Here is a 55,942-nt window from a genome sequence, read left to right as displayed (position 1 = left end):
ATTAAAAGAAGAAGGTTTTAGGGTTAGTGGTGTATTTTTGGATATTGATTATATGGATTCTTTTAAATTATTTACTTGGGATAGGAATAGGTTTCCTGATCCTAGGAGGTTTATTGATGAGGTTCATTCTCGTGGTGTTAAGGTTATTACTATTGTTGATCATAGTGTTAGGGTTGATCAGAATTATAACGTCTTCATCTCTGGTTTGGGGAAGTATTGTGAAATGAGTAGTGGTGAGTTGTTTGTTGGTAAGCTGTGGCCTGGTAATTCTGTTTACCCAGACTTCTTTAGGGAGGAAACTAGGGATTGGTGGAGTGGGCTTATTTCAAGTTGGCTTTCTCAAGGAATTGACGGCATTTGGCTTGACATGAACGAACCCACAGACTTTACTAAAGTTCAAGAAATACTTGATATTTTTAAAGATACTCCGATACAAATTAAAGATAATAGATTTTACACTACATTTCCTGATAACGTTGTTCACTACTTGAGGGGTAAAAAGGTTCCCCATAGTCAAGTGAGGAATGCTTATCCTTATTATGAGGCAATGGCAACATTTGAAGGCTTTAAGAAGGCAGGGAGGGACGAAATTTTCATATTATCTAGATCTGGTTACGCAGGAATACAAAAATATGCCTTCGTTTGGACAGGAGATAATACTTCGTCGTGGGATCAATTAAGGTTACAACTTCAGACCGTGCTTGGCTTGTCAATTTCTGGCATTCCGTATGTTGGGATAGATATTGGAGGATTTCAAGGAAGGTTAAGTAAGGTTGAAAACTCTCCCGAAATATTACTTTACATGTTCAGACTAGCCATGTTCTTTCCGTTTTTCAGGACTCATAAAGCTAAAGACGGTATAGATGTTGAGCCAATATATTTGCCTTATTATTATAAGGAAAAAGTAAGGGATGTCATAAATACTAGGTATAAATTCCTTCCTTACATTTATTGTTTGGCTAAGGAGGCACACGAGACCGGGCATCCAATCATTAGACCTTTATTTTACGAATTCCCAGAAGATGAGGATACTTATAGGATAGACGATGAGTACATGTTAGGTAAATACGTACTGTATGCTCCACAGCTTGGAGAAAGCAGAGTAGTTTATTTACCCGGAAAATGGTTCGAATTCTCAACGGGAGAAGAGAGGGGTGGTTGGGTTAAAACTAACGCAGATCTACCTATCTATATAAGGGAAAACTCTGTTGTAAACTTAGATGGAAATGACTTAATAGCTTTAGGAAATAGTAAGTTAAAATGCGAAATTGAAATAGAGAAAAAAGGAAATATCATTACGTTTTCAAAACCATACTTCGTCAATATGCTTGTCACAGACAAGGTAGAAAAAGTTATAATTAATGGCAATGAGGTTAAAGCTGAGGACTTCGGAGCTTTAAGTAAGGTTAAGATAAATAAAGAGGTGAGAAAAGTAGAGTTAGTTTATTAAAATGCTTTTTTCACAATTTTATTATATTTGAAGCGTAGTGAAATATATGAATCCAAGCTTCTTGAAGCAAGGTAACTACGTTAGCCTTATTGCGTCAATTATTATATTACTTGGACTAATTTATCTTGAAATTGAAGGGATAAGCTACGCTCTTTCGTTAACTTTCGTATTTATTATGTGGATCGTTTGGTTTTTGGCTTTGCCTTCTTTTGCATATTATCATTTAGCAAGGTTAGAGAAACCTAAGATAATGGACTATTTTGCTATTCTAGCTATTATGATAACTCTTGTAGGACTTATTATAGTAACTTTTCTTAGAGAGTTTCTTGGAATTGAAATAATTGTTGCAGGATATACTTTTGAGCCTATAGCTGGAATTTCCATATACTTAACAGCAAATAAGATAAACAAGATATTCTCATCATTATTCTTCTGGGGTGCTGTAATTTTTACTGCAGGACTTCCTTTGTATCTAGTTAATTTCGGTTATATGTCGATAATTGGAGACGTAATAAAAACTCTGGGAATAATAGGTTTACTATCCTTAAGTAGAAAGTTAAAGGCTTAGATAAATTATCATGGCTGTTAGAATATTCCATGACGAAAGATTAGATACTCGTAGGCTTTAGCTACTTTTTCTGCAACATAATTGAACGGTTACTTTAGGATTACGGAAACATGCTTTGAAATATACACTTTACTTTTTGTCATTTTCTCATCTTTTCTATAAAAACATCACTGACGGGAAGTAAATCAACAGAAGTTAATATCATTGATTTATTTTTTTATTATCATAACATATATAAGTTACTCGATTTATATATATTATTGAGGTGGGTAAAGTGGAAGGCCTTGAAAGACAATTGAGGCTGGTCAGAATAAGCGGTGGCGTGCTTTACCTGGTTAATATATTCTTTTCCAGCTCACTTTATACAGCCTTAGAGAGTCTAGGTTTAGCTAAAGGTAGCTTTATTTACTCGTTATTATTTGCTGTTCCCCTGTTCTCGGCAATATTAAATGGAATAATACTTGGACTTATAGCAGCACAATTGAAAGACGCAGTCATATACGGGATCGTAAAGTCAGCCATGGCAATCATAGTCTATTTACTATACTTGCACTTCTTTGTTCTACCTTCGTATATTGTCTTTATGATAATTATCATAATGGGTCTGAGTGTAATACAGCTTGGAATCCTTTACTTGTACAGGAGGATTCAAAAACAAATATTTGGTTGATAGTAATGCTAATCAAAATTCCTTACAAGACAGAAAAGATTTTCCCATCTGATGTGAAGGGTAAGTATGCATATATGAAAGATACTGTAATAATAATAAGAAACCAGAGTAAAGTATTATACATAGACTGTGCTCATTGCAATTTAGCTAACTACAAACCGCCAAGCTTTCTTTCTAATTATATCTTTGAATATGAGATAATGGAAGGTGGGGAGTACTGTGAGTGCATAGCTAAAACGTTGCAAGAACAACTCAAACCGCTATTTAGAAACCCAAAGCTCTGTAAAGATGAGGACGTGACTGTGGTGATAGAGAGGTGATCGTGTTTAAAGATGTACAGTGGATTGACAATGATAAATTCAGGTTGTTAATTAACGGAATATTGGTCACATATAAAGTCGAGATACAGTTTGGTACTATAACAAAAGTGATTCTAAGGGGTTTGAACTATAATTCAGTTTGCAATCTCGAGATCGATATGAGAAATAACAAGTTATTTTCCTTGGAGTGTATAGGTTTTGAGAAAGATCAAGTGAAGAAAGCAATATTGTCCAAGTTAGCCGTTCAAATACCAAAGTTATAAGACTTTAAATTCATTTGATGGAAGTACAAATGAGGGCTGATGCTCTAACCGACAGACTCTTTTATTTATAGACTAGATGAGGCCGTGCTTTTGTTAGTTATGAAAGTACACGAAATGTTTGGGGACGGAATAATGATAGACGTAAATATAGATTTGTGGAAGCAATGAAAAGAACAATGTGAGAGAATGATAACGTTCAATGCTAAGTGGTTAAAATATACAAAGTAGTGAAGATTTGAGGAAAATATGTTGAAAAGAATTATACAATGCACGGCTAGTTAAGTAACAATTTTATTAATATATAGAAAACATTTTGATTTTCCCTCAATATTCTCAAGTTAAAATCTTAAAAGGACTTAATATGCCTCTGAACATAATAAAATCCTAATTTGGTGTGTATTTCATTTGGACCGCTGCTTTGTCTGTTTAAGAATAAAATGAGTGTATCTAACAATTTTATTCACCTAGCTGACTTCCTCCTAGAAGGGTTACCTCACAAGGGGCTCATCGATTCGAATCCAGAGAGGGGACTTTCATGCTGGTTTCCTCTCACTCGAGCTGGGGGATGGCGTCATTAACGTCTTGGGCTATCCATCCCCTTCCCTTAACCCTCATTTTTTGAATAAAGCGTTGCAACATTCTTCTTTTTGTCTAGGAAACTTTTAATACTTAATTTTAATATATATATGATTACGATGAGGCGTAATTCTCTTACGACAGGGCGTAATGAGCTTAAATTTATAAAATTCTTTGGTCCCGCCTGGTTAGTTATGATGGCCGATATGGACGCAAGCAGCATAATAGGTGCAGCCCAGACTGGAGCGTTGTTTAAGTACGGATTTATTTGGATAATGCTACTTTTGGCGATTCCTTTATATATTGTTCAGGAAGTCTCTGGAAGAATAGGCATAGCCACGGGAAAAGGGCTTGGAGAAGTAATTAGGGAGAATTACAGTAAAAAACTTGCTATTCTCATGGCATTGCCAATGGCTTTGACTGACGCAGTAACTTATGCAATAGAATACCTTGGAATAGGTATAGGCTTAGAAGTAATCGGAATTCCCTTAATTCTTTCAATTCCCTTAATTTATGTAGTTCACATAGTGATTGTAACAAAGAGAAAATATATTCAAGCCGAAAGGTTTCTACTACTGATTTCCGCTTTTCTCATCATAAGTTTGTTCGCAACGCTCTTCCTCAGAGGTATTAAGCCTTATTCTCCTTTCTACTTCTCTCCATCACCTCAATTCCTATTCTTAATGGCAGCTACAGTAGGAGCAGTGGTTATGCCATTCATGTTGTTTTTCCAAGCATCTGCAACTGCGATAAAGTTGAAGGAAATAGGATATTGTAAATGTAAGGATACTGCAATAAGGCACATGAGAAAAGAGACTTTACTAGGTGCAGTTTTTACTGAAATATTAATGGTAGTTGTCGAGATGGCATTCGCAGGGATAAACGTGGATCCTTCTACCTTTGCTTCGCCCCAAGAACTTTCGTCAGTATTAACTCCATTAGCTGGTAGTTTGTCTCCAGTGATTTTTGGATTTGGCTTGATTTCCTCAGGGTTTTTGGCCTTAGTAGTTATTTCTCTGGGAAGTGCTTGGGGCGTTGCAGAAGCCTTGAACGTAAAGAACGTAAATATTATTTATATAGCTGAAAGCGTTCCGGCAGTTATATTAACGTTATTAGTTCCTTCAGCAAATTTAGTTTGTATTGTTTTAGATCTATTAGTATTCTTTGTTTACGCGTTAATCGGTCCAATTATTATATTAGGAATAATAAGTAGGAATAAGAAGATAATGGGCGAATATGCGTCTAGAGGTATTTCTTACTTTGCTTATTGGATTTCTTCAATAATTCTCATAATAATTGCTATAATTTCTTCTTTATCTTCGATCTGATTTTTCTCAGTTAATAGCGAGTATAAAATGTATAAGTATTAGTATAAAACATAAACTTTTTAAACGATATATTTTTCTCATTACATATGACTGATAAAAATTCCTCTCAGCAAAATAAAAACATCGCAGCCCAATTAACTGCAAGAATAGATAGACTTCCCGTAATGGTTTTACCTCTATCAGTAGTTCTATCTTTAGCTTTTGGTTATTTCATAGCATTATATGACGTAATAGATGTAGGAATAGCCTTTTCTGCAACATCTTTAAAGTATACTGGATTAACTAGTAGTGAGGCTTCAATAGTAGTATCCTTAGGATTATTTGGTTACATACCTGGGGCATTATTGCTAGGCTATCTAGGTGATAGAATAGGAAGAAAACCAATGCTAATGACTACTGCACTACTGACAGCAATTGGTAGCTTAGGTAATGCACTTTCTAGTAATTTTATAGAATTCTCTGTATTTAGATTTATAACCGGAATGGGAATTGGAGGAGACCTAATACTAGTCCCCACATACCTTGTCGAAATGGTTCCTGCAAAGAATAGGGCAAAATACTTTAACCTAGTATATATTGCAGGTTGGGCAGGCTTAGGATTAGGTCCTTTCATGGCATCTTATATTGATGTCGCAAATCCAGCAATAGGTTGGAAAGTAATATTCCTAGTAGGAGCAACATTAGCCTTCATAGTTTTCGCAATTAGAGGTCACGCAAGCGAGACTGTTAGAATGCTAGCATTAAAAGGTAAGATAGATGAGGCGGAGAAAGTTGTAAAGGATATGGAAGAAAAGGCAATGAAGAAGGCAGGCGTTACTACTTTACCAGAGCCTACTGTTTTCAATTTTGAAACTAAGAAAGTTGATCCCTTCTACGTATTTAAGAATCCTAAGTATAGAGTTAGAGTAATAGCTGTAATGCTTTCAATATTCTTCTTCTATTTCGGTGAATATCCTTACTTAACGGAATTCTTGTTATGGACTTCCACTGTACATTCACTTAGGTTGCTTTCCAACCAAATAACGTTATACTACGGAGACGCAGGAATTGCAACGTTTATAGGAGCTATATTGCTTAGGGCAGTTATAGATAAGGTAAGGAGGCCAATACTCACTACAATTTCATATTTCGTGGGTATGGTTTTAGGCATAGCCATAGCAGTAATAGGTGCTACTTCAGCTAATTTAACAATGATGTTAACAGGCTTCGTTTTAGCTAATTTAATAGGCGTAGGGTGGAGTAATCAGCTAAATTACTTGAACGGTACTGAAAACGTTCCAACTTACGCCAGAGCAACATCCTTCGCATTCTCCGACGGAGTCGCTCACTTAGGTGCAGCAATATCTACAGCAATTATACTTTCAATAATTCCTGTTTTAGGTGCAGTAACTACTTGGATAGGATTCCAAATTCCAATGGTTATAATGGGTATAATATTGATCTTCGTACTGCCTAATACTATAGGGAAGAGTTTAGAGGAAATTAATGAAGCATCTGCAGGAGTGTAATTTATTCATTTTCCTTTTTAATAAGAAGATTAAGAGATTTTTTAGAAAAATTTAAATCTTCAGAATGAGAAGTGGTTATAGAGTCAAATGTTCAAGAGAATATTAGTAGGATTTGATGGTTCTAAGGAATCTTTAAAGGCGTTAATTTTAGCAATTAATCTTGCAAAGTTTCACGGTGCTTCAATTAAGGCTCTGGAAGTTATAGAGCATATGCCAGTAATTTTGGAGGCTTATATAAAGGAGGACATGTTGAGAGATAGAGAAAGGATAATTAAACACACTGAGATAATAAAGAGAATTTCAATAGAGAACGGAATTAACATAGACTACGAAGTTGTTAGAGGGGATCCTGCAGTCGTTTTATCTAAATATGCTGAGAGCGAAGACTTTGATTTGATTATTCTAGGTAAGAGAAAATTGAAGGGATTAAAGAAATTGTTCATGGAAAGTGTATCTTCTAAGGTTTTGGATATTTCTAAGAAGCCCGTTTTAGTGGTAAAAGAATAGTTATAAACTTTTAGGTCAATCTTACAAACGCAAGATTAAATGAAAATGTCTAGGGAAAGAAAAATCTCTTTACCTTTTCCTTAATATAATAAGTGAGACTAACGCAATTACTATTACTAAGCCTATTATTCCTAAGTAAATGGTAAGGTTACTTGTCGGGGGAGCCATTGACGTAGTTCTGACTTCCTCCCCGCCCTAAAGGGCGAGGGTTCCCCTCATCGATTTGGGTTTACATCTGAGGGGCAGTCGAGAGGGTCAGAGACCCCCTCCCATTTAAATTCGTGACAGCAATAACGTCGCGATCGTTCTCATAACCACACGAGGGACAGTGAAAGTACCTATAAGCCATCTCAGTCATTTTGTGACCACACTTTGGACAGGAAACGGAAGAGTAACTAGGATTAACATACTCCACAATCATTCCGTGTTTTCTGGCTTGCCACTCTATCCAGTACTGAATACGACGATATTGCATTAGGTAGAGTTTATCGTGAAACTCACTTGGTATTTATCAACGTCCTTGATTAGGTTCTTCAAGTCCTCAAGCTTTATAACATTGGCACCCAATTTCTCAGCAATCTCAATGGTCCATCTGCCAACCTTCCTAGCGTAGTCCTCCATAATTCGTTTAGCCTTCTGATGGAAGGAGTGTATTCTGTGTAGAATTCTCTTGTTCTCCTTCCACCTTCTAGGATACTTCTTTTGCAAATTCTCAGCTAATGACTTGAAGTGATAAGCATCGTGAAGGCGAGTGGGTATCCTAACGTAGTGAGTGTCATCTTTTCCTACTACAACGTCGTTCATGTTTACGTCTACGGCAACACTATCTTTGGGTTCTATCTTAACTTTTGGTTTCTCAAAAACCACCTTGAGGAAAGCTTTGCCATCCTTGATTGTGAGCCTAGCTTCTTTCATCTCCCAGGTTAAGTACTCCTTTAGATTTCTAGGATAGCCTAGTATTGGTAGTTTGCCAACACTTACTATCTTAACTACCATTCTATCTAAGTCAACATTATAACTTGCCTTTGATGTTAACCACACTGTCAGCTTATAAACTCGTGGAAACCTACCTTTTTCGGATTGTTGTACCAACCCTTGTATGTTGCTAGGGCATCACGATAGCAGTCCTCAGCAACCTTTGATGGTAGATTGTATTCTTTCCTCAGCTTTTCATACAATCCCTCGTGCACTTTGAAAAGTGTGCTCTTCTCGTTTGGATCTTTCACGTTTTCTTTCATCCAAAATATGGAGAAACGGAGTGCCTTAACGTATCTATCAACTAAGGCTAGGAGGGTGTTAGACAAGCCAATATTCATCGCAACTGTTGCTCTTATTGGGTTTTTCTCCCTCCTAGCCATTGAATATTGGTAGGAAAAGAAGTTTAAAAAAGCTTTCTATAAGGGGCTATTCATCCCCTCCTGCGAGGCTTTCCGCCCCCTTAACCCCCAGTTTTGTAAAACACTTTTCCGTTGTAGGTAGTATATATTCTGAGCGTAACATTAGATAAATATTTCGTTATAGTGGTTAGGAAAGTTGGGTTATATATTGTTAAAGAAAAGTTGAAGAAGAATTCGAGGAGATTTCCTTTATATTCGATAAATCCGTATGGGTCTGCAATATTTCCTTTGAAAGACGCCTTTTTTATAAACACTAGAAAGGAATGAGAAGGTATAATACTCAAGACCAATAATAGCAAAAAACCTCCTAATATAATTAATTTTGGAATTGACATATCATTTTATGCTTAAAATGCTATAATAAATTTTTCATCTTTTGGGATAGATTGCTCTAGTAGTTCTTAACCATTCTCTAAAGCATTTTAGTGAACAAAAGCCATAAATTCTCCTAGTATGTGAAGACCAGAAAACGAATTCGTAAGGACCGTAAACTCCACAATTAGTACATTCACCTACATCTGTAAAAGTTATAACGTTCTTTGCTCTCAGGTCATCCATATTTGCTTTCTTTGATTTTGACTAATTAAAATTTTAGGCACAACGTTTTAAATTACCGAAGCATAGTAAGTCTCATGAAAAACGTAATAGAACCTTGGGGAGTTAACGTACCTTTCCTCATTTTGGCGTTTATCTATTTTACTATAGGTGGAGTGTCACTAAGTTTAGATCCATCAGTTCACGGATATTTTATGCTTTTAGGCGCATATTCCCTTTATGCTGGAATGATACTTAGGTTATTTTTTCCTGCTAAAAAGTACTTGATTTTACACATTTTAACTCTTGTCCTGCTTTCTATTCCTCTTTACCCTTTTGTCTCGGTGTCCTTCTTCTTCCTGACAATAGTGGAAATTTGGGGTTTAAAGGACGTAAAATATTATGGTAGTAAGTTTCCTATAAATATTCTAGTTCTTTCTTCTCCTCCTCTTTCCTTTATTTCTTGGTTACTTTTCCCAATTTTAGGATATAAACTCCTCCTCATCTCTTTACTCCTTTATTTACTGGGGGTTAATGAGGGCATATTTTCCGCAACGTTAGGCTTAAAGCCAAAGTTTGGAATAAGGCAAATCCCAATGCTTCTGATTATCCCTCTCCTCTATCTAAGCTATAGTTTATTTCCAGTCGTGATTATAGCCTACTTCGTGTGGCTATTTTATGGGGCAAAGAAGGTTAGAAAGAACTTATCGGCACTATCTGTAGTTTCGTCTTCCGTGTCTACCTCAATAGGTAGTTACTTTTTGGGAGACGTGGTTCACGCTTTCGCTTTAGGTACGATGGCTCCTTTCTTTTATAGTTGTATAACGTATTCTACGTCCAGATACAACTACGATGAAATATACGTCATTTCAATTTTACTCTCATTGTCGTATTTCCTTAGGTTCGTATATTTTCATATATCGGGTATATTCTTCGTAGCTCCTTCTCTCCTCTTCCTCTATTTAATTAAGGATAACTTAACGTTGACTACATTAAAGTACGGTATGTCCAAAAAATACTTAATTAAAAAGTTAAATTAAATATTATGATTTCTTTAGACTTGCTAAAGCTGGGAGAAGTAATTCATGGTTCAGAGAAGGAGAAGGAAATTCTCTCTATTTTGGAAAAGAGAATGCAAGGAAATAGTAAGAAAATTGAAGTGAAAACAAAAGAGTGGGTAATTAGTAATTTTAGCGTTAAGCTTAACGGAAAAGAAGTTGCATCAAGCTTAGCCCCATACACTAAGGGTTACGTAAAGGGAAAGGTAGGAAGAGAAATTCTTGCATTTCCTTTTCCAGATCACCCGTTTAAAGTGAAGGATTTTTACTCTTACGCCCTTTCTCAAGGTGCCGAGGGAATAATATTTTACGAAGAGGGAAAGACGCGAAGGATAATAATGCCAGACGTTAAAATTCCAGTTATTTTTCTTCCTTTTAAACCAGAAGGCTATGTAGAGATTGAGGCGGAATCCTTTCTTAGGGACTCGATTTCTTACAATCTAGAGTTTACTGTAAAAGAAGGAAACGATTACATCTTACTTGGTGCTCACGTGGATCACTGGCTTTCCGGCTTTCACGATAACTTATTTTCTATAGATGTTGTGCTTAATTCTTTGGCAGAAGTTAAGAATCATGGCTTAAAAGTAGTTTTCTTTTCTTCAGAGGAAGGACCTAAGTGTTGTACTGGTTCTTTGCAATATCCTAAAGACGACGTTTTCGCTGCAATAATTTTTGACGCTCTTTATCCTAGTAGGGTAGTTTATTCGTCGACACCGGATTTGTGGGATTTTGCAGGTCTATTTCCATTAAAGAGAATAGAAATGCCTACGCCGTTTTCAGATCATTTCTCTTTTGTTCAAAAAGGCATTCCTTCTTTGGTTTTATATAACGATGATTTAATTCCTTATTATCATTCCGATAAGGATTTGCCTAATCCTGAAGATAAGAAATTCTTAACTAAGATTACTGAGTCTGTGAAGTTGTTATTGCATGAACTAGATAAATTATCTATGAAAGATTTGAACGAGAGAATGAGTAAATTTGGCGAGAGGAAATTTATTGTAGACTACGTTAATTTGACCACTTCCTTTGCAAGCTAGATCCTATTCTTTCTTATTTTCTCGTCTTCTTAAAAAAAGATTATATCTCCATGGAAAGGAACTAAGTATTTAAACTTCATTGAAAGGAGATTGTTAAACGAATTAACAGCTTTTTCGTAATTCCAACAGAAGAACTTGAAAGGCGGTAAAATTTTTCCTTTAATATTTCTCACCGCATCGCCTACTATTAATAAGTTTCCGTCGTATAATGCTATATGCCCCGGCGTATGACCTGGAACATTAATTACCTTAAAACTACCTATTTTTTCTCCTCCTTTCAATTTCACATCAACGCTGACTGGTGAGAATTTCATAGAATTTATTCTCTTCATGGTTCTTTCAAAGTCTTCTTCACTTACTTTTAGTTCGTCCTTTACGTCATCGTACTTTAAGTTGAATTTTTGCTCGTTCTTAGATAAGTAGGGTATTTCATTTTCGTGAGCATAAACCTTTGCCTTAGAAATTTTCTTAATCTCTTCAGCATTACCAGAGTGGTCTATGTGATAATGAGTAATGACAACGTCTGAAATGTCCTCTAGCGAGTAACCAAATGACTTTAAGCCTTTCTCTATGATATCCAGGTAGCCAGGCAATCCGGTGTCTATCATCATTAGCCCGCCGGATGGCCCTTTTTCCACTATTGTAACGTTATGATTGAGTACTGTTCCAAAAAATTCCGGTTCAAATAATTCAATGATCCTTATTCCCTTCGTTAGAAGCATCTTTACTAAACCTCGGTATTAATTCTATTGGTGGTTTAATTTTGGGTAAGCTAATTTCTGAGAGAGGCTTACCTTGAACTGTTATCACTTTTTCAGCAATAATGTCACAGTACCTGCATTCCTCGCAACTCCTAGTTTCACATGAGTTATACTTAAAGTAAGACAACCAGTTTGGAGGGAACTTTGTGTTATCAACGTAGACCTGTGTCAAGACATCGTAATCTTTGGGTCCATTAATTTTCTTCATAACTGCAGGGACTGCTCTTCCTTGAGGATAACTAACAATGTCCAACAAGTTTCCTTCATATCTTCCTTGCGAGTATGCTTTTACAGCCCTTATTATCCAATCTGTTTTCTTATTCCTGCTGGCTATTTTAAACCTGTCAATACCCAATTCTTCATAATGCCTTAAATCCTCTGGCCTAATCCACCTCATTCTTATAATATTAGCCAAATCGTTCCTTACGTCTGTTGCACAGAATAAAATGGGATACTCAAACCACACATTAACTTCAGAGTCAGATTGAGAAGTTACGGAAGAAATAATATCGTGAGTTCTCCTATATGGACATCCCCAAAGGCATGAGTTATTCAATATAAGCTCTATGTCAACCTTATTCCTATACTTTGACAATGAAGAGAGGAGAGAAAAATTCCTATTATCGTCCTCATGGAGAATTATTGTATCAGCACCCATGTTAACGTATTCCTCGAATTCCCTTATGTTATAAACTCTGGAGAAGGAAGAAATGGAAATTTCCACGTCGGGATATTCATTTTTTATAAAATGAACTAAGAAAGGCATTGCTACTATAAAACCGTCAACGCCAAGATTTACCAGGCTATCTATTTCCTTCTTTAGGCTTTCTAAGAATTTTTGTGAGTATTCTTTCCCGTTTAATGTAGCAGTATTCATTGTGTAGAGGAATTTAATTCCTGCATCATGTGCTATTTGAATGTGCTCCTTCAGCCTTTCTTCGTCAACTTGAGGTAAAACGAAGGAAGCCCTACCATGTCCAGTTAACGTTTTAGTTTTACTACCAAAAATGTACCTAACTGGGTACTTTTTAAGCTCGTCTATTAATTTATCGTCAAAGTTTGTCCCTACTACGAGTCTCATAAATCAAGTTCATAATTATCATATTTAAAATTTTTTTACTATTAACGGAATTTATCATCAATCTCGATAGAACATTATAAGAGAAATATATAAAATATAACAGAGCTCCGCTTTCTCATAATAAGTTAAAAGGAAAGTCGCTATTGTATAGAAAATGTTAACAGATAAGAATAAAGTAACCCTGTTTAGGTCAATCTATAGCGTATTTCTCGGTTTTATGAGTTTTGGGTATATTGCAATTATGAGTAAGTCTGGGGTTCCTTATACTCAAATTAGCTTACTTGTAACGTTAAATTTCCTCTTTCAGATAGTTTCTTATCTAATCTTCTCTATTGTGAGAATAAGAAAAGGTTTAATAATTTCTTCATTTTTAAATCTTACAGTTATATTAATTTTACTCTCGGAGAGGAACTTCTTGTCTTTCTTCATAATTTCGTTAATTCTCGGATTAGCCGAAGCATTATTCTCCTCAATAGTTATTATTCAAAAAGACTTCAAGAAGAAGGATTATTCTGTGCTAATGTCTTTAACTTTTGTAGCTAACATTTTAGGCTTAGGCTTGTATTATTTTTCATTTTATATTGGATTAGAATATGTAATTATACTTCTAGCGGGAATATCTTCTGTCAACCTTTTCGTCTCATTATCCCTTAAGTACGAGGAAGAAGATCTTCAATTTGAAGAATTTTTACAATTTATGAAGATCAATGGAAAATTTTTAATTACGTTACAAAACTGGGGATTAAGGGGGCGGAAAGCCTCGCAGGCGGGGATGGATAGCCCCCTTATAGATTTAAAAACTTCTTTTCCTAATCAATAATTGATGGCTAGGAGGGATAAAAACCCAATCAGAGCTACGGTTTCGATGAAGATTGGCTTATCTGACTCCCTCCTAGCCCTCGTGAACAACTATGTTAAAGCACTCCGTTTCACCTTGTTCTGGATGAAAGAAAATGTGAAAGATCCAAACGAGAAGGGCACACTTTCCAAAGTGCACGAGGGATTGTATGAAAAGCTAAAGAAGGAGTATAATCTACCATCAAAGGTTGCTGAGGACTGCTATCGTGATGCCCTGGCAACATACAAGAGTTGGTACAACAACCCGAAAAAAGGTAGATTCCCCCGCGTCTATAAGCCCACTGTATGGTTAACGCCCAAGCAAAGTTATAATGTTGTCTTAGAGAAAATGACAGTTAAGATTGCAGGTGTTGGTGTACTACCAATTTTAGGTTATCCTAGAAACTTAAAGGATTACTCAACCTGGGAGATGAAAGAAGCTAGGCTAACAATCAAGGATGGCAAGGCTTTCCTCAAGGTGGTTTTTGAGAAACCAAAAGTTAAGATAGAACCCAAAGGTAGTGTTGCCATAGACGTAAACATGAGTGAAATTGTCGTTGGTAAGGACGATACTCACTACGTTAGGATACCCACTCGCCTTCATGATGCTTATCACTTCAAGACATTGGCTGAGAATTTGCAAAAGAAGTATCCTAGAAGGTGGAAGCAAAATAGAAGGATCCTACACAGAATACACTCCTTCCATCAAAAGGCTAAACGAATCATGGAGGACTTCGCTAGGAAGGTTGGCAGATGGACCATTGAGATTGCTAAGAAATTAGGTGCCAACGTTATAAAGTTGGAGAACTTGAAGAACCTCATCAGGAACGTTAATAAACTGCCAGCTGAGTTTCACGATAAACTCTACCTAATGCAATATCGTCGTATTCAGTACTGGATAGAGTGGCAAGCCAGAAAACACGGAATGATTGTTAAGTATGTTAATCCTAGTTACTCTTCCGTTTCCTGTCCAAAGTGTGGCAAGAAGATGATTGAGATGGCTTATAGATATTTTCACTGCCCCTCGTGTGGTTATGAGAACGATCGTGACGTTATTGCAGTCACGAATTTAAATGGGAGGGGGTCTCTGACCCTCTCTACTGCCCCTCAGATGAGAGATGTAAACCCAAATCGATGAGGGGAACCCTCGCTGACGGGGAGGAAGTCAGATGGACTAGCGACGTTGAGGAGAGTTTTTTCGAACTCTATACTTCCTATAGTTTTTATATCTATATTTAGTTATATTTCCAAAGAACATTTAAGCCTATATTTTACAGTATTTCAGTTGCCCCTCATTCTCTTTCTATATTACGGGCAAAAGATTTCTAGTAAGTCATATCTTATGCTAACTTTCAGCGAGTTTTTCATTTACATTTTACTTATAAAATTTTACTATTTCTCTCCAATAATTTTCCTAGGATTTATTTTATTAATTAAATCTACCGAGTATTTAAGAGCACCTATAGCTGAAGCAGCATTGCTCCAGAAAATAGGGTATAGCACAAAAGTAATGTCGTTCTTTAATTTTCTAGACTCGACCTTAGGAGTTATAAGCGGTAGTATTTTTACAGTGTTAATTTCATTGAACGCATATGTTTTTGTTTTACTCCTTGCAGGTTTATCTTCTCTTTCTGCAGATCTGTTTCTTTATCGTATTATTAAGGAGTACTAGTCTCACTATTTATATTCCACCTTAATCTTAGCATTCTCCTTTTTAGTTAACTCCTTTAATGCGTCTTCACCTTTTAATCCATTGCAAGAAACTTCTCCAATTTTTCCTCCTTCGAAAACTATTGTACATTCGTCAATGTGTAGTAGTATCCTTCCATTATATTCTCGACTCGCCTCTAACTGCTCATTTATTAAAGACAGTATGTTCTGTTTTTCTTCCTCTGTCTTTGTCTTATACCTTTCTGCCAATTTCTGGAAGAAGTTTTTCAAGAAGATATCCATAGGAAGTCTTGCAAGCCTTTCTAAAGGTCCCTTGTATTGGCCTCTTATTATTACATCTACTTTCTTATCCTTCTTGTACGGAATTGTTTCCACGATGAATCTAAAATATGCTCTAGGGAATCTCATAGTCCCCTCGTGGATAACTTCGTGAGAGCCTAAAGTTCTCTTCATGTGAAATTTAAAAGTCATGAATACTCTGAATTCAGCTCTATAGTTCTCTTCATCAATTTTTTCAATTTTTCTCAAGAACATCCACCACTCTCTCAAGTTGTTTATGTCATAAACGTCTGACAATATCTTCATTTCGTCCTCTTCTATTGTTCCCTTAACTTCCCTCTCTAACATAAGAATAAATTGAAAAATAAATTTTTATAATTATCTTTTATTTGCATCTTTATTTTGATAATACTCTTTAAGGTATCTTATCTTAAATTTTATAAAATGTATTTAACTCGATCATTAGAGGGATTATTACTACATAACAAGGCTTGTTCTGACTTCTGGAAGGGACTCATCGATTCGGAGGTGGGCAGTCGAGAGGGTCAGAGACCCCATTTAAATTCATAATTGCAATATAGTCTAACAAGTAAGTATATATTCTAGTATATACAAGTATATCCTATGAAGGTCATAAGCGTAAAGGTTCCTGAGGAGATCTATGAGAAAATGAAGATGCATAAGGAAATAAATTGGAGCGAAGTGATCAGAAATGCTATAATATCTGAGTTAAATGAATTAGAAGGTATAACTACAGGGAATGAACTTATGGAGAGACTTAGACGACTCGGTGTAGATGAAAAAGATATAAATGTAGAACCTCCTCAAGGTGAGGACGAATTTCAGAGAGAATTAAAGAAAAGATCTACGATACGAACGCCTTGATTAAAATTCATAAGAATAAATCTCTCCTATCTACGATTGATTACGTAACAACGTCCATACTAAATGTGATAGAATACCCTCCAATAATAGATCTAAAGGAGAAGTTAAGAATAATTTATCCCACAAGAAGTGATTACGATCTTGCCATAAAGATAATGGTTAAACTAAGAAAAATAGGAGAGCCAGTTAATGCGGTGGATATAATTCTATCTTCTATTGCAATAAACAGGGACATGATAATAGTGACTAATGATAATGATTTTGAATCAATTAAAAAAGTCGAAGAGAGATTAAAGATAGAAAAAATGAGATAAAAAGGAAAAAAGTTGTTAATAAATTATGATATTACCTTGTCTGTAACTTTCTCTTCAGCTAACTGTGTTCCCTTAGTTTCCTTTAAACCTAATGTAGCCAACGCTGATATTATTCCCCATAATGCTAAGAATGTAATAACTATCCAAGAATTTGCTAAATATTGTGAAGGCAGTCCTAGTAGACCAACTAGTAGTATTGGCATTAAACCTCCTTCAACTGCAGCAGCTAACTGCATTCCATAACTTGCTCCACTATACCTATACTTTGTAGGAAAGCTTTCTGGGTAAAATGCAGCCATTGATGCATAAGGACCATAAGCTGCGAAACCTATTAGGAACTGCATTATAAATAATAGGCCTAGATTACCGCTCAAGAATCCGTAAACATAAGGATATGCAAATGCTGCTATTAGAACGTCACCCAATATTAGTGAAGCTTTTCTACCAATTTTGTCACCTAAATAGCCGAATATTGGAGTGGAAACTAATCCTGCTATCGCGAACACGTAAATTAGCGCAGAAGTTATTGGCATTTGTAGTCCTAGGAAGTTAACATATTCTGGATATCCCAGGCTTTTTCCTACTGCCTTCAAGTATAAGCTAGGCATTACCGTTGCCGGAATGTAAACTGCCATAAATACACTACCTATTGCAAGCATTAGTAATAATATCGGCTTCCAAGCGTACTTGAAGACCTCTATGGAAGGAACTTTACTTATTTTTCCTTCACTCTTGATTTTCTCAAAGGGTAAACTCTCTGTTGCCAAATACCTTAGGAAAGCTCCTAGAAAAGCTACGCTACCTCCAACTAGGAATCCTATCCTCCAACCTATTGTTACAAAATCCTTGCTAAATGCCAACAATATCGTAGCTGCTCCTATGAAACCTATGGGTGAGGCAATTTCTATTAAAGAAGTTATTAAAGCCCTCTTAGAGGTGACATGTTCAGATACCCACGTCGCTACTCCTCCCCATTCTCCGCCAACTCCTAAACCTTGTAAAAATCTGAACGCAAATATTGCCACTGGTGCTATTATTCCTATTGTTGCATATGTGGGCATTAATCCTACAGAGACCATCGCTATTCCTACTAACACTAGGTCAAAGCTTAATGCATGCCTTCTTCCTAACCTGTCACCTATATGCCCGAAAACTGTGGCACCTAAAGGTCTGGCAAAAAACGCTATTGCGTATGAGGATACTGAAGCTAGCATTGAAATTAAGTAGCTTTTTGATGGGAAGAATAATGTAGGGAAGGCTAGTAATGCTGCATATATGAATAGGTAGTAGTCGTACCACTCAACTATTGTTCCTATTAAACCTAAGAGCGCAACTCTAGAGATGGAAGACATGAGTAAAAAGTGAGGATGTGAGTTTTTAAGCATTTCTATTTAAATAGTTAAAAATTTAGAAACTGAGTTTTTTAAGCATTCAAGAGATTTATATATTCATAGAAATATATAAATTTAATAAAGTAGAGGAAAATTATGAAAATATTTTATAATTACGGCGTTCTTTTTTAATATTGTTTATTCTTATCGACGATAAGATAAGTGATTTATAGAGAAACAGCGTAATTTACTTAGTTATATTCATCAACAAATATTTATACATTTGAGGTTAAATTTGTTATCGATTTCATGGTATAATGAGTTTTAGCATATTAGCAGTATTCCTTGATTTTTTCAAAGAAATCGTTTACTCCTCTTTTCTCACTCTCAGAAATTATGTAATTAATATCCATCACGTCACGTTGTGCGCAATAAACGAGAACTGCTTTATTTCTATCTTCTGTACTATTCCAGAATTTCCACGCTTCTAAGTAAGTTAATACTACCTCTTCTGGAGGAATGATATAAACGTAATAAGAGTCAACTTGTAACTTAAGTGGAGGTTTATGTTTATTATAAACATTGTTGACTATATCAATTCCTTTTTCCGAAATTTCCCTTATCTTAGGCAGATATATCCTGAGTCCAAAATCTGATATCTTCTTCAGCACTTGCCGTACTAGGTTTTCCGCTTCACCTTCAATTATGATATCGACGTCTCCTGTTCTATAACTTCTCCCTGAATATATTTCCGCAGCAAATCCTCCAACAATAATTATTCTTCCAAGGTGCTTCTCTTCTATTAGCGTATTTAAAATAGCTAGAAATTTCAAAAAGCGGTCGGTTTCACTACCTTTTAATTCGCCTATTCTTGAAAGTAGTTCCCCAAGCAACCAGTCTTGTAATATATTACATCACCTTCAATTTTCCAACAGCCAAGCTCTTCTAATAGTCTTATATTTTCTTCTCCTAATTTGGCTAACCTCTTTAAATCTTCATCCCTTATCTTACTACCTCTAGGTCTTTGTCTATCCTCTAACAATTTTATTATTAGCTTCGGATCTGTCACATGATTAATAAAGCCTATATTCCTTATTAAGCTTATAATAATGCATTGGACGTAAATAAAATTATAGACAGCCTTAAATTAATTTCACTAAATTGTGTTTATCTTACAGAGATGAGGGTTAAGGGAGCGGAAAGGGGATGGATAGCCCAAGACGTTAATGACGCTCCTCCCCAGCTCAAGTATGAGCAACCAGCATAAGGGACTAGGTGAATGAAAGTCCCCCACTCTTCTAATGTGGTTCTCTGAGCCACCCGAATCGATGGTGGTAACTATGAACCGCCTTGGGAGGGAACCTTTCCAGGGCGGGGAGGAAGCCAGTCTTAATTTGTTACAACAATATTTCTTAAAAGGAGATTCTCTACAAGGTAACTGTTATAATGAAATCTCCTTAATAATATACGTTAATAGAATCTAATTTAGGTAAAACTTTTGCTACAATACCTCTTATAAGTGAGTACCAAAGTTTTGAAGGTAATCTTTCATTTCTAGCTTCTATTTCACTGTCAATGCTCTGCGTTTTTATCTTCATCGACATTGCAATTCTTTTAATTCCATAAACACATTCAGCGAAAACTGGACAAGTAGGGCAAGCGTATTTACTGGATGACATATCTATCGAGATAATTTGCTTTCCATTGAGGTAAATTATGCCATCATCGAATTTCAATTCTTTTTCGCCTTTAACGAAGGGCATAATTAGCTTAAAAGCTAGAGCATTATCTTCTATTAAGCCAAGTTTCTTCATTGAATCCAAAATGTAATAATAGTAACTTTTACTCAAGCCCAGCTTTTCCTTATCGTCGCTGGCCATTACCTTCAAGTAAATGTCAGAGGTTAATTTATTGAAAGTCTCTCTACTAACTATTATTGCTTTGCCGCTATCTTTTACTGGTCTATCCGTTGTTATAATTCTATAATCGCACATCTTAAGATGAAATTCCCGTGTAAATCTAAAAGGATTTCTAAGAAAAGTCCAACATATATACTATTAACGACCTTTAACACTTTTATTCAAGATTATGAATAAAAGTAAAAAATTATACTAACTTAAATTCTTAGACGAAATATTTTAATAATTTCATGATGGCCTCATAACTTTTCTTTCTACAATCTATTCCATCGAAACCTTTCTTGTTTAGTACTGAAAAGAACCTACAACCGCCAAGGCATAGAGGCATATAAGGGCAATCTTTACATTTCTTCCACAAATTTAAGGCCCTTTGTCCGGAAAGCTTCTCGTAAATGACTACATCTCCGTCTTCAGTAAGGTAACCCTTTACGTAAAGTGGATTTCCTGTAAAAGCCCAACAAGGGTAAATATTCCCGAAAGGATCTACTACAATATCTTCATCAAAGTGGGCAACGCATAAACCTAACCTAAATACGTCTTGAGGTATTTCAAAACCTTCATCCTTAGCAGTTTCCCATAATTTTACAAGGATCTCTCCTTCTTCATCCTTAGGGAACGTGTAATCCCAGTATTCGTTCCTAAAAACGTTATCGTGAACTAAATGCGGGTCAAGTCTAACTTTAGTTATTCCGTTTTGCTTTAAATCCTTCAAAAGGTCTCTGAAGGAATCCAAGTTATTTACGTCTATATTAACCCTAAGGACAACATTTACTTCATCTTGAATTTCCTTTAAGTTCTTTAAAATTATATCGTAAGATCCTTTTCCTCCAACAAAATATCTCCTTTTATCGTGAACTTCCTTGGGGCCGTCTAAAGTTATTTGCACGTGAGTTAAACCTAAGCTCTTTAATTCTTCGAAAACGTGTCTAGTTAGGAGCGAACCGTTTGTCACTATACTGAAAGAGTACTTTAAATCCGAAAGTTGAGTGGAAATTTCCTTAATTTTTCCTAATTCCAATAAAGGCTCTCCGCCGAAATAAGTTACCCTAACTTTCCTACCTTTTGCATTAGTTCTGACGTATTTTATAAATCCTCTCACTACTTTATCGCTTACGGAGGAATTATTCCTAAAAGCCTTTTGAAAACAGTAAACGCAATCAAAATTACACCTATAAGTTAGTACTAATGTTGGTTCTAACACTTCTTTCCTAAATTTTTGTAAGAACTCATCAAAGGTTGCAGAAAATCCTTCTTCTATTATATCTTTTAATTCTTCCGGTACTTCACCTTTTTTCAACTTCTCCATTTCCTCGTCAGTTAATCTTATTGCATATCCAGTTAATGTATTAAACATGATTTTATAATCGTCAAGAAAAATATTGTATTTAGATAACATTTTATTTCTCCCTCCTACTTATTCTCCCCAAGAGGGAGAATATCCGCACCTTCCTATTTTCCTTTCCAGTTTAACTACTTTCCTCTGCATACTAAGAGATAGCAAGGGCTAATCTTATCTTTAGAGAATTATAGTCTAAGGAGATATATGTGAAACCTTGTTAAACAAATTTCGTTAATTGTTACCTTCTCATGTTTCATCATTTTATTGGATATATAAAATTCTTTTTATAATTTATTAAAATAAACTAACTAAGAGGGATGTGGAAAAATGGGAATTGATTAGGCATTTATTTCTTGGAATATTTTGTGGTATGGTCTTCCTTCTAGTATTGTTTTTCCGTACGTTGTTGTTTCTTTGTAGTCTTTGCTTAGGATGAATTTTCTGAAGGATTCTAAGTCCTTCCATTCGCTGTAAATTAGGTATTCCCTTGGATCGTCAACCCTCTTGTATAGTTTTGCGTCAATAAAGCCAATGTCTGAATTTTTTAGTATTGAAACCACCTTTGAAAAAGCTTCCTCAAATTCCTTCTCGTGACCCTCCTTCACCCTATAATAAAGACCAACATTTATCATAAATAGTAAATATGAGAAAAAAGTAAAATATCTTATTCGTAGGACTCATTTGGCTTCTTATATACAATGTAATGATATAGTGAGATTGCTTCACCCCACATTACAAATATTAAGCCTAGGTCAACTCCGAACATGTTGGACTCATATCCAGTTGGCGGTATGGTCCACAATGTAGCCATTAGAACTAAGCTCAATATGAACAACACTACAATGATATATTGGGCAAACTTCTTCTTCGTCTCAAGCTTGCTGACTTCAGGAGATGGAGTGGTTGAAGTATTTTGTTGCTCCATGCGTAATATTATTGGTGCTATTCTTTTTGCTCCTATTACGAAGAGCGAGGCTATTGGTAATAGTATTGCGAATGTGATTGGGGAAGGATAGTTAACGAATTCCGCTAAGCCTCCAACAAATAGTAGGGATATTATTACAAATCCTAATATCGCTAATGGTGCTAAGGCTTTTCCTAGATGTATTAATGAATGCTTAACTCTTGGTCCTTCACTGCTCTTTTTGCTTGGTAACATCCATAATCCAATAGCTACTATAACTGCAGGAGGTAATAGAGCAACTACTTGGCACTTGAAAGCTACCGGAACACCGGGTGCAATATCTCCCCATAGTGTAGTTTGTATTAGGTATATTATCATTAATATACCAATTCCAGTAAATATCTTCCTCTTGAGTGGGTGTAGTTCTTCTGACCTATCTAGGAATGGCAATAAAATCAAATACGCTAAAGGAATAATTGCACCTATTACTAAGTCTAATAATACATTACTGCTAAAGTCTGCAATCTTATAGAAGAATAGGAAGAACCATGGCGGATAAGTAGTAACTTTAGCAGCTAATGGACTTGTTGGCGGGGGTGCAGGTTTTGGATTCAAGAATGGATTATAATATTGAGGTAAGCCGTTTAAGTATGCTAGGGCATTTGGTATAATAAGTATGAATCCCCATGTCATTAATATTAATGATAACATGTAGACAAAGTTCCTAGGCCACCATGGATTAAACTTCATCCATTCTTCTCTGGTGTAAACTGCTGGAGCCTTACTTTTTACTTTCCTGGAAGGCATCATTCCGTAAGACTCTGCAAGGAAGAAGTGGAATATGAACAATAGGCCGATTAATGCAACAAAGATTATGTGCCAAGCTAGAACTCTACCGTATTGCCCGTTATCGTAATTTCCGAACAAGAATGGAACTAGCCATTGCATTCCGGGTATTGATTCTATTATACCTGCTCCTACGTCTACTGCACTTGTAGCTAGGACATCGCCTATTAAGCTGTAACCTAAGAACGAAGCACCCATAGTTAGTACTAATAGCAATACTCCTATTATCCATAGTAGCTCTCTGGGTTTTTTATAAGCTCCAACAAAATAATTCCTAAACATGTGAATATATGCCAAAATAATCATTGCATACGCTCCATATAGGTGGCTGTAGAGAACTACAGAACCATAAGGAACTTGATTTATGATAAATTGCGTAGACTCATAACCGTTATCTGGGTCGTAATATAAAAGTAAAATAAGTCCCGATATTACAGTGTATATGAAAGCAGCCGCTACTAATGCGCCTAACCAATCACTAACATGATACATATAATCTGGAGTTCTAAAAAACGGTAATTCATCTAATTTTAGTCTTTCACTAAACCAGTTTGAGATCCTTTTTGACACGCTCATCAATTCTCACCTAACTGCTACTAAATGGGTTCTCGGTTTCTTTCACTACAGTCTTAGTTCCTACGGAAGATCCAAAGCTCGAGTCTAAGTCGCTCTTAGGATCTTTGGAAGGTACTCCGTTAGATCCCGTAGGATATACTCCTACTCCAATACTGCCTACTGCATACAAGTAATCAGTAGAACTGTCCCATTCTAAGATTGTTGCGGGAAGAGGTCTCACGGTCGGCCCAGTTAGCACCGCAGCACCGTGATAAGGATCATAAGTAGAACCGTGACAATCGCAATGGAATATTGCTGGTATGTGATTGCTTTGTGCAGCTGCCACTGCTTGTGGAGTTAATGTATCTGGCTCTGGTGCAGATTCTTGTGCAGAATTAACGTGATTAGGAGGATAGAAGTGTATATACGGCGGTTGGCAACCTAGGTGTTGACATATTGCGCTATAAGATACTATCGAGCCATAAGGTCCTACTCCTCCTGGCCAAGTATATTTATCACCGGTTTGAGGTACGACTACAGTGGCTGGAGGCAATTTAACAGGTTTTCCTGAAGAATCTCCTAGGTTGAGTAAGAAGTTGGGCTCTCCGGTTAGTGGATATTCATAAATTGTAATTATTGGGCTATTAACTGGTATTTTAGAAGCTAAAATTGGAGACCCTGAGGAATCAACTAAGAGTGACTTTGGAAAACCGCTTATTGCTGCAACTTCTGGCGGTTGCAAAACTCTAAGTCCGGGAATCAAACCTATAACTGCAGCTGCTCCTATTCCTATTACCAAGCCTTTAAGGAATCTCCTTCTTCCTTCATCGATTCCCCCTAAGTTCTTATCTACGTAGTTAAATAAATAGTCTTCTCCCTTCTTGACGAATTCTCTGGAGTCGAACTTTGTTTTTGGATTTCTCATTTTAGCTAAGAGTTTGTTTATGAAGTAAAAGTCGCTGGGAGAAAGTATGGGTTTCTCGTCTTTGTTTAGTTTAAACTTTATCATTATGGTCAACAAAAAATTTGTATCTTAAGTATTAAGGCTTAAACGTTGGACTAATTTCTTTAAATCGTCCATAATAGTTCTTTCGTTATCAATTTCTCTATAACTTAGGATAGAAAATCCTATGAAAGGTGCTAGCAAATAAAGTAATAAGTGAAATCCAGTTATTGCTTGAAATGCGGTTGTTAATATTATAAAGTATCCTAACCCTGCATATCCATTGCCTTTAATTGCTAGTAGGAGGATTGTATAGACTGATATGCTTAACGTGAGGAGAAGTATTGGTAAATTGTAAGGATTATAAAGCACTATCCCAAAAGCCGAAGGAATAACCATGTTCATTATTATTTCCAAGAATCTATTATTAACTACTAGAAAGTATAATGGAAGGAACACGAATAAACCTGGAATTGCCGCTATATAAGACATCATTGCCCTTTTTGATATTATCTTATTGTAGACCATGGCGTAGATAACTACGCCTAATAAGGAAGCGATTAGAACAAATAAGTAGCATATTGCTAGATCTCCGTGCAAAAAGACTGTATCAATCCCTGCATAAGTTGTAATCATTACCATTATAAGTGTTGGCAGAAATAGGAGTTGCCTCCTATTGGATTTTATTGTAACTTCTATAAGAGAAGCAATTCCAATTAATGCTAGCATTATTTCCACGAAAGACCAATAAGGGGAGAGAGAATAATTATGAATTAAGTTTAAAGAAGGAGATACTAAGAGCGCTATTCCTAAAGGTAATAAAGACCTTACCTTATTAGAGAGAACTATTGCTACGAGACCTAAGAATACTACTTCCATGTAAAGCCCTGCAGTACCTAGATAACTCAATAGTCCTTCATAAGGGAAAGTGATAGGGAGGTAAGAAATGGGGAAAATAAACTCAAAAAGAAAGGCTAAAGAAGAGGATATTGCCAAAAAAATTGAAAATATTTTAATGTAGCTCAAGATGCATCACTTTCTATACACAATCCATATTATTGCTAAAGCAACTACTGCTACCACTACTCCAACTACTGTGACTGTCATCAATGTCGGGTTTATTACGAGTGGTGGAGGCGGTGTTGGATGAGATGCCGTGGATAGCGCTAAGGTTACAAATGGGGTTACTATTGATTTATCAAATAAAGTCTCCCCTTCTCTTCCCTGCCATACTGCAAAAGCTACATAGTAAGTGGTATTAAGAGTTATCTGAGGTTCGTACTTTGCTATATTAGATGGCACAGTTAATGATCTAACGAATTCTACTGTCCAGTACCCATTGCACCACTTTGCACCAGTCCTTATCATGAATAAAGAGCCGTTAAGTCCGCTGCTTTGTACTGGTGAATACCAAATTCCTGCACAATCCACTTCATACATATTAGTATTATTAGTATAAAGTGGGACAGCAAATCCCCCGCAATCTGGGTCTGTATAAGGTAATCCAGTCAATGATTCGTTAGCCCATAAGTGGACTTTGAATGCCGGATCGTAAGTTGCATTGTTCCAAGTTGCTCCAGATACCCACATCCATATATTTGCCGCACCGCCAGGCATCTTGAAGGATCCACCAGCAACTGATAAATTATATCCGTCATAAACTTGGCCTGGATATTTACCTCCTATATTCATGCCATCCATAGTAGGAGTTCCAGTTCCCATATACCACATCATTGCTACTCTGTCCGGGTAGTACCAAGTGGAGTTAGTATAATAACCGTAGAATAAGCCATTGCAATAGAAGACGTATTCCATTGGTCTAGGCGAATGATAGAATAATATTGTTCCATTAGATAATACTTGAATTTGAGTGTCGTTTGGAGCTAAAACTGTTACTCCTTTGTAAGAGAAAGCTAACCTTCCGTTCTCACTTTTACCATTAACTATTGAAACATAGCCGGTACAGTTTGTTAATAACTTATAAGTAGTTCCGGGCATCAGTTCAATTATTCTAAATAAACCTGGTCCAGTAGCAGGCGGATATAATGCAGCAGCTGCCGCAGACCAAGCTCCGAACGCAGGGTGTGGAGCTGGCCATTTGACTAGGATGAAAATATCGCTTCCGTTCCAAGCTGCTTTAACAAGTATATAGTGCGTTAAACCTGAGGTCGGAGCGTTTGGAATATTTGCAGTTAATGATAAATTAACCCAAGGTATATCGCTCCAAAAGCTGCAGCTTCCCGGATTTGCAAGATTAGCAGAGCCCACCACTTTGTATGCAACTATTGTTGGAGAGCTTTGAGCCAGAGGTACGTTTTCAAAAGCTAACATTATTGAAAATAACATTGCAACGAGAGCTATTAACAAGGGGATCTTTTTCCTCATTCTAGATTCACATGATGAAAAGCGTTCTTCTACGTAATAAGGATAAAACGTTGGACTGATTAATTTAATGAGATAGTTTAAAGTTATTATAATTTTTATAAAAAACGCAATATAAAAAATATTCAATGTAACGATTAAAATTATTTAAAAGATAGTATCTTTAAAGAAGCAACTTTCTCTCCAAATTCTTTTTTCAATGAATCTATTATTAACTTCCACTCTTCCATAGGATTTTCCTTAATTAAAGGTATATCGCGGTCTTTAGCTATTGTCTTTATGGCGTAGATGCATTGGGAATAGATTGGGCAAGAGCTACACGTTAGTTTATCTGATTCCATATTAATATAAAATAATTCCTTGCCTTTTCTATAAAGAAGACCGTCAGTAAACCAAATTCCTTCATTGCTGGCCTTGAAGGGTAATACTGCACTAAAGGATATCGCGTTCTCCATTAATAGGCCAGCTTCTCTTAATTTATCAACAATAAGGTAAAAATAGCTTTTACTTAAATTCCCTTTATCATGCGTGGATAAAACGTACAAGAACTTTTCATCTGCAAGCTTTTCGAAGAGCTCTTTCCTTAAGAGCACAAACTTGTCATCGAGGATTGGTCTCTCAACCTTTCCAAATTTTAAATCACACATAATTAATCAATAAATTATAGAATTTTAACCTAAAAAATCGTCCTTCATTACAGATATATATAACAAATTAACTCTGTTAATTTTCAAATAGGCTATTATTTTTATAAAATTTTTAACTTATTTAAGCAATCAAATCTATTAGCACTATATACTTAAAATAAGAGAGTTATGATACTTAATTTAGGCAAAATTTATAAACTACGGTGAAAAGTTACATTTTAAGGTGATAAGATGTTTGCGTTACAACCTAGTGATATTGCAATAATAATAATTGTTGCTCTTATACTATTCTTTGGTACTAGTAAAATTCCTGAGCTGTTTAGGTCTATGGGTAAGGCTGTTGGTGAGTTTAAGAAAGGTAGGCTTGAGGCTGAATTAGAAATGCAACAGATGCAACAGCAAACTCAACCTCAAGTTCAGAGTAACACTGATAAGGCTGCAGAATTAGAGAAGCAGATTCAAGAATTGCAAAAACAATTAGAGCAGTTGAAGAATCAAAAACAACAGCAATAATAAAGGAATAGTTTTAATTTTAATTTAAATTAGTTTTTATTTTATTGTCATATGGTGAGTTAAATGATAGGTAACATATCGGATATGGCAATTATAATACTTGTAGCTATACTCTTGTTGGCAGGGCAGAAGGACGTTGCTGGTACGGTGAGAAATTTAGGTAAAACTCTAGAAGAAATAAGAAGACGTCAAAACGAGTTTAAAAATGAAATAATGCGGGAATTGAGCGAAACTGGCGAAGTTACCAATTCTATCAAGAAAGATTTGTCAGACGAGCCGATTATTAGACCTTATCATCAACCTACTCAGGATTATAAGATTAAACAACTTGAGGAGGAAATAAAGAGACTGCAAAGCGAGTTGGAGAGGCTGAAGAGTAGTGACAGAAAGAACTGAACTAAAAAAGAACGAAGAAAGGCCTCTGCTCTCTCATTTAACGGAATTAGCTATTAGGTTAAGGAGAGCTTTCATTACTCTCTTTATAGCATTTATATTATTCTTCGCTTTTGGATACACTACGATCTCAGTTTCCGGCCATGTTGTTCCAATAATTTATCCAAATTTGTTTCATAGTTTTTCAGACGAGCTGATGCTATTTTTTATTCATCATGAACTTCCACCTCAGCTTAAGTTGCTAAACTTAAACCCTTTCGATCCACTTTATGCTTCAGCTTATGTTTCTTTTTATATGTCGATCTTCATATCCTTACCGATTTTCCTTAAAGAATTCTGGGGTTTTGTTTCTCCAGGGTTGTATGAACATGAAAAGAGGTTGATAAAATATACTATTGTTCCAGCAATTTTGCTTTTTGTTTCTGGTTCTCTTTTTGCTTATTTTATAATAGTTCCTTTAATGATGAAGTTCGTGGTTTTATATACTACAGCCTTGGGTGTTGAGCCAACGCTTAGTTTAAGGGCTTTTGTATCAACAGTAGTCTCACTAATGATGGTTACCGGAATTGCTTTCGAATACCCTTTGGTAATGGCCTCTTTAACTTATGTTAAGGTTGTGAAGGCTGATAGTTGGAGAAAGAATTGGAGATGGGGCGTTTTGGGAGCTTTTATCATAGCTTGGATAATATCTCCAGGAACAACGGGAGGAGTAATTGAAACAACTATAGGAGTTATACTCTCAGTATTATATTTCGTAGGTGTAGCCTCAGCAAAAATAATAGAAAAAAGATCATTAAGAAATACGAAAATTTAGCATTTCTTGTATTCCATTGGAATTTACGTCTTTTTACGTTTTAAGTCCAATTTTAACGAGGAGAATGATAAAAATATACTTTCTAAATCTTTAATTTTATAAAATATGAGGAAAATCTTCTACATATGATGGAAGTAGAATTTTTAATTTTATTACTTATCTCTAGCATTATTGCAGGGTTTTTAGGGTCTTTGACCGGATTGGGCGGGGCTACAGTTCTAGTGCCGATTTATACTCTTTTCCTAGGAATACCTATGGCTTATGCCACTGGTGCCAGTTTAATATCCACTATTGCAACATCTAGCGGCGCTGCTAGTGCTTACATAAAGGATAGAATTACAAACGTGAGGATAGGAATGTCTTTAGAAATAGCAACTACTGGGGGTGCAATAATAGGTTCATTGCTTGCTCATTGGATTTATGAACACCACTTAGTCTTTATTCTCTTCATCGTCTTTGGCGTAGTAATTTTATCCTCTGTTTACCCTCAAATAGAGAAAAGCTCTCTTGAATTACCAAAGCCAATGAAACCAGACTGGACTACTAAAATCTTTCAACTTTACGGTGAATATTACGACGCTACACTGAGGCAGGAGGTAAAATATTACGGAATTAGGTGGTGGCTAGGGGAAATAGTGATGTTCTTTGCAGGACTAATTTCCGGTCTGCTGGGGATAGGCAGTGGAGCGTTGAAGGTAATAGGAATGGATTGGGCTATGAACCTACCGTTGAAGGTGAGCACTACTACGAGTAATTTCATGATAGGAGTAACTGCTGCTACCAGTAGTTCATTATATTGGTTATTTGGATATATTGAGCCTGCTCTAGCGGGTATTACTGCAGTTGGCGTTATTATTGGTTCATATCTTGGCACAAAGGTTTTGGTAAAGACCAGGAATACTAGGCTTAGGCTAATTTTTATCATAATATTGATATTTTTAGGGATAGAGATGATTATTAGGGGTGTATCATTATGGACATGAACGACGTGATTGGATATGCTCTCAGGATAGGTGTATTGATTAGCGTTTCGCTGATAATAATAGGCTTTATTTTACTATCTATAACTCCGCAATTTTCTGAACTCATGTCTCCAAATTCAAGGTTTAATACGTCAGTAGTTAAGCCTGAAGAAGTATTTAGAGGAATTAGGAAAGGTAACGGGGTTGATTTCATACTTTTAGGCTTAATGGCGCTAATAGCAACACCAGTGGTAAGGGTAGTTCTAGGAGTGATACAATTTGCTATGCAGAGGAATATAATATATGTAATTATAACGTTAATAGTATTATTTAACTTATTGCTAGCAATATTTATTCTTCCACTTATAATATAAGTTCCATTTTTACTTCTTCTACTTAATGTTATACTTGTAATAACTGATAATAACTGAAGTTTATGAGAATGCGTCCAACTATTTTATTAAATCACTATAAATGAGTAGAACTTTCCTAACGTGGGATTTTTGTTGGCTTGTTTAAGAGTTATTAAATAACGTCGAATTTAATTATGAATAAGTTTCAAATGATTTAAATTGTTGGACACACTCTAAGGAGCCAGTGCATTTGCTTTGGCAAACTCGCATTACGAATTTCTAGAATACTAAAAATGAACTTCTTGAGACAATACTTAGAGTGAAGAATTCAGTTTACCTAGTTTTTAATGCCTTTACAAAACATAGCCGAGATAATGGAAAGAAGGTTTATTTAATTTAAAAAATATAAACTCTCCTCCATTCTTTTTATATGGTTCGTTTAATTATATCCTGTATGGATTATAGGCTAAGTCAAGAAGTGATGAATAGAGTAAAAAGCGAAAACGATATTATAATAAGGAACGCAGGAGCAAACATTTACGAGTTAAAAGGGAGACTCAAGGGAATAAATGTAGGCGAAGTAATCTTTTTACCTCATACAGACTGCGCAGCAATGAAGTTAGTTAACTCCGCAATAAAGGATGGAAAGGAAGTAGATAAAGAAATTGAAGATATGCTCGTATCACAGTTCAGAGGTAAGGAGTTCTCCTCGCTTCAAGAGCTGGAAAAATTAAATGCAGAAATTGGAGAGAAAATGCTGAAGGAAATCTTTCCAAACGCTAAAATAACCACTGAGTTAATAGATGTGAATAAAATAATAAAGATTCCTCAGAAAAAGACTAGGTACTATTTACTAAAGCCCCAGACCAGATATAATGAAGAAATTATAGGCTCTTACATTATCCAAGCATTTAGTAAAGAAGACGTTACTGCAGACATAAAGATTGCAGAAAGTTTAGGATTAAAGCTAGAGAAGAGTGAGCTAGACTACTGACTCGCTCTGGAAGGGTGAGGTTTGTCGTTTTTCTATCATGAGCCATTTATTTTATATACAAGTACAAGATCTATAATTTTAATAATATTTGGAGTTTTCCAACTCTTCTACTTACCGTCTTTTAATCAACGTAAGAAGAGCCTTAATCCTGTAGAACGATTAACTTGTAGATTTATCGAATTTCATGGGTACCATACTACTTAATAAAGACGAGAAGGATGAGAAGAGAAAAAAGAAAAGAGGAGAGGAAAAAATAAGTGGATATATTAATTTCTAAGCTATCTCATTCCATTTAATAATAAATATATGCCGGATATATTTGGGAAAGCGGTATTGCTATTATCCAACCATAAGAGTTTGACAAGAACATTGTATTTCCAGCTATTACTGGGTTCATTATTCCTAACCTACCGCCTATCCAATAGAATGATAGTATATCTCCGTTCTTCGGATTAATTACGTAAACGTATTGTCCAGCAGATACCCATAGTAAGCCGTGATAATATGTTGGCGAGCCTCTAGGTCCTCCGGGGAACTTTGGAGGAGTTTGTAAGCACGGTAATTTTGTAGACCATAATATCTTACCGGTCTTTATACATATTGCGTTAACTGTTCCTAAGGATGGGTTACCGTCGTAAACTACATTGCCTACTATTAACGGCATTCCACCTTTATATGCAGGTGGTATTGGTCCTCTGCCAGTGTTAACAGCCCATAAAGGTTTGCCGTTTGTAGCATTTAATGCAAAAGTTACCATATCAACGTAACCGTTAGAGAAGTTTGCAATATCGTTATCAACAACTATTCCTAATTGTTGGTCAACTGCAGGCGCTACATCTCCTAATCCCGTGTTAGCTCCTATGTAAGGTGCAGGCATTGTCGCGTTCCAGGCTTCATGGCCGTTTAATCCGTTAACTGCAATTATGTAACCGTAAGGTGGTGCAGCATAAGTAAAGCCTGCTATGAATAGTGGAGTACCGTTAGGTAATACGTAATAATTAACGCTTGCCATGTTTGCCATAAACCCTGGGAAGTGGTCTACCCATAGAGTTTGTCCAGTAGTTGCGTTAACTCCTACAAAACAGCCTCCACCGGTTACGTAAGCTAAAATTCCGTCATAAATTGCTGGGGCAGGCATTGCCTCGCCATAAGTGAATCTCATCCATAATAACTGGCCATCAGTCGCGTTAAAAGCGTAAACTGCTCCGCATCTACCTCTGTGTATCTTACAGTACTGATGCTCTTCGAAGTGCACAAACTGTGAGAAGGTAAAGCAGACTCCGCCAACTGAGACGTAAACTATACCGTGCCATACTACCGGGTTATTCATTGCAGGTCCTGCTAGGCCGTTAGCCATCCAAACAATTTTCCCTGTTACCGGGTTAATTGCAGTTATGCTCCCAGGCATGCTATCCTCTGTTGCGTAGAGTAATCCACAAGCTAAAGTAACTCCCAGAGGTTCACCAACCATTTGAGTATAGTAGACTAATGCTCCTTTTACTCCAAGTTGTTGTGCCCAAGGTAATTTGCATGGAGGTGTCGATAACGGAATTGCGACTCCACCTACGTAATTGAGCAACGGTAATTGCCAGTCAACTCCCTCTAATAAGGCTTGGCAAGTAGTATTTACTACTGCATTATGGCATTGGTTTTCATTGCTCACTGGCCAGACTGATGGAAAACCTAAGTTACTGCAAGTTGCATTACAAGGGTAATAAACGACGGTCAATATGTGAGGGAAATAAGTCCCGTTGTACTCGTCGTAAGTGTAAACTATAGGTCCCTTAGGTTGTTGGTCTCCTTTATCTTGTGCTACTATGCTGGTAAAATTGAGGAAAGTTATTGCAGATAGAATTATTATACCTAGTACTAGGAATCCCACCAAAAATTTTAGGTTCATTTTTTCTCATGAGTGATTATATCTATCTTTTTTATAAATATTTACCTATTAATCCTTAAGGAAGTAAAATTTATATAATTCTTTTTTATCATTTCTTATAGTTTTTTCTTAAAAAGACTTAGAAAGCAATAAAACGTCAAGATCCTAAGCGGGTAAAAAGGAAATTATAAATTATCTAGTTAAATAAACCATTTATAGATTTTATTATTTTATGAATATTATAGGAGTCACTTTTAATCTAGTCGTATGTTAATTTCATGAAAATCGTAGCATAATAGAGTGAATTTCTGAGCACTTCAAAGACTACTTCTGCACTGGCTAGAGAGTTACTGGTGAGCGTGTATCACTTAGTCCGTGACTGAATTAGCGCGAGTAAAAGCGATGCGTATTTTTTCATGAGCCAATTGATTAGCTCTCAGTCTCATCTTTTTCTAACCTTAGCTATTTATTTTATATACACGCCTCTTTCAGATCCTCTCACCCCATTCACCAAGGTCTTTAGAGATTTTGCTAAACATGCTTCTTGCGGTTGGAGTTGCTGAAATAACGTTATCGTCAAAAGATCGCTTTCTAGCTTAATTCCGACTGAATTCAGCCAAGCAAGAAAACCGTCCACTACCTAGTACATTTGCAAATAGTGTCACAAAATTACACTATAAGCCTCGTTTCAATAAAAAGAAATTAGATTTGCTCAGCTTCTATTAGCGTTGTAGTTTCCTTCACTCCAGCCAATGACGCTATTGAATTAATTACCGTAGTTCCTATTAAGTCTGGGTCTTCAATGTCTATTGTAACTAACAAATCGTAAGGACCGTAAACTATTGCGACATCGTAAACCCTAGGAGTAGCCATTAATGCTGCAACTAACCCCTTTATCTTTGATGGCTCAGCTTTAATTAGCACGTGAGCTCTAACCATTGTTGCGTAAAGCCTTACTAAGTCCCATTCAGTTACTATTCCGCGTAAGTTTGCAGCTTTAGGTTCTCCTTCGAAGAGCGGTACTGCTCCAACGTATTTTGATACAATTAAGTCGGCTATGTCTTCTACCGAAGCGTCAATATCTTCGTAAACTAAGCTCTTAGAAGCAATGTCGGAAAGCTTTCCAGTAATGTTTCCTTCATGAATTGCCTTAAGTACGTCTCTAAGGGATACCATGCCTGTTACGTCAGATCCGGAAGTTATAGGTATGTGAGAAATTCCCAAGGATATCATGCTCTTTGCTGCATCCATTACGGTGGAATCTGAAGGTAACGTAAACACGTTTGTAGTGCCTACGGAAATTGCGGGTATTGTAACTCTTGGAATAACTTTTGCTAAGTCTCTTTCGGTTACTATACCTTGTCCCTTAACAATTAAAGAACCTACGCCGTATTTTAACATTAATTTTGCCGCGGTCCTGAAAGGAGTATCGGGATCTACAGTTATTGCTGGCTTCGCTACGTCAGATAGCTTTTCTGTAGCCCAGTTTTGGTTACTAATTGCCTCCTTTATTACAGTCCTGGCAGAAACTACTCCTATAATGCTCCCTGCTACAGTTACTGGAACTCTCCTTATTCCAGAAGAGACCATTAATTCTGCCGCATCCTTTAACGTTGCATTTACATCTAACGTTTTAAGGTTTGAGGACATTATTGCCTTTAACATTGCACTATTATCTTCTCTTTCTTAGAATTTAATCCTTTTATTCAAGATATTATATAAACACCATAAAATATGTTAAAATGAGCCTTGATGGAATAAATAGTGCAGATAGTGAAAATTATGTAAGATATAAGCTTATCTGAATTTATAATGATTATAATGATAAATATATTTAGTCGTCAAGTCAACCGATGCCAATTAACTCCTTGTTATAGAATTTGGCAGGCGGTGTTTACTACCAGCACTGGTTTTCATTACTTACTGGTCAAACAAACGGAAAATTTATATTTATGGGTTACTAGATGGGTAATTATGGGTAAGGAGTTTATATTAACAATTGATGATAGGGGCAGAATTACTATACCTAAAGAAGTGAGAGAACTAATTAAAAGTAAGAAATTAAAATTGAGGGTGGAGGATTCTAAAATAGTACTAGAGCCTATAGTAGTAGACGTTGACAAATATTATGGAATATTTAGGAAAGATTTGGGAGACGTGGATGTAGATAATTTACTAAAGGAAGCGTTAACTGAGGTATTGTTAAATGACAAGTAAGGGAAAATACATTGACATAAACGTTTTCGTATACTATCTAACTGGCGATAATATACATGGTGAGAGGGCAAAGAAGTGGCTTAGCATTAAAGATGTTAAATACACTTCCATCATAACTCCATTTTTGCTAATAATAGTATTAAGTAAAATGCTAGGTAAATCGCTAAAGGACTATAATTTTGTTAAAACAGTAATCACGGCCCTTGAATCTTTAGGAATAGAATATTTAGATCTCCCCGAGTGGAGTAAAATTATTGAAAACGTTAGAAAATACAATATAGATGTTGAAGACTCCATTCACGTTACAACAGCGTTAGAGAATGGATTAGAAATTATATCGAATGATGAGGAATTAAAGAAGAAAGTTAACGCAGAATTTTAATACTTTTTCAGATTGTTACAATATTGGTTGCCCTCTATAAATCCCTATCTTTCATTTCCAGTATCCTTTCCATATTTTTTACGAAATTCTCAACTAGTTCGATCGAGGAATATAAATCCTTCTCAGTCATGAAATTATCATAAAAATTAGAATGTAAACGCAAACAAGTTGACCACTCAGATATTAACTCCTTATCTCCGTTCATCTGGGAAATAATACCACTCATTATTTCCTCCAATTGCCTATGCCTATAGTGCTCTAAACCCTTTTTTTCAGCGTAAGCCTTGACAATAGAGGCACAAGCTCCCCAAGCTTTTTCTGAGGCTTGAATAAAGTCCTTACTTTCTAGATACTTCTTTGCCTCTGCTAAAAGCTCCTTAGCTTTTTCCTTGTACAATTTATACCTAGTTTGAGGATCTAGGTCTTTAGAAAGCTTATCTATTAAGAGTACTTCCTCATCAATTCCTCTCTCTTTGGCTTCTTTCTTTATTAAATCTTCGATTTCTTTTGGTAGTTGCATATATTATATTTCTCTTCCACTACGAATAAATGCTTTTTCGTTTAAATCTAGAATTTATTAAAATTTTCCAATACAAGTTAATTTCATTTTATTAATCGCCAGGAGAATACCTATACTAATATTCTTATTGCCAAGATACTATATTATCTTACGAAATACGTCTTTGGACCAGTACCTTCCAAGAAGATCATTGGGCGTTAACGTTGTCCCGCTCATTATATTGCCAATTGGGTAGAGCTGCGGCTTTCATATTTGATGAGAAAGAAGTTGTAAAGATTTTTGATTACGATAGCTTGACTTTTCTAATGGAAGGATTTTTATTATAACAACTATAATTTCAACCTAAACCTATTATTAAGATAAACCATCCAATAGTCTACTATATAAACAAAATTATACATAATTCGAGAAAATTACCTAACAAAACAAAAATTAACTTTAATTTGTTCTCACCTTATTGCTGGCATATTTAAGCCTTAACTTTTTCTTTCTGCATCAATAGTCCTCCGATTAAGCTTAGTAAGGAGAATTCAGTTGGAGTTGCTAATCCTAATGCTCCGCCGGCAATTACGAAGTCTCTATCATTCTTGTATTCTCCATATAGCGTCATTAATCCTGCAACAATGCCAAGTATTCCTAGGTAAATCATTATACTTCCGCTTATTACGTTAAGTCCGTATATGTAGTGAGCCAATGGATTTCTGGTTGCAATGTCTACTATTCCAGCTATTAGTGTTAATATTCCACCAATTGTTGCCAATACTTTCGCAACCACCATTTTTTCTCACTGAGATAAGACTATCTTTAAGGATATATAAACCCTTCATTAATTACTGTAATACATAAAAGCTTTTTAAGTTATGAGACAATATTATTGTATATTAATCTTTAACACCCTGTAACACTTTAGGTAAAAAGTTATCGTATTATGGAAAGTTTATTAGAGAAAGAAATTTATATAAGTAGTTTCTAGCCCCTCTTCACAAGATGAATATTGCTTTCTAGGAGAAGCGATTTACAAAGAAAATTCTGAGAGGACTTAATTACCTAGGTGAAATAGGTAAAATATATGACCTTAGTTATAAAAAGATCAATGAGAAGAAACTTAGATTAAGACAGAAGCAATAAGTCAAGCGAAAGCTGAGGATTCTGAAATAAAAAGAGAAAGAGAGTTAAACAACAAGGTCTTTGAAGAATTAAAGGGAACCTTACCTATGTTGTAATCGCAAAATGATTCGCTGGACGAAGTAAGGAACGTATTGAGAAACTTGAATGTAAAACAAGCAATTAGATTAGATAAGGACGCCATACGTGAAGGAGAATGTTCCAGTAACTTGCTTTAAAGGTGACAAATAAACGACAAGCCTCACCCCTTCTAGGGGCGGGGGTAAAGCCTTGAAATACTTTAAGGTTTTGTGGAACTACGCGGGAAAGCCCACGATGATGGACATGCTAAGTGTGGCCTCTATAGGTGTCCCCGCATGGAAACGCAGACTTGAATGGTGCGATAAATCCTACATATCCCCGAGTCCCTAGGAGCTGGGAGTTTAGGCAACTCCCAGTGAGGGATAGGGGTAATGGGCTGAAGGCCTAGCCCGCGGTCTACCGCTGGACGAATGGAGTGGGTGTCATCACCCACTAGCTATGAAGTGATGAAAATGAAGGCGGTAAATCGCAAACCAATGAACCGCCCTAAGGGAACCCTCGCTGGCGGGGAGGAGGTCAGAGCCTTTAAGTAAACTTAAAAGATGACCCTTTGTTATAATATTATGCGCGAAGATATACTGGAATTTCTTATGAATAGAAGAAGCATTAGGAGTTTCCAGAAAAAAGACGTAGATAACGAGCTTTTGAAAAAGTTAATTTATGTGGCAAATCACGCGCCTAACTCCATGAATAGAGAACCTTGGAAGTTCATAATAATAAGGGATGATAAAACTAAGGAAGAGCTTTCAAAATTGCATAAAGGGGCATCTCACTTATTACTCGCTCCAGTTAATATAGCAGTTGTAGGAGAGCCAGACGTAAGTCCAGACACTTGGATGGTAGACGTTGTTAATGCGACCATGTATTTCGTTCTTTCAGCATACGCAGTAGGTTTAGGAGTAGGTTGGGTTGCCGCTTATGAGAACGAAACTGCAAAGAAAATCTTAGGCATACCTAAGGAAAAAGTTTTAGTTACTCTACTTTCTTTAGGTTACCCAGATCCGGAATATAAACCAAAGCCTAAGGCTGTTAAAAGTCCAGAAGAAGTAATGCTTTATGAAAAGTGGAGCTAAGAGTATAAGCTACTTGGAGAGTTAATTAGTTCCCAAACGTCTACTTCATCTCCTTCATTAAAGTTAGAATTTTTTATAAAAAATCTAACTCTAGGAAGAGAATTAATTGAGAGAACAGCTTCGAAGAGAGGAAAACCATATATTGGCTTGCCTTCAAGCACTTTAAATGATGGTGTGTATTCCCAGTTTTTTATTAATCCTTTCCTCGCTTCAAACATTATTATATTTCTTTTCTTAACACTATGAACGAAAAATTTCATTTTCCCTATTTTTACTTCGTTTACCTTGTCTATACCTATTATTCCGCCATATCCTGCGTAAGGTAAGCTTGCATTTAATAATCCGCCACAACAACCTAATCCCCTTAAATTCCCTGCAGTAGAATAGGTTATTATTTCAACGTCAAAGTAACTTTTACATTTATTTACTACTTTACCTATTCCCCTTTCATCGTATTTAGTGAGCTTAGGGAATTTTATTCTTAGACCTTCAATGTGTGCGTGAAGGAAATCTCCACCAGTGTAAGGATTAATCAGAAACTTACCTAGCTTATCTCCTTTCTTTATCTCTTCTCCAACAGTTATGAAAGGTTCTACATGGAGTATCTTTATTAGTTTGCCGTTTTCTCTCCTTAGTAGAATAAGGTAATCGTAATTAACTTTAGCAAATTTATTTGGTCTACCTACTACAAATTTTTCAATTCTTTCAATTCTACCGTCAAACGGAGAATAAAAATATTCCATGTCATCCGAAGAAAGATCTAAAGCTTTACCTTTAACGTGAGAAGGAAAACCGCTAGAAAAATAACTTAGGAGCATTCAGTTTACAAACCTCTTTATTAAAGATGGTATTTTGCTTGCCTTTATTGCAGATAAGGTTTGCTTCTCGTCTGGATACCAAGGATAATTCTTCAATACACTTCCTGGCCTTTCGTTAGAATAAGGTCTATTACAACCTGGGCACCCGCTCGTCATAAAGGCCGGCGCAAGTTCCTTTAAGCTCAGGTCTTGGGGAATATTTATATCAACTATCTTGCCTTCTTCGTCAAAAGTAAAGTCCTCTAACTTAACTAGGTCATTCTCTATTAACCATCTGGCTAACTGAATTCTTCTGTAAACATTTAGTGGAACTGGCTTTTTGTTTTGCATAGGAGTTCCCACTTCCGGATAGAACGCAAATAAGCTTATTTTAGCCCCCCTACTATGAGCGTACCAAATTAACTCGACAGCTTCTTTTTCAGTCTCTCCTAGGCCAACAATTAAATGAATTCCAGCGTTCTTTTTGCCAAACACCTCTACAGCTTCATCAATTGCTTGAATGTACCTTTCCCATCTATGCATACTTCTCACTGGCTTTCCTCTAACTTGGTCAAAAACTCTTTTACTGGCAGCATCAATTGCAACGTCTATCATGTCTGCCCCTGCCTTTCTCATTTCGATCATATGTTGTTTAAAAGTATATGTTGCAGTTACTAGTTCAGATATTTGTAATTCTATTCCCTTCTCTCTAATTCTTTTAGTGATTTCTATTGCGTCTGGAGAAGCTCTTGGATGAGCTAACTGCCCTACGCATATCCTTTGAAGTCCGTATTCAGGATTTCCTTCCCTTTCTTTAATTCTATTTAACACGTCGTCAAGTTTTCTTAGAGGCCACTCAACTCTTATTAACGTTTTGCATTCTGGTCCTTTAGCTACTTCTCTGGCTTGACCGCAGTAGATACAGTTTGCTTTACATCCGTCAGGATAGTACTCTAGGAGATTTATTGTAGTATTTAACGCTCCCTTTAGAAATTTTCCGGGGCTGAAACCTAAAACCATGTCTGCCCCGAAACTTAACCTAACCCAATCTGGACTACTTATCATATGGACACCCGTAAAATAAAGTCATAAACTACGTTACTGCAACAAGCATTACTTAAGATTACTTTTCTTCCTTTTTCTTCAGCGTATTTTATAGTATTTTCCTCTGGAAAAGCTATTCCATCCACGTCATAATCAACTGCAAACTTCTCAACTTCACTATATTTACTTCCTAAGGGCCTAGCACAACCTAACATTACTGGGACGTTAAATAAATCTCTAGCCAACTTAAGTCCATTAATTAAATGTGAAGGAGAAGGTGGAGAAATTTCGTTATATGCTGTCCCAACTAAAGGCATTAAACCTACTATTATTACTGCGTCCGGATTAACTTCCTTCAATAACCTTATTGCATTTAAGTCCCCTTCCTCTCCTTTTTTACTTAAACCCATGATTACGTGAGGAACGATCTTTATTCCTTCTTTCTTTAAGTATTTAAAAGAATTCAAGTAATCATCTACCGTAAAAGGCTGACCTAGTACTTCCTTAATAGTCTCGTTATCTCCAACCATGTCCAATAACGCAATCTTTACTCCAGATTCCTTGAATTTCCTTGCAATTTCCTCATTCTTAACTACTCCAGTATGTGCAATTATTGTTAAATCCTTTCTACTTCTTAGGATGTCAGAATATTTCCAAACTGGAACATCTCCCCTAGCAGTTGAGCCTCCAGAGATTATTACTCCTTCCTTTGCAGTAGAAATTTCCTTTTCGAATTTTTCCCTGGTAGAGCCGTCAGCCATAGTTTCTAAGACTCTCCTATTACAATGCTTACAACTAAACGCACAATAAGTTCCAGTTACCGAAATTGCCTTCCAACCCGATCTAGACGTAAAATATTCGTTTTCGTATCTTTTTAAGGACGGCGCGTAAAAGTAGATTGGCCTCACTTGCTTACAGCCTCCTTTATCACTTTAATTAAGTCTTCCGGTTTTATCCCAATAATTTTAACTTGAGAGTACCAATCTCTTACTTCCTTCTCTATATCGTCCACCAAAGACCATTTTAACCTAGCCTCTAAATCATAAATTGCCCTTTTAGGTTCAACGAAAAAGTCTCCAGTAATCAAAATTGCCTCAATAACCTTTCCTTGAACTTTAGCTTGAACTTTAACTAATCCTCCAGGGAACTTTTCCTCGGCATATTTTATATCACCTTTTAGTGGAATTCTAGTGTTAAAAATCCATTCTGGAGAGGAATACTTTAAAGATAAGGTATTAATATCCTCAATCTCCTTATCTGTGTACTTTCCATCAATAAGTTTAACTTTTAATGCCTCTTCGAAACCTTCTTTAGCCGTTGAAATTAGTTCCTCCATATCAATAGGGCTCCTCTCCCTATTAATCCACGTTACTCTCTCCTTATAATCCTTAGCTATTTTATCCTTTAATTTTTCGGAACTTAACTTTAAGGTAGAAACCATGTCATTAACGTTGAAGTCCAATAATATTGTTCCAGTTACGGAAACATATTTGCCTATTGAGAAAGCTCCTATGCCGGAAATTTTCCTACCGTTAATCTCTACGTCGTTTTTAGGTCTAAAATTAGCGTTAAGCCCTAACTTCTTCAAAGTAACGATTACTCCTTCAGCACCTTTTCTTATCGCCTCCTCTGGGTTACCTATAATGGAAGATTCTGCGTAAATTTCCCAACCAAGTTGAAAAGGTCCCATTATAATTGTCCCACCACCAGTAGGTCTCCTACCTATTTCCCAACCCCTCCTCTTAACTTCCTCCACGTTGACTTCCTGTTCAACGGCTTGATGATAGCCTACTAATACTGCAGTAGGATCAAAGATTACAAATCTTAAAGTAGGCTCTCCTCCAGAAGCTACGGATTCCAACAAAGCCTCTTCTCCTGCAAGTATTTTAGCTTGTGAGTTCCTTTCTATCAAAAATCTAAAAGAATCCATCAAAAGAAAAAGAAGTTAATTAAATATATAAAAATTTCTTTATAATAAGATCGAGGAGATTGAGAAACTTACAACTTCAATTTTACCATTAAATCGTAAAGTTCCTCTAGAGAGCTAGCCATTAAATACGGGGAATATTTAGCACAGCTAGTATACCTATTTACGCATAATACCTTAATCCTCGAATCATAAAACCTAGCAGAGAGCAAATCTAAAGGAGAAGATCCTATAATTGCAGTCTCTAAAGGTTGGAATTCTGGAAATTCAGAAAAGAGCCTACCTAAGCATTTCTTCTCAGGTTTACTCATAGAAGGAATGAATTTTATCGCGTCGTTTTTAAAGACCTTCTCTACTATTTCTTTGGTTGTCCTCTCATCGTATGGTGAAAGGAAAACAATATCTTTTCCCTTCATTTTATTATAGAAATCCTCCCAATCCTTGTGAACATTAAACGTGTAAGGCAAATTTACATTCTTGTCTCCCTTAAATTTCTTGTAGAGCAGTTCAGTGAGATCTACGTCAAGAACTACACCGTCAAGCCATATGGCATATTTCATAGATTGATTTCTAAAATTAAGATTTTTAAGTTTTAAGATAAGCTATTAAATTATGAATATTTCAGGGTTTGAATTTCCCGAAGAGCTCTTATATGACGAGGAAAAACACGTATGGATAAAGAAAGAAGAAAACAATGTAATTTCTATAGGAATAACATCACTGGGTCAATACATGGCAGGAAAAATTTTCCAAGTATCTACAAAGGAAGTAGGAGAAAAAGTTACCCCAAGGAGCACATTATTTAGCATAGAAAGCGCAAAATGGGTAGGAAAATTTAGGTTGCCAATAACTGGAGAAATAATCGCAGTTAACGAAAATGTAATCAAAGACCCCTCAATTATTAACGAAAAACCTTATGATGCATGGATAATAAAGGTAAAAGTTGAGAAGATAGACGAAAGAAAATTCAAGACGATAAATGAGGTATATGAAAAGTTTAAAGAAGAAGCGGAAAAAGTAGTTAAATAATTTCCCTTATTTCAGGTTTATTCAAAATCTCCTCAAAGGCTTTCTTTAAATCGTCTGCGGTAAAACCAAAGATAACCGGTTTTTCTAACCTGAAGACCTCATCTATTTTTTCGTTAATTTTGCTAACTTCAACTCCTTGTAAAGAATCTTCCAGCTTATCTAAAAATTCTTTAGGAGACATTATGAAGAAGTCACCGGAAATTGAAACTTCGTCAATCTTCTTATTCACAATCTTTACAGTTATCCTAATCAATTTTCTAGCCTTATAATCAACGTGGCATACAGCAACTGCTGAAGAAATTTTAACACATCTATCAGTCCTTAAATCCGGATGCCTATTATCCTTGTAGTATATCCATTCCTCTCTCTTCTTTTCTTCAGCCAACTTATCCCAAAGCTCTATTTCTTCCGGAGTTAAAGAAGAATCCTCAAATTTTATCCCAAGTTCTTTCTCAAATTCTTCCTTGATCTTCTTGTTAAGCTCGTTCCTATCTGGAACATAACCTAGCTCTTTCTCCATTGAGGTTAGCCACTCGCTCATGTCCTTGGCAATTTTATCCCTAAACTTCTCGGAAGGAACTTTAATGCATTTACTTACAAAATCTGCGTCAAAGGAAAGTAAGATATTCCCCGCAATTACTACAGCCTTCTCGTAAGTCATTGCGCCATTACCGCTAATCTTCTTACCATTTACTACTATATCTTGCTCTTTAAGCTGAGCGTCTAAACCATAACTCCTAATTACGTTAACAATTGGAGTTAAATATTTCTTATACAGAGATTGAGGGTCTGAAGGCGCTTCCTCCTGCTTTATTACAATAAAGAAATCGTGCTCCCCAGGGGTAATTACAACTGTTCCTCCTCCTAAATCCCTCCTAACTACTGGAATATTGTGCTGTTTAGTAAAATCAAGGTTAACCTCAAGCCAAACCTCTTGATTTACACCAACGTTAACAAAAGGTTCTTTAGCGTAAAAAACCATTAAAGTATCTTTACCTCCCCTACTGACGTAATCGGCAACAGAAACGAATGAAGTAACCATGTGATAGCCGTCTTGGGGAGGTAAAGATGCAAATCTCCAACTCATTTCAGAGCCTCTTGCATGATATTTTCTCTGAGGCTATTAACTCCTTGAGCTTTTGTATTGCTTGTTCTCCAGTATACAGTTGCTTTAATTCTTCTGGATTAGTTACTTTCATCCTAACTAACCAACCTTTACCATATGGATCTCTGTTAATTATTACTGGATCTTTTTCTGCCTCAGCGTTGACTTCTATAATTTCACCAGAGACCGGAGCAGGAACTGGACCTGCCCACTTACCGCTCTCCATTGTAGCTAAAGGTCTACCTCTCTCTACTTTAATGCCCTTCTTCTTTATCCTAACTTTTACGATCTTTCCTGCCATTGTTTGTGCAATATCAGTTATTCCTACTAAAACTACATCAGCAGATTCTTGCTTTGCCCATACTGTATTCTTGCCTTCAATATAGTAGAGAAGATTTTCGGGAATTTCGCAATTGGATTCGACTACCAAATCCACCACTTAAATTAACTTTACCAATTAACTATGCTAAAAATTTTTCCTATGAAATTCATGAAACATAAGCTTTCTATTTAAATTATCAAAAACTTCCTTCCAAGAAACACTACCAAGCAAAGTCCTAAAGTCAACAACAGGAAGGAAAAATCGTGAGGACAAGACCATTAACTTCCTAGCAGTCTCAAGCGAAGATTCTGGCGTTACCTTAAAGAAATCCTTCTCCGCAAAGTTCATTACGCTTTCCTTCAATCTACCTTCTAATATTGCCTTGCCAATGCCAAATAGATCAAGAATCCCACAAGGTAAACTATCGCAGACAATTATAGCATATTCTTCGTCCCTCTCTCTCATTTTCTGTAAAACGTTATATACACTCTCTTCTGGAGGAGAAATTATTGGCTCAACGTTCATTACTTCGCCGACCTCAATTTCCTTAGCTCTTTCACTTTTTATGAAATCCTTAGCGTCAATCAAAAGGTTGGAAGAAGTAAAAAACAAAAAATGATATTTTGAGATAAGGTAGTAAATTTCTTCTTTTTTCCACGTTTCTCCTTCGTTTATCTCATAGACAGTCTCTTCCTTGCCGAAGATTAAGCCTTTTAATGTTACTAACTTCCTTTTTTCACCATCGTTTATGATTATTTTATCCACCTTATTTTTTACCATGTATTCTAAGCTCATGGTACCTTACTTATTTGTATAGTTTTGCACTGCCTTAGGCACTCTTCTATTGTAACGTATTTCCAAGATGATCTTGGACTATAACATTCCTCAATACAAGGATCCATTTTTGCAGCCATTTCGGATCAAGTTATAATAAATAGAATAGAAAAGAAAAAAATCTTTACTTATATTAAGTAGAAACAGTGGTGTAATCCCCGTTGAAGGAAAGATTAGGAAAAATAGAAGTAGAGGTTAAAGGAGAAATTGAAATTAATGGAGAAACTTACAAAATAGCTGAAGTCCCTTCAGCAGACGAGTACAAAGGTTTTCCACCATCTTGGGAATTTGTAAAGAATAGTATGTTAAGTTGGAAGCCGTATTTTAAAGGTAAGATGGTCGAAATAAATGGGCAACTAATTCCAGCAGTAGGAAATTACTTACTTAACATGGACGAAGAGATGTACGAACTTACCTTGAGGGTTTATCAAGCTTTCAAACTCAACAAACCACTCCTTGAGACTAACATAAGCGTGATAGTAACAGATCAGATAAATGAAGTCGAAAGGAAAATAGGAAGGGCTTTAAATAGCGAAGAAAAGACTGCTTATTATATAAGGTATGCAGTGGAGTTAGCAATATTAAGGGACATTGGTTTAATTAATTAACATGATAACCTTTACAGTGGAAGGAAGATTAGAAGGCAATGTAGCAAAAACTTGTGTCGCAGGGAAAGAAGTAGACATAGGTTTAATGGGTTCAGATTACCCTACGCCAGAAGAAATGCTCTTAGCTTCGGCACTTTCGTGTATGATGCTAACAATCTACTACGTTGCAAAGGAAATGAACGTTAAACTTGACGACGTCGAAGGCTATATTGAAGGTACTATGGATCCAAGAGGTTTTCAAGGAGATCCTAACGTTCCTCCAGGCTTACTTGAGGTAAATTACTTCATTACCGTGAAAAGTAATGACGAAAGAATAAATGAAGTATTGGAACAATCAATGAGGAGGTGTCCACTGAAAGACACATTAATTAGACAGATAAAAGTTAACGTGAAATGGAAAGTTGAAAAAGAATGAAAGGATAAATAATAAGTAATAAGAAAGAAAAAATAACAATAATTGTTATGCTTAAAAATGATTATTATGTTATTATACTCTTCTCTATCTATATATTGCTACTAAAATCCTCCTTGTTGCTTAAGTTTCTTTATCTCTTCTACATCAGCGTTAACATCAACCATGTCATCTTTAAGCTCTGGGATTGCATTAAGTTCGTTTATAACTTCAAGTAATTGATTCCAGTATGTCTTATATATTACGTCCAGATAAAGTCTATTTAACGTAATAAGCTCTAGAGTTACGGAAAGTTTTGCTGCTATGCCTTTCTGCTCAAGTATTTCCTTTTTATTTTCTAGAATATCGTTCAATTTATCAATTAAATCATAGAGATAGCTTCTACTCTGTATCATTTCCCTTTCTCCAGGCTTAAGGAGTTCTTCTGACATTTTTAATCAAATTAATTAAATAATGAACAAATTTTTAAGGTTTACCTTAGACTAGAGACCTATAAAAGCAAAAACATTGTTAAAATGAGGAGGAAACAGATAGAACAAAAGTAAGAGGAGAAAAAAGAGAAGAGAATTCTGTCTTTACAAATACTTCTTTAGAATACTCATTGGGTTAGTTAAGTTAGCTGTTAATAATGCCTCTTCTGGACTATGTCCAAACGCAAATGCCATTAATTGTGTAAAGTAAACTATAGGCATCCTCAAGTCTTCTCCGTACTTTTCAGCAATCTTATTCATATTAGTCTCTAAGGCGACACCTCCTAATGGACAATCTACGACTAACATATCTGCACCGTTCCTCTTAGCTTCCTTTAATATTCTTGCCTCAAGGTGTAAAGCTACCTCAACGTCAGAATATACGTGTGGCCCTCCGCAACACATTGTTTTAGCCTCAAATGGTACTACTTCTGCTCCTAAAGCTTTCAACAGTTCGTCCATGAATATTGGTCTCTCTGGGTCGTCCTTTAACTTCATGTACCCAGTTAAAGTATAAGGTTTCGGTCTAGTGTATAAACAACCGTAGTATGGAGCAACTTTTAATCCCGTCAATGGCCTCTTGACTTTAGCTTTTATCCCTTCTACACCCACAGTATTATAGAAGAACTCTACTGCATGAATAGTCATTAATTGAAGATCGTAGGGCTTCTCTCCCATCTTCTCTAAGTACGCGTTAACTTTCTCCCTAACTTTAGTATATTTACTCATGTAGTATTGGGTTCTAGATAGAGAGTAATGACAACCTGGGCAGGCAGACATTATTGCATTAGCTCCTATTTTCCTAGCTAATGACAAGTTCCTTGCTGGAAGTAATAATCCTGCCATTGTATTTACGTTCTTAACTTCTAGGGCTCCGCAACAGTTATAGTCATCAAGTCTCTCGAATTTAAGTCCAAGGTCCTCTGCTACTAGCCTTAACGAAACGTCATACGACTTTCCTAATCCGTCTAATGCACAGCCAGGATAGAATGCTACTTTACCGTATGGATTATTAGTGCTCATTCTGGTCTCACCTCCTCCTTCATTGCTTCCTCGAGTACTGTCTTTATTCTATCCCAATTCTTTACCTTATTTGGCTTTAATAGATCTTTTATTAGACCGGATTTAATTAAGGGTACGGACATGGTTATCAAGTCCCTTAAACTCATGGTTACGAAACCCGCCTTTGCGGCGGCGGAACCTAATAAAAGCTCGCTTATTCTTCCACCGTTCTTCATTACAGTATCTAAGAAAAGCTCATCGAAAACTGTGCCAGGATCCTTCTTAACCAGTCCGTGCTTTAATGCGTAATTATGTATGGCGTGAACTACTTCCTCAACCATTACTCCTTTAGGACATCTATGAGTGCACTTCTGGCATGATACGCATCTCCATAATGAATCTTGCAATTCAGCTAATGCTTGCTTATCTCCCTTCCTTGCCAAATCAATGAACTTTCTAGGGCCAAAGTTTGGATCGTATTCCCTCATTGTACAGCCTGAAGTACAAGTACCGCATTGCCAGCAGGCACTAATTGTAACGCCTTCCAGAGTGTTAGCTATTTCATCCCATACTGATGGGTCGTAACCGGTTTGTGTTCTTTCCACCAGGAATGCATTCCAAGTACCGTCTAATTCAATTCCATCTACTACTACCTTTTCCTTTTCAATTACACCTTTAATTATAGGTTTTTCCAACTCAGGTATTGGCAAGTTTGATCACCTTGAGATAGGGTTTTAGCCCCAAGACCAGGGCTGTGGTAGACAGATGTGTAGGAATTAACCCGGCGGCTTTCTTATCTACCGCCAGGTGGGTTGTATAGTCTAGGTATCTAACATATGCATAAACTAAAAAAACGGAAGTAATGTAATATTTGCCCTTGGATTCTAAACCGAATATCTCCAAGACGTTCCTTAATTCATCTATTGTGGAGAATAATTCTTTTTCGTCATTTATCTTAACGTCGTCCTTAATTACGTAATTTATTGAACCAGTCCCCCTCTCCTTATTCCATATCCATCTAGTCCAGAGAGGATATTTTTCCGGCTCTAGAAAATGAATAATCTCCTTAGCCATGTCCTCAATGTCTTCCCTTTCTCCGCCCTTGACTGTGGATTTAAACTTTTCCACTCTCTCGCTATAGGAGAGGGAAGGATCCTTAAGTTGAGAGAAGGCATAGGATAACTCCGGGATAGAAGTCTTTGAAATAACGTCTGAAAAGTGCTTCCTTGCATAGAACACAGACTCAAATAATTTCCTTGCGTCTTCTTCTGTAGAAATCTCAAGCGAGCGTAAGGTCTTACTCTTTAATTCCATTGCGTCCAAAATTGTTTGTAACGACTTCTTTGCATTACCGGATACAGTATTATTTATATCGACATCTAACATTGCATTAAAAATTTCCCTTACGTAATCAACGTTTAAAAAAATAGGATTAATGTTCTACCACCTCAACTTTTACTGGCTCTTCCCACACTCCTTTAGTTATATACTCATAAGCCTTCATTGCTGCAGCTTGTCCTTCAGTTATTGAATCTGCAATAGTCTTTGGACCAGTTATAGCTCCAGCTAGGAATATTCCTTTCCTAGTTGATTGCACTGGTAATCTGTCGGGATCTAAAGGCTTTACAAATCCGTGCTCTTCAAACTCTAATCCTAAGGCTTTAGCTACTTGCTTAGAACCTAATCCTAACTCCATTCCGTTTGCAAGGATTACCATATCGTAGGGAACTACTAATGCTCTGTTCAAATTCATCGTGTCCTCTCCTTTGATTATTACAGTATCGTTTGGTCCTCTCATGAACTCGGAAATCCTACCTCTTATGAATCCTACTCTGTATTCTAACTGAGACCTCCAGTACAATTTATCCTCCATTAATCCGTAAGTTCTTATATCCATGTAATATATGTGAACTACCGCATCCGGAATCCTTTGCTTAATTTCCATTGCTTGCTTTATTGATACTGCACAACATACCCTAGAACAGTAAGTATTGCCTACAGTTGCGTCTCTTGAACCTACACACAGTAGAATTGCTACTCTCTTTGGAGGAGTACCCTTTGTTGTAACTAATTTATTCTCCGAAAGCATCCTTTCTATGTCTGATATTTGATAAATATTTGGAATTATTCCGTAACCATATTCATATTTCCTCCTGGAATCGAAGTGTTCGAAGCCTGATGCTGCAATTATTGCACTAACCTTCTCAGTAGTTGTCTTACCAGTCTTGTCCTTTATTGTAACTACAAACCCTTTGCCTTCCGGTTTAGCACTTTCAACTATGCTTTCCATGTACTTCTTTGCTCCATCTGCCGACTTTATTAAAGGATCAATTACTTCCGACGCAGGCCTTAATTCTGGGAATAATAAGCTGTACTTTAACTTCTTAGGAGTTCCTCCCAAGTAAGACTCCTTTTCAACTATGACTACGTCAACACCCATATTTAGCAGTTCCTTAGTTGCCGAAAGTCCTGCAGGTCCAGATCCTATTACAAGAACTTTTTCTCCTGCCACTTTTCTAACCCCTTAATTTATTTAATAAAATTAATTAAAAAGATTTGCTTAACTTGATTTTGCAGTTTGCGCACTTTCTCCTTTGTACCACTTTACTCTTTCTGGCAATGCTAAGTAGAAATCGATCTTCCTGTGAGGTTTATATAAGTACTCTGGTTGTGCCTTTCCTTCTCTCAAGTCTGCTAGATATTGCAAGAACTTCTCCTTATAATCATCAACTGGGACTCCTATCTTCCTTAGGAAGCCTTCTACGTCAGTCGCATGCCAGTGTATTTGTCCTATCTTATATGGGTCTGCACCCATTGCTATTGCAGCAAACTGCGCGTCTGATAATACCGGTAAGTTATAATTAAATCCATGAGCTTTTCCTGCCCATTGACTCTTATCTAAAGTTGTTACACAACCAGTGTCTGAAGTAACGAATACGTCAGCGTGAGCTTCCTCCACTGCTGGGATGACCTTCTTAAATAGTGCAAAGCTTCTTGAGAATTCCCTTTCTGTCAGGATGTGCCTAAATCCGAAACCACAGCAGTCCCACCAGGTTGAGTAATCAACTATTTTAGCTCCGAAGTTCTGTACGGTTCCAGTTGGTGCAGCAGGTCTCCTTCCTTGCCAAACTTCTGGGTCATATATTGTGTCTTCTGGGACTAACTTGTAAACGTGGCAGGGAGTATGTACTGCGACTTTAATGTTGCTTAAATCGTACTTCTTGTGCTGTGCAGCCTTCTTACTCATCGTATATAACCATTCAGAGTAGTGAACCACTTCCTCCGGAATTACTATGTCCATTCCTAGTTTCCTCATTATAGGCCTTAATTTCTCTCTTACTTCCTTGTGCAATATTATCATATTCCTAACTTCCTTATAATGACCAAAAGATGTTCCGCAATGGATTAATGGGAAGTAGTCTATTTCATAAGCTCTCCACATGTTCCTTACGTAAACTCCAGCTAAAGCTACTGGGTTAGATGCTCCAGATGCGTGATAATTCCAGCCGGTACAAGAAGTTTGGTGAGGCTCGTCCATGTAATCAATTTCTAACTTATTCATTATCCAGAATACTGAAGTTGGATAACCAGGGATGTGACCACACTGCCCACAGCTCTTATGATTCCATAACCTTGTAGTTGGTATTGTCTTTGGAAAACCGTTCAAAGATTGCATTTTTACAGGGTTATTATAAGGCTTAATGTGGTGTACTATTATTTCTCCTTCGTCCTCTAATTTCTCCATTTCTTCTTTTACGTGCTGTAAACCGTGTGGCGTGCTGTATCTATAAATTATCCTTTGGTATACTTCGTTCCAATCTACTACGTCTGCATAAGGGAAGGCATTTTTAATCTCTTCCTGCAATTTTTTATCTACATTTTCTTGTTCCGACATACAAATTCCCCTTTAACTATACATTTGTTAGAATGGAATAAAAACTTTACTTATTAAACATTTTATGAAACATAGAATAAGTTTTCTAAAATATCACAAATTATGTAAAAAAGGAAACTAACTTAAAGATCTAACCAGCTGTCAGGAAGGTCTTCTTCCTTAAGCTCTCCCTTTTCCCACTTCTCCTTAATTTCCTCCAATTGTTGCTTCCTCTCGTCGTAAATGTCAGCAATCATATCATATAAGTCTGGGTCGACTTTCTTTATAGAGTCCATTACTCCCGATTCGAACATTATAGTCATCATTTCGACTGCTGTTTGAAGTGAGGGGTGCCATCCAACGTCTGTCCTTTGTAATAAATCAACTGGAACCGCCTTTCTGTAAACGTCCATGTTCTTTGATTCCTCAACCGCTTGAGGACCCCAGTCGGGGAATGCCTCAGGTTGAATCATATCTGGAGTTACTTGGTTTCCTAAAGTAAGGACAGTGTATAATACTCTTCTATAAGGAGCCAGAATTTCTTTAGCAGAAGGTAGTGCAAATTGAACTGCGTATTCTCTTAAGAGCATTATTAATCCGGCAATCTCGTTATTGAAGGGGCACCTCATTGAACAAGTATAACATTGCACGCACGCCCAAACTTTCTTGTTCACGAATTCCCATATTTTATCCGCCTCATCTCTCATCATGTATTGTATCATTTCTCTAGGTCCGAAATCGTAGAACTTAGCTGCAGGACAACCGGAAGTACAAACTCCGCAGTTTAGACACCCCCTTAAATACTCGTTAAATCTAAAATCGGATTTAACTGCCTTCCAGAACTCTTCAGCCAATTGCCTCTGATCTGGAGGAAGTCTATCTAAGTTCCTTTGTTCTTCTGGCAGAGCTCCTTGCTCTTCATAAGACATATCGAGAAATCTTGGGTCGTCCGGTAATTGTAGAACCTTAGTTGCCATTTAACTCACATCTTTTAATTAACAAAAGAGACTTATAAGTTTTGTTTTAAAAAAATGTAAAATTAAATAACTTACTTTGTCCTCTTAATTAACACTCTAAGTACGCCGTTCTCTTGCTTCATGTCAATTATTTGATGTCCAGTTCTCCTAGCCCATGCCTCTAAATCGGACTTTGCTGCAGGGTCTGTTGCGTAAACCTCTAGGACTTCTCCGACGTTTATTGTCTTTATTGCCTTAGCAGTCTCTAAAACCGGTCCTGGACAGAACATCCCCTTTAAATCTAGGGTTTTAGCTATTTTTACTTCCTGTGACATGCGGATCACCTTAAATAAACAGGGTAGTCCCACCTTCTGCTCTATCTAAGAATGTTGCAACTCCAACTACGTCATCAACAAAATCAGCTAAGTCTTCTCTCTTTAATCCGAAGAATTCCATTGTTGTTGAGCAAGCGTAAACTTTTACCTCTCCAACTTCCTTAGCTTGCATGATTAACTGATCCCAAGTTGGGTACTTCATTTCCTGCATTCTTTGCATCATAACTGGGCCGAATTGCTCGTAGTTCTTATCAATTGGCTGAGGCTGTCCAATTGACTTCTTAGTTAATGCTTGAAGTCCCCAAAAAGTGAAGAATAAGTTTACTTCATAACCCGCTGCCGCAGCACCAGACGTCAAAATTCCTACCGGCATTAATTTATCTATTGTTCCAGAGAACACTATTATTGATAACTTTTTACTTCCCAACTTTTACACCTAAATATCATTTATCTTAAAAATATTTAAGCTTTTTGGTATTGCTTTATTTTCTAAATAAACTTATAAAATGCTCTACGAGAATGTAACGTGATTTTGTTTGATAAAAAATATAAGGAACTAAAATTAAATAAATCAAGATAAACATGTCTCAAGAACAAGAGCAGAAAAAGAAGATACTAATAGTAGTAACTCACGGTCCAGAAGATTTGGACAGAACTTACGCACCACTATTCATGGCCTCAATAGCTGCATCAATGGAATATGAAACCTCAGTATTCTTCATGATTAAGGGACCACTATTATTATCAAAAGCTTGGCAGGAAGAAGAGAGGAAAAAAGGAAACAACCCATTCATACACTTCTTCGACATGGCAAGGGATAACGGAGTAAAAATGTACGTTTGTATACAAAGCCTTAAAGACATGTGCCACATGAACGAGAGTGATGTAGTTGACGGAGTAGAATTAGTAGGAGGGTCAACACTAATAGATTTAACGATGGATGCGGATAGAACATTATTCTTCTGATGGGCATGTATGTGGTAATAGGCGGCGGCTCTGCAGGATACGTAGCAGGTAGCGTATTAGGGAGAGAAGGGAAGGAAGTAGTAGTAATAGAAAAAGGAAAGTTCGGAGGAGTTTGCGTAAACTCTGGTTGTGTACCAAGTATTTTTCTTTCAGATATTTCATTTCTTTTTTCTAGATTAAATGAGATTGGCAATTATAAAGGATTAGAAATTAGTGTAACCGACTCTAAAGAAAATTTTTTCTCAAAAAGAAATGAAATTATTGAATACTTATCTAATGCAGGAAAGGAGCTGGTTAAAAACTCCGGAGCGGAAGTAATTGAAGGAGAGGCAAAGATTGTATCTCCTAACGAAGTCGAAGTTGAAGGAAAAAGAATAGCTTTCGACAAACTAATAATTGCCACTGGATCAATACCTTTAAAACCTAGCATTAAGGGAATTGAAAGGGCCATAAGCGAAGACGAAGCGATAAACCTAAATTACGTTCCCTCATCACTAGTAGTAATAGGCGGAGGCTACGCAGGAGTAGAAATTGCACAAATATATGCAAGGTTGGGTAGCGAAGTAACTCTCATTACTAGAGGAAAGATAATGAAATACTTAGACGAAGACGGGCAGAAGATAATAAAAGACAGCCTCGAGTGGGACGGAGTGGAATTAATAGAGAACTGCGAAGTTGAGGAAATAAGGGAGCACGAAGTGGTGACAAAAAAAGGAATGAGAAAGAAAGGTGAGGTAGTAGTTTACGCAACGGGTAGGAAGCCCAACTTCCCCAAGGGAATTGATAAGCTTGGAATAAAATATAACGACAATGGAATAGTTGTTAACGACTTACTGCAGACTACTAACTCGAGAGTTTATTCCGCAGGAGATGTAATAGATAAGGAAAAGAAAGTAGCCCACGTTGCAATGCTTGAGGGAATAATTTCCGCATTAAACTCCATGGGAAAAATGGAGAGGATTAACTATTTTTCAGTTCCCCAAGTAGTTTACACTGATCCACAAATAGGCGTAGTAGGAGATAGAAAACTAGCAGTAAAAGA

At 36.4% G+C, this 55,942-nt stretch carries 68 protein-coding genes and 3 pseudogenes (2 of these 71 cut by a window edge); 33 read left to right on the top strand and 38 right to left on the bottom strand.

The features are described from left to right. From malA to D1867_RS11805, 9 genes and pseudogenes are all read left to right on the top strand, one after another. Nucleotides 1–1,450 carry the 3' portion of an alpha-glucosidase MalA gene (malA, locus tag D1867_RS11845; protein ID WP_155864306.1) on the top strand. It extends 590 nt beyond the left edge of the window, so 1,450 of the gene's 2,040 nt are visible here — the last part of the coding sequence; its start codon lies beyond the left edge, outside the window; it ends in the stop codon at nt 1,448–1,450. Between the two features lie 46 nt (nt 1,451–1,496). Continuing rightward, nucleotides 1,497–2,018 carry a hypothetical protein gene (locus tag D1867_RS11840; RefSeq protein ID WP_155864305.1) on the top strand — a complete coding sequence of 174 codons (522 nt, stop codon included), beginning with the start codon at nt 1,497–1,499 and terminating at the stop codon, nt 2,016–2,018. Nucleotides 2,019–2,292: 274 nt separating this feature from the next. Then, nucleotides 2,293–2,688: a hypothetical protein gene (locus tag D1867_RS11835; protein ID WP_155864304.1), complete on the top strand. Its 396-nt coding sequence runs from the start codon at nt 2,293–2,295 to the stop codon at nt 2,686–2,688. A 5-nt stretch (nt 2,689–2,693) separates the two neighbouring features. Then, nucleotides 2,694–3,008 carry a hypothetical protein gene (locus D1867_RS11830; protein ID WP_155864303.1) on the top strand — a complete coding sequence of 105 codons (315 nt, stop codon included), beginning with the start codon at nt 2,694–2,696 and terminating at the stop codon, nt 3,006–3,008. 2 nt (nt 3,009–3,010) lie between these two features. Further along, entirely contained in the window at nt 3,011–3,271 is a 261-nt protein-coding gene (locus D1867_RS11825) for a hypothetical protein (protein ID WP_162309172.1), read from the top strand. 60 nt (nt 3,272–3,331) lie between these two features. Next, nucleotides 3,332–3,439, top strand: a pseudogene (locus D1867_RS12790) (hypothetical protein); the annotation flags it as partial. 602 nt (nt 3,440–4,041) lie between these two features. After that, nucleotides 4,042–5,175: an NRAMP family divalent metal transporter gene (locus tag D1867_RS11815; RefSeq protein WP_240872268.1), complete on the top strand. Its 1,134-nt coding sequence runs from the start codon at nt 4,042–4,044 to the stop codon at nt 5,173–5,175. Between the two features lie 86 nt (nt 5,176–5,261). Next, nucleotides 5,262–6,683 (top strand): MFS transporter, encoded by a 1,422-nt coding sequence (locus D1867_RS11810; protein WP_155864300.1) that lies wholly within the window; start codon nt 5,262–5,264, stop codon nt 6,681–6,683. Between the two features lie 87 nt (nt 6,684–6,770). Further along, complete coding sequence (locus D1867_RS11805) at nt 6,771–7,190, top strand: universal stress protein (RefSeq protein ID WP_155864299.1); 420 nt, start codon at nt 6,771–6,773, stop codon at nt 7,188–7,190. A 229-nt stretch (nt 7,191–7,419) separates the two neighbouring features. Here the strand turns inward: D1867_RS11805 and D1867_RS11800 are convergent. The 3 genes and pseudogenes from D1867_RS11800 to D1867_RS11790 form a co-directional block, all read right to left on the bottom strand. Then, nucleotides 7,420–8,548 (bottom strand): annotated as a pseudogene (locus tag D1867_RS11800) (RNA-guided endonuclease TnpB family protein). Nucleotides 8,549–8,628: 80 nt separating this feature from the next. Continuing rightward, nucleotides 8,629–8,922 (bottom strand): hypothetical protein, encoded by a 294-nt coding sequence (locus D1867_RS11795; RefSeq protein WP_155864298.1) that lies wholly within the window; start codon nt 8,920–8,922, stop codon nt 8,629–8,631. A gap of 34 nt (nt 8,923–8,956) precedes the next feature. Beyond that, nucleotides 8,957–9,145, bottom strand: a complete 189-nt coding sequence (locus D1867_RS11790; RefSeq protein WP_155864297.1) for a transcriptional regulator — start codon at nt 9,143–9,145, stop codon at nt 8,957–8,959. A gap of 74 nt (nt 9,146–9,219) precedes the next feature. Between D1867_RS11790 and D1867_RS11785 the strand changes: the two genes are divergently transcribed. Further along, a complete protein-coding gene (locus D1867_RS11785; protein WP_155864296.1) occupies nt 9,220–10,161 on the top strand; it encodes a hypothetical protein in 942 nt (313 codons plus the stop codon). 5 nt (nt 10,162–10,166) lie between these two features. Beyond that, entirely contained in the window at nt 10,167–11,219 is a 1,053-nt protein-coding gene (locus tag D1867_RS11780; protein WP_155864295.1) for a M28 family peptidase, read from the top strand. A gap of 29 nt (nt 11,220–11,248) precedes the next feature. Here the strand turns inward: D1867_RS11780 and D1867_RS11775 are convergent, their stop codons facing one another. Both D1867_RS11775 and D1867_RS11770 read right to left on the bottom strand, forming a co-directional pair. Then, nucleotides 11,249–11,941 (bottom strand): MBL fold metallo-hydrolase, encoded by a 693-nt coding sequence (locus D1867_RS11775; RefSeq protein WP_155864294.1) that lies wholly within the window; start codon nt 11,939–11,941, stop codon nt 11,249–11,251. Then, nucleotides 11,910–13,061 (bottom strand): peptidase U32 family protein, encoded by a 1,152-nt coding sequence (locus D1867_RS11770; RefSeq protein WP_155864293.1) that lies wholly within the window; start codon nt 13,059–13,061, stop codon nt 11,910–11,912. The genes D1867_RS11775 and D1867_RS11770 overlap by 32 nt, the downstream gene beginning before the upstream one ends. A gap of 154 nt (nt 13,062–13,215) precedes the next feature. Between D1867_RS11770 and D1867_RS11765 the strand changes: the two genes are divergently transcribed. The 3 genes from D1867_RS11765 (at nt 13,216) to D1867_RS11755 (ending at nt 15,570) form a co-directional block, all read left to right on the top strand. Beyond that, on the top strand, nt 13,216–13,881 hold the full coding sequence (locus D1867_RS11765) for a hypothetical protein (protein ID WP_155864292.1): 666 nt from the start codon (nt 13,216–13,218) through the stop codon (nt 13,879–13,881). 3 nt (nt 13,882–13,884) lie between these two features. Then, entirely contained in the window at nt 13,885–15,036 is a 1,152-nt protein-coding gene (locus tag D1867_RS11760) for an RNA-guided endonuclease TnpB family protein (RefSeq protein WP_155864291.1), read from the top strand. A 204-nt stretch (nt 15,037–15,240) separates the two neighbouring features. Beyond that, nucleotides 15,241–15,570: a hypothetical protein gene (locus tag D1867_RS11755; RefSeq protein WP_155864290.1), complete on the top strand. Its 330-nt coding sequence runs from the start codon at nt 15,241–15,243 to the stop codon at nt 15,568–15,570. 5 nt (nt 15,571–15,575) lie between these two features. On the opposite strand, the gene D1867_RS11750 is transcribed toward D1867_RS11755, so the two are convergent. Next, nucleotides 15,576–16,196 carry a hypothetical protein gene (locus D1867_RS11750; protein ID WP_155864289.1) on the bottom strand — a complete coding sequence of 207 codons (621 nt, stop codon included), beginning with the start codon at nt 16,194–16,196 and terminating at the stop codon, nt 15,576–15,578. Between the two features lie 276 nt (nt 16,197–16,472). On the opposite strand from D1867_RS11750, the gene D1867_RS11745 reads away from it, so the two are divergent. After that, nucleotides 16,473–16,733, top strand: a complete 261-nt coding sequence (locus D1867_RS11745; RefSeq protein ID WP_155864288.1) for a hypothetical protein — start codon at nt 16,473–16,475, stop codon at nt 16,731–16,733. After that, entirely contained in the window at nt 16,730–17,047 is a 318-nt protein-coding gene (locus tag D1867_RS12535) for a type II toxin-antitoxin system VapC family toxin (RefSeq protein WP_155864287.1), read from the top strand. The genes D1867_RS11745 and D1867_RS12535 overlap by 4 nt, the downstream gene beginning before the upstream one ends. Before the next feature lie 23 nt (nt 17,048–17,070). Here the strand turns inward: D1867_RS12535 and D1867_RS11735 are convergent, their stop codons facing one another. From D1867_RS11735 to D1867_RS11725, 3 genes are all read right to left on the bottom strand, one after another. After that, nucleotides 17,071–18,399 (bottom strand): MFS transporter, encoded by a 1,329-nt coding sequence (locus D1867_RS11735; protein WP_240872266.1) that lies wholly within the window; start codon nt 18,397–18,399, stop codon nt 17,071–17,073. A gap of 311 nt (nt 18,400–18,710) precedes the next feature. Next, entirely contained in the window at nt 18,711–19,271 is a 561-nt protein-coding gene (locus D1867_RS11730; protein ID WP_155864285.1) for a hypothetical protein, read from the bottom strand. Further along, complete coding sequence (locus D1867_RS11725) at nt 19,244–19,447, bottom strand: hypothetical protein (protein ID WP_155864284.1); 204 nt, start codon at nt 19,445–19,447, stop codon at nt 19,244–19,246. Before D1867_RS11725 ends, D1867_RS11730 begins: the two co-directional genes overlap by 28 nt. A gap of 45 nt (nt 19,448–19,492) precedes the next feature. On the opposite strand from D1867_RS11725, the gene D1867_RS11720 reads away from it, so the two are divergent. Next, nucleotides 19,493–19,645: a hypothetical protein gene (locus D1867_RS11720; RefSeq protein ID WP_155864283.1), complete on the top strand. Its 153-nt coding sequence runs from the start codon at nt 19,493–19,495 to the stop codon at nt 19,643–19,645. A gap of 190 nt (nt 19,646–19,835) precedes the next feature. Here the strand turns inward: D1867_RS11720 and D1867_RS11715 are convergent, their stop codons facing one another. The 8 genes from D1867_RS11715 to D1867_RS11680 form a co-directional block, all read right to left on the bottom strand. Then, complete coding sequence (locus D1867_RS11715) at nt 19,836–20,372, bottom strand: PLP-dependent aminotransferase family protein (protein WP_155864282.1); 537 nt, start codon at nt 20,370–20,372, stop codon at nt 19,836–19,838. 130 nt (nt 20,373–20,502) lie between these two features. Continuing rightward, nucleotides 20,503–21,693, bottom strand: a complete 1,191-nt coding sequence (locus D1867_RS11710; protein WP_155864281.1) for a radical SAM/SPASM domain-containing protein — start codon at nt 21,691–21,693, stop codon at nt 20,503–20,505. A gap of 281 nt (nt 21,694–21,974) precedes the next feature. Next, on the bottom strand, nt 21,975–22,268 hold the full coding sequence (locus tag D1867_RS11705) for an antibiotic biosynthesis monooxygenase family protein (RefSeq protein WP_155864280.1): 294 nt from the start codon (nt 22,266–22,268) through the stop codon (nt 21,975–21,977). Between the two features lie 32 nt (nt 22,269–22,300). Next, a complete protein-coding gene (gene soxC, locus D1867_RS11700; protein WP_155864279.1) occupies nt 22,301–23,962 on the bottom strand; it encodes a proton pump complex cytochrome B SoxC in 1,662 nt (553 codons plus the stop codon). A gap of 10 nt (nt 23,963–23,972) precedes the next feature. Then, on the bottom strand, nt 23,973–24,950 hold the full coding sequence (soxL2, locus tag D1867_RS11695) for a Rieske iron-sulfur protein SoxL2 (RefSeq protein ID WP_155864278.1): 978 nt from the start codon (nt 24,948–24,950) through the stop codon (nt 23,973–23,975). 24 nt (nt 24,951–24,974) lie between these two features. Then, nucleotides 24,975–25,910, bottom strand: a complete 936-nt coding sequence (cbsB, locus tag D1867_RS11690) for a cytochrome b558/566 subunit B (RefSeq protein ID WP_155864277.1) — start codon at nt 25,908–25,910, stop codon at nt 24,975–24,977. Nucleotides 25,911–25,916: 6 nt separating this feature from the next. Next, nucleotides 25,917–27,269: a cytochrome b558/566 subunit A gene (gene cbsA / locus D1867_RS11685; RefSeq protein ID WP_155864276.1), complete on the bottom strand. Its 1,353-nt coding sequence runs from the start codon at nt 27,267–27,269 to the stop codon at nt 25,917–25,919. 140 nt (nt 27,270–27,409) lie between these two features. Continuing rightward, nucleotides 27,410–27,913, bottom strand: a complete 504-nt coding sequence (locus D1867_RS11680; RefSeq protein WP_155864275.1) for a hypothetical protein — start codon at nt 27,911–27,913, stop codon at nt 27,410–27,412. 231 nt (nt 27,914–28,144) lie between these two features. Between D1867_RS11680 and D1867_RS11675 the strand changes: the two genes are divergently transcribed. The 6 genes from D1867_RS11675 (at nt 28,145) to D1867_RS11650 (ending at nt 31,942) form a co-directional block, all read left to right on the top strand. Then, nucleotides 28,145–28,426 (top strand): twin-arginine translocase TatA/TatE family subunit, encoded by a 282-nt coding sequence (locus D1867_RS11675; protein WP_155864274.1) that lies wholly within the window; start codon nt 28,145–28,147, stop codon nt 28,424–28,426. Nucleotides 28,427–28,489: 63 nt separating this feature from the next. Next, nucleotides 28,490–28,822, top strand: coding sequence for a twin-arginine translocase TatA/TatE family subunit (locus tag D1867_RS11670; RefSeq protein ID WP_155864273.1), 333 nt, complete (start codon nt 28,490–28,492; stop codon nt 28,820–28,822). Next, a complete protein-coding gene (gene tatC / locus D1867_RS11665) occupies nt 28,806–29,633 on the top strand; it encodes a twin-arginine translocase subunit TatC (protein WP_338078059.1) in 828 nt (275 codons plus the stop codon). The genes D1867_RS11670 and tatC overlap by 17 nt, the downstream gene beginning before the upstream one ends. A gap of 125 nt (nt 29,634–29,758) precedes the next feature. Then, nucleotides 29,759–30,616 carry a sulfite exporter TauE/SafE family protein gene (locus tag D1867_RS11660; protein WP_155864272.1) on the top strand — a complete coding sequence of 286 codons (858 nt, stop codon included), beginning with the start codon at nt 29,759–29,761 and terminating at the stop codon, nt 30,614–30,616. Beyond that, nucleotides 30,607–30,969, top strand: coding sequence for a DUF1634 domain-containing protein (locus tag D1867_RS11655; protein ID WP_155864271.1), 363 nt, complete (start codon nt 30,607–30,609; stop codon nt 30,967–30,969). Before D1867_RS11660 ends, D1867_RS11655 begins: the two co-directional genes overlap by 10 nt. Before the next feature lie 433 nt (nt 30,970–31,402). Next, nucleotides 31,403–31,942, top strand: coding sequence for a carbonic anhydrase (locus tag D1867_RS11650; RefSeq protein ID WP_240872264.1), 540 nt, complete (start codon nt 31,403–31,405; stop codon nt 31,940–31,942). A 292-nt stretch (nt 31,943–32,234) separates the two neighbouring features. On the opposite strand, the gene D1867_RS11645 is transcribed toward D1867_RS11650, so the two are convergent. Next, a complete protein-coding gene (locus tag D1867_RS11645) occupies nt 32,235–33,842 on the bottom strand; it encodes a PQQ-like beta-propeller repeat protein (RefSeq protein ID WP_155864269.1) in 1,608 nt (535 codons plus the stop codon). 681 nt (nt 33,843–34,523) lie between these two features. Continuing rightward, nucleotides 34,524–35,486, bottom strand: a complete 963-nt coding sequence (locus D1867_RS11640; RefSeq protein WP_155864268.1) for a CBS domain-containing protein — start codon at nt 35,484–35,486, stop codon at nt 34,524–34,526. Nucleotides 35,487–35,795: 309 nt separating this feature from the next. On the opposite strand from D1867_RS11640, the gene D1867_RS11635 reads away from it, so the two are divergent. Beyond that, on the top strand, nt 35,796–36,038 hold the full coding sequence (locus D1867_RS11635) for an AbrB/MazE/SpoVT family DNA-binding domain-containing protein (protein ID WP_155864267.1): 243 nt from the start codon (nt 35,796–35,798) through the stop codon (nt 36,036–36,038). Next, complete coding sequence (locus tag D1867_RS11630) at nt 36,028–36,420, top strand: type II toxin-antitoxin system VapC family toxin (RefSeq protein WP_155864266.1); 393 nt, start codon at nt 36,028–36,030, stop codon at nt 36,418–36,420. The genes D1867_RS11635 and D1867_RS11630 overlap by 11 nt, the downstream gene beginning before the upstream one ends. A gap of 34 nt (nt 36,421–36,454) precedes the next feature. Here D1867_RS11630 and D1867_RS11625 read toward each other — a convergent pair whose 3' ends face one another. Continuing rightward, complete coding sequence (locus tag D1867_RS11625) at nt 36,455–36,940, bottom strand: PaREP1 family protein (protein ID WP_155864265.1); 486 nt, start codon at nt 36,938–36,940, stop codon at nt 36,455–36,457. A gap of 203 nt (nt 36,941–37,143) precedes the next feature. Between D1867_RS11625 and D1867_RS12655 the strand changes: the two genes are divergently transcribed. Next, nucleotides 37,144–37,266, top strand: coding sequence for a hypothetical protein (locus tag D1867_RS12655; protein WP_276608441.1), 123 nt, complete (start codon nt 37,144–37,146; stop codon nt 37,264–37,266). Between the two features lie 143 nt (nt 37,267–37,409). Here D1867_RS12655 and D1867_RS11620 read toward each other — a convergent pair whose 3' ends face one another. Continuing rightward, entirely contained in the window at nt 37,410–37,718 is a 309-nt protein-coding gene (locus D1867_RS11620) for a hypothetical protein (RefSeq protein WP_155864264.1), read from the bottom strand. A gap of 643 nt (nt 37,719–38,361) precedes the next feature. On the opposite strand from D1867_RS11620, the pseudogene D1867_RS12530 reads away from it, so the two are divergent. Further along, nucleotides 38,362–38,679: pseudogene (locus tag D1867_RS12530) on the top strand (RNA-guided endonuclease TnpB family protein); the annotation flags it as partial. Nucleotides 38,680–38,709: 30 nt separating this feature from the next. Then, on the top strand, nt 38,710–39,219 hold the full coding sequence (locus tag D1867_RS11615) for a nitroreductase family protein (protein WP_240872261.1): 510 nt from the start codon (nt 38,710–38,712) through the stop codon (nt 39,217–39,219). On the opposite strand, the gene D1867_RS11610 is transcribed toward D1867_RS11615, so the two are convergent. From D1867_RS11610 to D1867_RS11590, 5 genes are all read right to left on the bottom strand, one after another. Further along, complete coding sequence (locus tag D1867_RS11610; protein WP_155864262.1) at nt 39,216–40,037, bottom strand: DUF8155 domain-containing protein; 822 nt, start codon at nt 40,035–40,037, stop codon at nt 39,216–39,218. The genes D1867_RS11615 and D1867_RS11610 overlap by 4 nt on opposite strands. Further along, nucleotides 40,038–41,081: a radical SAM protein gene (locus D1867_RS11605; RefSeq protein ID WP_155864261.1), complete on the bottom strand. Its 1,044-nt coding sequence runs from the start codon at nt 41,079–41,081 to the stop codon at nt 40,038–40,040. Then, nucleotides 41,078–41,968 (bottom strand): radical SAM protein, encoded by an 891-nt coding sequence (locus D1867_RS11600; protein WP_338078057.1) that lies wholly within the window; start codon nt 41,966–41,968, stop codon nt 41,078–41,080. Before D1867_RS11600 ends, D1867_RS11605 begins: the two co-directional genes overlap by 4 nt. After that, complete coding sequence (locus D1867_RS11595; RefSeq protein WP_155864260.1) at nt 41,965–42,990, bottom strand: lipoate--protein ligase; 1,026 nt, start codon at nt 42,988–42,990, stop codon at nt 41,965–41,967. Before D1867_RS11595 ends, D1867_RS11600 begins: the two co-directional genes overlap by 4 nt. A gap of 68 nt (nt 42,991–43,058) precedes the next feature. Continuing rightward, the gene (locus D1867_RS11590) at nt 43,059–43,547 is read right to left on the bottom strand and encodes an HAD family hydrolase (protein WP_155864259.1); all 489 of its coding nucleotides are present in this window, start codon (nt 43,545–43,547) and stop codon (nt 43,059–43,061) included. Nucleotides 43,548–43,599: 52 nt separating this feature from the next. Here D1867_RS11590 and D1867_RS11585 point away from each other — a divergent pair, with 52 nt between their 5' ends. Continuing rightward, entirely contained in the window at nt 43,600–44,016 is a 417-nt protein-coding gene (locus D1867_RS11585) for a glycine cleavage system protein H (RefSeq protein ID WP_155864258.1), read from the top strand. Here the strand turns inward: D1867_RS11585 and D1867_RS11580 are convergent. Genes D1867_RS11580 through D1867_RS11570 form a run of 3 tightly spaced genes read right to left on the bottom strand, consistent with a single transcriptional unit; the run spans nt 44,009 to nt 46,238 of the window. Further along, nucleotides 44,009–45,103: a lipoate--protein ligase family protein gene (locus D1867_RS11580; protein WP_155864257.1), complete on the bottom strand. Its 1,095-nt coding sequence runs from the start codon at nt 45,101–45,103 to the stop codon at nt 44,009–44,011. The two genes, D1867_RS11585 and D1867_RS11580, sit on opposite strands and share 8 nt — an antisense overlap. 1 nt (nt 45,104) lies before the next feature. Further along, a complete protein-coding gene (gcvH, locus tag D1867_RS11575) occupies nt 45,105–45,551 on the bottom strand; it encodes a glycine cleavage system protein H (protein ID WP_155864256.1) in 447 nt (148 codons plus the stop codon). A 36-nt stretch (nt 45,552–45,587) separates the two neighbouring features. Then, complete coding sequence (locus D1867_RS11570) at nt 45,588–46,238, bottom strand: CBS domain-containing protein (RefSeq protein ID WP_155864255.1); 651 nt, start codon at nt 46,236–46,238, stop codon at nt 45,588–45,590. Nucleotides 46,239–46,438: 200 nt separating this feature from the next. Between D1867_RS11570 and D1867_RS11565 the strand changes: the two genes are divergently transcribed. Both D1867_RS11565 and D1867_RS11560 read left to right on the top strand, forming a co-directional pair. Next, nucleotides 46,439–46,885: a hypothetical protein gene (locus D1867_RS11565; protein ID WP_155864254.1), complete on the top strand. Its 447-nt coding sequence runs from the start codon at nt 46,439–46,441 to the stop codon at nt 46,883–46,885. Next, nucleotides 46,881–47,300, top strand: a complete 420-nt coding sequence (locus D1867_RS11560) for an OsmC family protein (protein ID WP_338078134.1) — start codon at nt 46,881–46,883, stop codon at nt 47,298–47,300. The genes D1867_RS11565 and D1867_RS11560 overlap by 5 nt, the downstream gene beginning before the upstream one ends. Before the next feature lie 101 nt (nt 47,301–47,401). On the opposite strand, the gene D1867_RS11555 is transcribed toward D1867_RS11560, so the two are convergent. From D1867_RS11555 to D1867_RS11515, 9 genes are all read right to left on the bottom strand, one after another. Continuing rightward, nucleotides 47,402–47,728, bottom strand: coding sequence for a hypothetical protein (locus D1867_RS11555; RefSeq protein ID WP_155864252.1), 327 nt, complete (start codon nt 47,726–47,728; stop codon nt 47,402–47,404). Nucleotides 47,729–47,872: 144 nt separating this feature from the next. Continuing rightward, nucleotides 47,873–48,790 (bottom strand): CoB--CoM heterodisulfide reductase iron-sulfur subunit B family protein, encoded by a 918-nt coding sequence (locus D1867_RS11550; protein WP_155864251.1) that lies wholly within the window; start codon nt 48,788–48,790, stop codon nt 47,873–47,875. Continuing rightward, nucleotides 48,787–49,479, bottom strand: coding sequence for a 4Fe-4S dicluster domain-containing protein (locus D1867_RS11545; RefSeq protein ID WP_155864250.1), 693 nt, complete (start codon nt 49,477–49,479; stop codon nt 48,787–48,789). Before D1867_RS11545 ends, D1867_RS11550 begins: the two co-directional genes overlap by 4 nt. Continuing rightward, the gene (locus D1867_RS11540; protein ID WP_155864249.1) at nt 49,466–50,155 is read right to left on the bottom strand and encodes a hypothetical protein; all 690 of its coding nucleotides are present in this window, start codon (nt 50,153–50,155) and stop codon (nt 49,466–49,468) included. The genes D1867_RS11545 and D1867_RS11540 overlap by 14 nt, the downstream gene beginning before the upstream one ends. 46 nt (nt 50,156–50,201) lie before the next feature. Beyond that, the gene (locus D1867_RS11535; protein WP_338078056.1) at nt 50,202–51,281 is read right to left on the bottom strand and encodes an FAD-dependent oxidoreductase; all 1,080 of its coding nucleotides are present in this window, start codon (nt 51,279–51,281) and stop codon (nt 50,202–50,204) included. A gap of 48 nt (nt 51,282–51,329) precedes the next feature. Beyond that, nucleotides 51,330–52,664: a CoB--CoM heterodisulfide reductase iron-sulfur subunit B family protein gene (locus tag D1867_RS11530; RefSeq protein WP_013776487.1), complete on the bottom strand. Its 1,335-nt coding sequence runs from the start codon at nt 52,662–52,664 to the stop codon at nt 51,330–51,332. A 122-nt stretch (nt 52,665–52,786) separates the two neighbouring features. Next, nucleotides 52,787–53,620: a 4Fe-4S dicluster domain-containing protein gene (locus D1867_RS11525; protein ID WP_013776488.1), complete on the bottom strand. Its 834-nt coding sequence runs from the start codon at nt 53,618–53,620 to the stop codon at nt 52,787–52,789. Nucleotides 53,621–53,691: 71 nt separating this feature from the next. Continuing rightward, nucleotides 53,692–53,934, bottom strand: coding sequence for a sulfurtransferase TusA family protein (locus D1867_RS11520; RefSeq protein WP_013776489.1), 243 nt, complete (start codon nt 53,932–53,934; stop codon nt 53,692–53,694). Nucleotides 53,935–53,944: 10 nt separating this feature from the next. After that, the gene (locus tag D1867_RS11515; protein WP_048054718.1) at nt 53,945–54,361 is read right to left on the bottom strand and encodes a DsrE/DsrF/DrsH-like family protein; all 417 of its coding nucleotides are present in this window, start codon (nt 54,359–54,361) and stop codon (nt 53,945–53,947) included. A 155-nt stretch (nt 54,362–54,516) separates the two neighbouring features. Between D1867_RS11515 and D1867_RS11510 the strand changes: the two genes are divergently transcribed. Continuing rightward, on the top strand, nt 54,517–54,900 hold the full coding sequence (locus tag D1867_RS11510) for a DsrE family protein (RefSeq protein WP_013776491.1): 384 nt from the start codon (nt 54,517–54,519) through the stop codon (nt 54,898–54,900). Nucleotides 54,901–54,905: 5 nt separating this feature from the next. Beyond that, on the top strand, nt 54,906–55,942 hold the 5' portion of the coding sequence (locus tag D1867_RS11505) for a dihydrolipoyl dehydrogenase family protein (protein WP_420809280.1). Its footprint extends 289 nt past the window's final position; the window shows 1,037 of its 1,326 coding nt (coding positions 1–1,037); the start codon lies at nt 54,906–54,908; its stop codon lies off the right edge, out of view.

This window comes from Acidianus infernus (genome assembly GCF_009729545.1).
Lineage (GTDB): Archaea > Thermoproteota > Thermoprotei_A > Sulfolobales > Sulfolobaceae > Acidianus > Acidianus infernus.
The sequence above is the reverse complement of the archived record's forward strand: the minus strand, read 5'-3'. Positions and strand labels throughout refer to the sequence as shown.

Coding starts and splice junctions, on each gene's coding strand:
- D1867_RS11570 (WP_155864255.1), bottom strand. CDS start 46,238: ATGAGCTTAGAATACATGGTAAAAAATAAGGTGGATAAAATAATCATA.
- D1867_RS11640 (WP_155864268.1), bottom strand. CDS start 35,486: ATGTTAAAGGCAATAATGTCCTCAAACCTTAAAACGTTAGATGTAAAT.
- D1867_RS11590 (WP_155864259.1), bottom strand. CDS start 43,547: ATGAAATATGCCATATGGCTTGACGGTGTAGTTCTTGACGTAGATCTC.
- D1867_RS11710 (WP_155864281.1), bottom strand. CDS start 21,693: ATGTTATCTAAATACAATATTTTTCTTGACGATTATAAAATCATGTTT.
- D1867_RS11610 (WP_155864262.1), bottom strand. CDS start 40,037: ATGCTCCTAAGTTATTTTTCTAGCGGTTTTCCTTCTCACGTTAAAGGT.
- D1867_RS11635 (WP_155864267.1), top strand. CDS start 35,796: ATGGGTAAGGAGTTTATATTAACAATTGATGATAGGGGCAGAATTACT.
- D1867_RS11670 (WP_155864273.1), top strand. CDS start 28,490: ATGATAGGTAACATATCGGATATGGCAATTATAATACTTGTAGCTATA.
- D1867_RS11585 (WP_155864258.1), top strand. CDS start 43,600: ATGAATATTTCAGGGTTTGAATTTCCCGAAGAGCTCTTATATGACGAG.
- cbsA (WP_155864276.1), bottom strand. CDS start 27,269: ATGAGGAAAAAGATCCCCTTGTTAATAGCTCTCGTTGCAATGTTATTT.
- D1867_RS11765 (WP_155864292.1), top strand. CDS start 13,216: ATGTTAACAGATAAGAATAAAGTAACCCTGTTTAGGTCAATCTATAGC.
- soxL2 (WP_155864278.1), bottom strand. CDS start 24,950: ATGATAAAGTTTAAACTAAACAAAGACGAGAAACCCATACTTTCTCCC.
- D1867_RS11745 (WP_155864288.1), top strand. CDS start 16,473: ATGAAGGTCATAAGCGTAAAGGTTCCTGAGGAGATCTATGAGAAAATG.
- D1867_RS11525 (WP_013776488.1), bottom strand. CDS start 53,620: ATGGCAACTAAGGTTCTACAATTACCGGACGACCCAAGATTTCTCGAT.
- D1867_RS11785 (WP_155864296.1), top strand. CDS start 9,220: ATGAAAAACGTAATAGAACCTTGGGGAGTTAACGTACCTTTCCTCATT.
- D1867_RS11660 (WP_155864272.1), top strand. CDS start 29,759: ATGATGGAAGTAGAATTTTTAATTTTATTACTTATCTCTAGCATTATT.
- D1867_RS11760 (WP_155864291.1), top strand. CDS start 13,885: ATGGCTAGGAGGGATAAAAACCCAATCAGAGCTACGGTTTCGATGAAG.
- D1867_RS11645 (WP_155864269.1), bottom strand. CDS start 33,842: ATGAACCTAAAATTTTTGGTGGGATTCCTAGTACTAGGTATAATAATT.
- D1867_RS11630 (WP_155864266.1), top strand. CDS start 36,028: ATGACAAGTAAGGGAAAATACATTGACATAAACGTTTTCGTATACTAT.
- D1867_RS11605 (WP_155864261.1), bottom strand. CDS start 41,081: ATGATAAGTAGTCCAGATTGGGTTAGGTTAAGTTTCGGGGCAGACATG.
- D1867_RS11715 (WP_155864282.1), bottom strand. CDS start 20,372: ATGTGCGATTATAGAATTATAACAACGGATAGACCAGTAAAAGATAGC.
- D1867_RS11705 (WP_155864280.1), bottom strand. CDS start 22,268: ATGATAAATGTTGGTCTTTATTATAGGGTGAAGGAGGGTCACGAGAAG.
- D1867_RS11770 (WP_155864293.1), bottom strand. CDS start 13,061: ATGAGACTCGTAGTAGGGACAAACTTTGACGATAAATTAATAGACGAG.
- D1867_RS11840 (WP_155864305.1), top strand. CDS start 1,497: ATGAATCCAAGCTTCTTGAAGCAAGGTAACTACGTTAGCCTTATTGCG.
- D1867_RS11655 (WP_155864271.1), top strand. CDS start 30,607: ATGGACATGAACGACGTGATTGGATATGCTCTCAGGATAGGTGTATTG.
- D1867_RS11750 (WP_155864289.1), bottom strand. CDS start 16,196: ATGTTAGAGAGGGAAGTTAAGGGAACAATAGAAGAGGACGAAATGAAG.
- D1867_RS11595 (WP_155864260.1), bottom strand. CDS start 42,990: ATGGATTCTTTTAGATTTTTGATAGAAAGGAACTCACAAGCTAAAATA.
- D1867_RS11780 (WP_155864295.1), top strand. CDS start 10,167: ATGATTTCTTTAGACTTGCTAAAGCTGGGAGAAGTAATTCATGGTTCA.
- D1867_RS11540 (WP_155864249.1), bottom strand. CDS start 50,155: ATGTTAGATGTCGATATAAATAATACTGTATCCGGTAATGCAAAGAAG.
- D1867_RS11625 (WP_155864265.1), bottom strand. CDS start 36,940: ATGCAACTACCAAAAGAAATCGAAGATTTAATAAAGAAAGAAGCCAAA.
- D1867_RS11520 (WP_013776489.1), bottom strand. CDS start 53,934: ATGTCACAGGAAGTAAAAATAGCTAAAACCCTAGATTTAAAGGGGATG.
- D1867_RS11775 (WP_155864294.1), bottom strand. CDS start 11,941: ATGCTTCTAACGAAGGGAATAAGGATCATTGAATTATTTGAACCGGAA.
- D1867_RS11550 (WP_155864251.1), bottom strand. CDS start 48,790: ATGAGCACTAATAATCCATACGGTAAAGTAGCATTCTATCCTGGCTGT.
- D1867_RS11650 (WP_240872264.1), top strand. CDS start 31,403: ATGGATTATAGGCTAAGTCAAGAAGTGATGAATAGAGTAAAAAGCGAA.
- D1867_RS11620 (WP_155864264.1), bottom strand. CDS start 37,718: ATGGTGGTTGCGAAAGTATTGGCAACAATTGGTGGAATATTAACACTA.
- D1867_RS11680 (WP_155864275.1), bottom strand. CDS start 27,913: ATGTGTGATTTAAAATTTGGAAAGGTTGAGAGACCAATCCTCGATGAC.
- D1867_RS11830 (WP_155864303.1), top strand. CDS start 2,694: ATGCTAATCAAAATTCCTTACAAGACAGAAAAGATTTTCCCATCTGAT.
- soxC (WP_155864279.1), bottom strand. CDS start 23,962: ATGAGCGTGTCAAAAAGGATCTCAAACTGGTTTAGTGAAAGACTAAAA.
- D1867_RS11675 (WP_155864274.1), top strand. CDS start 28,145: ATGTTTGCGTTACAACCTAGTGATATTGCAATAATAATAATTGTTGCT.
- D1867_RS11795 (WP_155864298.1), bottom strand. CDS start 8,922: ATGTCAATTCCAAAATTAATTATATTAGGAGGTTTTTTGCTATTATTG.
- D1867_RS11530 (WP_013776487.1), bottom strand. CDS start 52,664: ATGTCGGAACAAGAAAATGTAGATAAAAAATTGCAGGAAGAGATTAAA.
- D1867_RS11615 (WP_240872261.1), top strand. CDS start 38,710: ATGCGCGAAGATATACTGGAATTTCTTATGAATAGAAGAAGCATTAGG.
- D1867_RS11755 (WP_155864290.1), top strand. CDS start 15,241: ATGCTAACTTTCAGCGAGTTTTTCATTTACATTTTACTTATAAAATTT.
- D1867_RS11510 (WP_013776491.1), top strand. CDS start 54,517: ATGTCTCAAGAACAAGAGCAGAAAAAGAAGATACTAATAGTAGTAACT.
- D1867_RS11735 (WP_240872266.1), bottom strand. CDS start 18,399: ATGTCTTCCATCTCTAGAGTTGCGCTCTTAGGTTTAATAGGAACAATA.
- D1867_RS11790 (WP_155864297.1), bottom strand. CDS start 9,145: ATGGATGACCTGAGAGCAAAGAACGTTATAACTTTTACAGATGTAGGT.
- D1867_RS11810 (WP_155864300.1), top strand. CDS start 5,262: ATGACTGATAAAAATTCCTCTCAGCAAAATAAAAACATCGCAGCCCAA.
- D1867_RS11805 (WP_155864299.1), top strand. CDS start 6,771: ATGTTCAAGAGAATATTAGTAGGATTTGATGGTTCTAAGGAATCTTTA.
- D1867_RS11815 (WP_240872268.1), top strand. CDS start 4,042: ATGATGGCCGATATGGACGCAAGCAGCATAATAGGTGCAGCCCAGACT.
- D1867_RS11555 (WP_155864252.1), bottom strand. CDS start 47,728: ATGTCAGAAGAACTCCTTAAGCCTGGAGAAAGGGAAATGATACAGAGT.
- D1867_RS11580 (WP_155864257.1), bottom strand. CDS start 45,103: ATGAGTTGGAGATTTGCATCTTTACCTCCCCAAGACGGCTATCACATG.